The 56192-nt window shown below is 71.6% G+C and carries 50 protein-coding genes and 5 pseudogenes (2 of these 55 only partly in view); 34 read left to right on the top strand and 21 right to left on the bottom strand.

The window, feature by feature from the left end; genetic code table 11:
• The 7 genes from pflB to OIE12_RS02145 form a co-directional block, all read left to right on the top strand.
• Positions 1–1901, top strand: the 3' portion of a protein-coding gene (gene pflB, locus OIE12_RS02175) for a formate C-acetyltransferase (RefSeq protein ID WP_329131081.1). 358 nt of this gene lie to the left of the window's left edge; the window shows 1901 of its 2259 coding nt (coding positions 359–2259); the start codon falls outside the window, past its left edge; it ends in the stop codon at positions 1899–1901.
• A complete protein-coding gene (gene pflA, locus OIE12_RS02170) occupies positions 1898–2647 on the top strand; it encodes a pyruvate formate-lyase-activating protein (protein ID WP_329131080.1) in 750 nt (249 codons plus the stop codon). Before pflB ends, pflA begins: the two co-directional genes overlap by 4 nt.
• Positions 2648–2705: 58 nt before the next feature.
• Positions 2706–4172: a GAF domain-containing sensor histidine kinase gene (locus OIE12_RS02165; RefSeq protein ID WP_329131078.1), complete on the top strand. Its 1467-nt coding sequence runs from the start codon at positions 2706–2708 to the stop codon at positions 4170–4172.
• A gap of 120 nt (positions 4173–4292) precedes the next feature.
• On the top strand, positions 4293–6986 hold the full coding sequence (locus OIE12_RS02160) for a bifunctional acetate--CoA ligase family protein/GNAT family N-acetyltransferase (RefSeq protein ID WP_329131076.1): 2694 nt from the start codon (positions 4293–4295) through the stop codon (positions 6984–6986).
• Positions 6987–6998: 12 nt separating this feature from the next.
• Positions 6999–7730 (top strand): CBS domain-containing protein, encoded by a 732-nt coding sequence (locus OIE12_RS02155; protein ID WP_329131074.1) that lies wholly within the window; start codon positions 6999–7001, stop codon positions 7728–7730.
• A 16-nt stretch (positions 7731–7746) separates the two neighbouring features.
• Complete coding sequence (locus OIE12_RS02150) at positions 7747–8253, top strand: flavodoxin domain-containing protein (protein WP_329131073.1); 507 nt, start codon at positions 7747–7749, stop codon at positions 8251–8253.
• 159 nt (positions 8254–8412) lie between these two features.
• Positions 8413–9243, top strand: coding sequence for a universal stress protein (locus tag OIE12_RS02145; protein WP_329131071.1), 831 nt, complete (start codon positions 8413–8415; stop codon positions 9241–9243).
• Positions 9244–9355: 112 nt separating this feature from the next.
• Here the strand turns inward: OIE12_RS02145 and OIE12_RS02140 are convergent, their stop codons facing one another.
• Positions 9356–9937 carry an Rv1733c family protein gene (locus tag OIE12_RS02140; RefSeq protein WP_329131069.1) on the bottom strand — a complete coding sequence of 194 codons (582 nt, stop codon included), beginning with the start codon at positions 9935–9937 and terminating at the stop codon, positions 9356–9358.
• A gap of 242 nt (positions 9938–10179) precedes the next feature.
• Between OIE12_RS02140 and OIE12_RS02135 the strand changes: the two genes are divergently transcribed.
• Complete coding sequence (locus tag OIE12_RS02135) at positions 10180–11277, top strand: zinc-dependent alcohol dehydrogenase family protein (RefSeq protein WP_329131067.1); 1098 nt, start codon at positions 10180–10182, stop codon at positions 11275–11277.
• Between the two features lie 79 nt (positions 11278–11356).
• Here OIE12_RS02135 and OIE12_RS02130 read toward each other — a convergent pair whose 3' ends face one another.
• A complete protein-coding gene (locus OIE12_RS02130; protein WP_329131065.1) occupies positions 11357–11938 on the bottom strand; it encodes an Rv1733c family protein in 582 nt (193 codons plus the stop codon).
• A 155-nt stretch (positions 11939–12093) separates the two neighbouring features.
• Here OIE12_RS02130 and OIE12_RS02125 point away from each other — a divergent pair, with 155 nt between their 5' ends.
• Positions 12094–12849 carry an OsmC family protein gene (locus OIE12_RS02125; RefSeq protein WP_329131063.1) on the top strand — a complete coding sequence of 252 codons (756 nt, stop codon included), beginning with the start codon at positions 12094–12096 and terminating at the stop codon, positions 12847–12849.
• The gene (locus tag OIE12_RS02120) at positions 12846–13568 is read left to right on the top strand and encodes a CBS domain-containing protein (protein WP_329131061.1); all 723 of its coding nucleotides are present in this window, start codon (positions 12846–12848) and stop codon (positions 13566–13568) included. Before OIE12_RS02125 ends, OIE12_RS02120 begins: the two co-directional genes overlap by 4 nt.
• Positions 13569–13663: 95 nt before the next feature.
• Here the strand turns inward: OIE12_RS02120 and OIE12_RS02115 are convergent, their stop codons facing one another.
• Both OIE12_RS02115 and OIE12_RS02110 read right to left on the bottom strand, forming a co-directional pair.
• Entirely contained in the window at positions 13664–14293 is a 630-nt protein-coding gene (locus OIE12_RS02115; protein ID WP_443053747.1) for a CBS domain-containing protein, read from the bottom strand.
• Positions 14294–14430: 137 nt separating this feature from the next.
• On the bottom strand, positions 14431–14886 hold the full coding sequence (locus OIE12_RS02110) for a cyclic nucleotide-binding domain-containing protein (RefSeq protein WP_329131057.1): 456 nt from the start codon (positions 14884–14886) through the stop codon (positions 14431–14433).
• Between the two features lie 357 nt (positions 14887–15243).
• On the opposite strand from OIE12_RS02110, the gene OIE12_RS02105 reads away from it, so the two are divergent.
• Complete coding sequence (locus tag OIE12_RS02105) at positions 15244–16119, top strand: universal stress protein (RefSeq protein WP_329131055.1); 876 nt, start codon at positions 15244–15246, stop codon at positions 16117–16119.
• Between the two features lie 152 nt (positions 16120–16271).
• A pseudogene (locus tag OIE12_RS02100) lies at positions 16272–16658 on the top strand (lipoate--protein ligase family protein); the annotation flags it as partial.
• 100 nt (positions 16659–16758) lie between these two features.
• Here OIE12_RS02100 and OIE12_RS02095 read toward each other — a convergent pair.
• Together OIE12_RS02095 and OIE12_RS02090 are read right to left on the bottom strand one after the other, a co-directional pair.
• Complete coding sequence (locus OIE12_RS02095; RefSeq protein WP_329131053.1) at positions 16759–18081, bottom strand: Nramp family divalent metal transporter; 1323 nt, start codon at positions 18079–18081, stop codon at positions 16759–16761.
• Between the two features lie 243 nt (positions 18082–18324).
• A complete protein-coding gene (locus OIE12_RS02090) occupies positions 18325–19674 on the bottom strand; it encodes a glycoside hydrolase family 2 protein (protein WP_329131051.1) in 1350 nt (449 codons plus the stop codon).
• Between the two features lie 158 nt (positions 19675–19832).
• Here OIE12_RS02090 and OIE12_RS33470 point away from each other — a divergent pair.
• The 3 genes and pseudogenes from OIE12_RS33470 to OIE12_RS02080 all read left to right on the top strand — a co-directional run.
• A pseudogene (locus OIE12_RS33470) lies at positions 19833–20168 on the top strand (sensor domain-containing protein); the annotation flags it as partial.
• 82 nt (positions 20169–20250) lie between these two features.
• Complete coding sequence (locus tag OIE12_RS02085) at positions 20251–21006, top strand: sensor histidine kinase (RefSeq protein ID WP_329131049.1); 756 nt, start codon at positions 20251–20253, stop codon at positions 21004–21006.
• Positions 20991–21635, top strand: coding sequence for a response regulator transcription factor (locus OIE12_RS02080; RefSeq protein WP_329131047.1), 645 nt, complete (start codon positions 20991–20993; stop codon positions 21633–21635). The genes OIE12_RS02085 and OIE12_RS02080 overlap by 16 nt, the downstream gene beginning before the upstream one ends.
• 90 nt (positions 21636–21725) lie before the next feature.
• Here OIE12_RS02080 and OIE12_RS02075 read toward each other — a convergent pair whose 3' ends face one another.
• The gene (locus OIE12_RS02075) at positions 21726–21968 is read right to left on the bottom strand and encodes a DUF5133 domain-containing protein (RefSeq protein ID WP_329131045.1); all 243 of its coding nucleotides are present in this window, start codon (positions 21966–21968) and stop codon (positions 21726–21728) included.
• Between the two features lie 140 nt (positions 21969–22108).
• Positions 22109–22486, bottom strand: a complete 378-nt coding sequence (locus OIE12_RS02070; protein ID WP_329131044.1) for an STAS domain-containing protein — start codon at positions 22484–22486, stop codon at positions 22109–22111.
• A gap of 118 nt (positions 22487–22604) precedes the next feature.
• Here OIE12_RS02070 and OIE12_RS02065 point away from each other — a divergent pair, with 118 nt between their 5' ends.
• From OIE12_RS02065 to OIE12_RS02050, 4 genes and pseudogenes are all read left to right on the top strand, one after another.
• Positions 22605–22967: a helix-turn-helix transcriptional regulator gene (locus OIE12_RS02065; RefSeq protein ID WP_329131042.1), complete on the top strand. Its 363-nt coding sequence runs from the start codon at positions 22605–22607 to the stop codon at positions 22965–22967.
• A gap of 202 nt (positions 22968–23169) precedes the next feature.
• Positions 23170–23970: a hypothetical protein gene (locus OIE12_RS02060; protein ID WP_329131040.1), complete on the top strand. Its 801-nt coding sequence runs from the start codon at positions 23170–23172 to the stop codon at positions 23968–23970.
• A gap of 35 nt (positions 23971–24005) precedes the next feature.
• Positions 24006–24495: pseudogene (locus OIE12_RS02055) on the top strand (GNAT family N-acetyltransferase).
• Positions 24496–24778: 283 nt separating this feature from the next.
• Positions 24779–25156: a hypothetical protein gene (locus OIE12_RS02050; protein WP_329131038.1), complete on the top strand. Its 378-nt coding sequence runs from the start codon at positions 24779–24781 to the stop codon at positions 25154–25156.
• Positions 25157–25288: 132 nt separating this feature from the next.
• On the opposite strand, the gene OIE12_RS02045 is transcribed toward OIE12_RS02050, so the two are convergent.
• On the bottom strand, positions 25289–27532 hold the full coding sequence (locus OIE12_RS02045) for an MMPL family transporter (protein ID WP_329131036.1): 2244 nt from the start codon (positions 27530–27532) through the stop codon (positions 25289–25291).
• Between the two features lie 277 nt (positions 27533–27809).
• Here OIE12_RS02045 and OIE12_RS02040 point away from each other — a divergent pair, with 277 nt between their 5' ends.
• Entirely contained in the window at positions 27810–28568 is a 759-nt protein-coding gene (locus OIE12_RS02040) for a TetR/AcrR family transcriptional regulator (RefSeq protein WP_329131034.1), read from the top strand.
• Positions 28569–28618: 50 nt separating this feature from the next.
• Here the strand turns inward: OIE12_RS02040 and OIE12_RS02035 are convergent, their stop codons facing one another.
• From OIE12_RS02035 to OIE12_RS02025, 3 genes and pseudogenes are all read right to left on the bottom strand, one after another.
• Complete coding sequence (locus OIE12_RS02035) at positions 28619–28966, bottom strand: VOC family protein (RefSeq protein ID WP_329131032.1); 348 nt, start codon at positions 28964–28966, stop codon at positions 28619–28621.
• Positions 28967–29330: 364 nt separating this feature from the next.
• Positions 29331–29726 (bottom strand): annotated as a pseudogene (locus OIE12_RS02030) (NADPH-dependent F420 reductase); the annotation flags it as partial.
• 7 nt (positions 29727–29733) lie between these two features.
• On the bottom strand, positions 29734–30468 hold the full coding sequence (locus OIE12_RS02025) for an SDR family NAD(P)-dependent oxidoreductase (protein ID WP_329131030.1): 735 nt from the start codon (positions 30466–30468) through the stop codon (positions 29734–29736).
• A 144-nt stretch (positions 30469–30612) separates the two neighbouring features.
• On the opposite strand from OIE12_RS02025, the gene OIE12_RS02020 reads away from it, so the two are divergent.
• Positions 30613–31224 (top strand): TetR/AcrR family transcriptional regulator, encoded by a 612-nt coding sequence (locus OIE12_RS02020; protein WP_329131028.1) that lies wholly within the window; start codon positions 30613–30615, stop codon positions 31222–31224.
• 294 nt (positions 31225–31518) lie between these two features.
• Here OIE12_RS02020 and OIE12_RS02015 read toward each other — a convergent pair.
• Positions 31519–31746 (bottom strand): annotated as a pseudogene (locus OIE12_RS02015) (fumarylacetoacetate hydrolase family protein); the annotation flags it as partial.
• A 74-nt stretch (positions 31747–31820) separates the two neighbouring features.
• Entirely contained in the window at positions 31821–32033 is a 213-nt protein-coding gene (locus OIE12_RS02010) for a hypothetical protein (RefSeq protein ID WP_329131026.1), read from the bottom strand.
• Between the two features lie 295 nt (positions 32034–32328).
• Between OIE12_RS02010 and OIE12_RS02005 the strand changes: the two genes are divergently transcribed.
• The 3 genes from OIE12_RS02005 to OIE12_RS01995 are packed head-to-tail and all read left to right on the top strand — an operon-like array spanning position 32329 to position 35095.
• Entirely contained in the window at positions 32329–32943 is a 615-nt protein-coding gene (locus OIE12_RS02005) for a hypothetical protein (RefSeq protein ID WP_329131023.1), read from the top strand.
• Between the two features lie 51 nt (positions 32944–32994).
• Positions 32995–34212 carry a cytochrome P450 family protein gene (locus tag OIE12_RS02000; protein WP_329131021.1) on the top strand — a complete coding sequence of 406 codons (1218 nt, stop codon included), beginning with the start codon at positions 32995–32997 and terminating at the stop codon, positions 34210–34212.
• A gap of 28 nt (positions 34213–34240) precedes the next feature.
• Positions 34241–35095: an SAM-dependent methyltransferase gene (locus tag OIE12_RS01995; protein ID WP_329141701.1), complete on the top strand. Its 855-nt coding sequence runs from the start codon at positions 34241–34243 to the stop codon at positions 35093–35095.
• A gap of 53 nt (positions 35096–35148) precedes the next feature.
• Here the strand turns inward: OIE12_RS01995 and OIE12_RS01990 are convergent, their stop codons facing one another.
• Both OIE12_RS01990 and OIE12_RS01985 read right to left on the bottom strand, forming a co-directional pair.
• Entirely contained in the window at positions 35149–36483 is a 1335-nt protein-coding gene (locus OIE12_RS01990) for a glycine cleavage T C-terminal barrel domain-containing protein (protein ID WP_329131018.1), read from the bottom strand.
• Positions 36484–36752: 269 nt separating this feature from the next.
• Complete coding sequence (locus tag OIE12_RS01985; protein WP_329131016.1) at positions 36753–37283, bottom strand: EF-hand domain-containing protein; 531 nt, start codon at positions 37281–37283, stop codon at positions 36753–36755.
• A gap of 179 nt (positions 37284–37462) precedes the next feature.
• On the opposite strand from OIE12_RS01985, the gene OIE12_RS01980 reads away from it, so the two are divergent.
• The 8 genes from OIE12_RS01980 to OIE12_RS01945 all read left to right on the top strand — a co-directional run bounded on the left by OIE12_RS01980 (position 37463) and on the right by OIE12_RS01945 (position 46874).
• Complete coding sequence (locus tag OIE12_RS01980; protein ID WP_329131014.1) at positions 37463–37924, top strand: MarR family winged helix-turn-helix transcriptional regulator; 462 nt, start codon at positions 37463–37465, stop codon at positions 37922–37924.
• Positions 37925–38093: 169 nt separating this feature from the next.
• On the top strand, positions 38094–39836 hold the full coding sequence (locus OIE12_RS01975; protein ID WP_329131012.1) for an MFS transporter: 1743 nt from the start codon (positions 38094–38096) through the stop codon (positions 39834–39836).
• Between the two features lie 161 nt (positions 39837–39997).
• Positions 39998–40894 (top strand): sulfotransferase family protein, encoded by an 897-nt coding sequence (locus OIE12_RS01970; RefSeq protein WP_329131010.1) that lies wholly within the window; start codon positions 39998–40000, stop codon positions 40892–40894.
• A 126-nt stretch (positions 40895–41020) separates the two neighbouring features.
• On the top strand, positions 41021–41869 hold the full coding sequence (locus OIE12_RS01965; RefSeq protein ID WP_329131008.1) for a hypothetical protein: 849 nt from the start codon (positions 41021–41023) through the stop codon (positions 41867–41869).
• A 3-nt stretch (positions 41870–41872) separates the two neighbouring features.
• Entirely contained in the window at positions 41873–42328 is a 456-nt protein-coding gene (locus OIE12_RS01960; protein WP_329131006.1) for a phage holin family protein, read from the top strand.
• Complete coding sequence (locus OIE12_RS01955) at positions 42304–43062, top strand: DUF3618 domain-containing protein (RefSeq protein ID WP_329131004.1); 759 nt, start codon at positions 42304–42306, stop codon at positions 43060–43062. Before OIE12_RS01960 ends, OIE12_RS01955 begins: the two co-directional genes overlap by 25 nt.
• 308 nt (positions 43063–43370) lie before the next feature.
• Entirely contained in the window at positions 43371–45785 is a 2415-nt protein-coding gene (locus tag OIE12_RS01950) for a glycoside hydrolase family 65 protein (RefSeq protein WP_329131002.1), read from the top strand.
• A 123-nt stretch (positions 45786–45908) separates the two neighbouring features.
• Positions 45909–46874, top strand: coding sequence for a YihY/virulence factor BrkB family protein (locus tag OIE12_RS01945; RefSeq protein ID WP_329130999.1), 966 nt, complete (start codon positions 45909–45911; stop codon positions 46872–46874).
• A gap of 117 nt (positions 46875–46991) precedes the next feature.
• Here the strand turns inward: OIE12_RS01945 and OIE12_RS01940 are convergent, their stop codons facing one another.
• From OIE12_RS01940 to OIE12_RS01925, 4 genes are all read right to left on the bottom strand, one after another.
• On the bottom strand, positions 46992–49037 hold the full coding sequence (locus OIE12_RS01940; RefSeq protein ID WP_329130996.1) for a beta-galactosidase: 2046 nt from the start codon (positions 49035–49037) through the stop codon (positions 46992–46994).
• Between the two features lie 106 nt (positions 49038–49143).
• The gene (locus OIE12_RS01935; RefSeq protein ID WP_329130994.1) at positions 49144–50490 is read right to left on the bottom strand and encodes an ABC transporter substrate-binding protein; all 1347 of its coding nucleotides are present in this window, start codon (positions 50488–50490) and stop codon (positions 49144–49146) included.
• 67 nt (positions 50491–50557) lie between these two features.
• Positions 50558–51508, bottom strand: a complete 951-nt coding sequence (locus OIE12_RS01930) for a carbohydrate ABC transporter permease (protein WP_329130992.1) — start codon at positions 51506–51508, stop codon at positions 50558–50560.
• A gap of 7 nt (positions 51509–51515) precedes the next feature.
• Positions 51516–52442, bottom strand: a complete 927-nt coding sequence (locus tag OIE12_RS01925; RefSeq protein WP_329130990.1) for a carbohydrate ABC transporter permease — start codon at positions 52440–52442, stop codon at positions 51516–51518.
• Between the two features lie 342 nt (positions 52443–52784).
• Here OIE12_RS01925 and OIE12_RS01920 point away from each other — a divergent pair, with 342 nt between their 5' ends.
• Positions 52785–53765, top strand: coding sequence for a LacI family DNA-binding transcriptional regulator (locus OIE12_RS01920; protein WP_329130987.1), 981 nt, complete (start codon positions 52785–52787; stop codon positions 53763–53765).
• A gap of 174 nt (positions 53766–53939) precedes the next feature.
• On the opposite strand, the gene OIE12_RS01915 is transcribed toward OIE12_RS01920, so the two are convergent.
• Positions 53940–55394, bottom strand: coding sequence for a glyceraldehyde-3-phosphate dehydrogenase (locus OIE12_RS01915; RefSeq protein WP_329130985.1), 1455 nt, complete (start codon positions 55392–55394; stop codon positions 53940–53942).
• A 277-nt stretch (positions 55395–55671) separates the two neighbouring features.
• Between OIE12_RS01915 and OIE12_RS01910 the strand changes: the two genes are divergently transcribed.
• A protein-coding gene (locus OIE12_RS01910; protein ID WP_329130983.1) for an FAD binding domain-containing protein crosses the window boundary here: on the top strand, positions 55672–56192 show its 5' portion. Its footprint extends 205 nt past the window's final position; only the first 521 of its 726 coding nucleotides appear in the window; its start codon is at positions 55672–55674; the stop codon falls past the right edge of the window.

The raw sequence follows: 56192 nt of genomic DNA, 5'->3' as shown, positions 1-56192 counted from the left end.
TGGTGGAGAACAGCCTGAAGGCGTACGGCTACGAACCCGACCCCTTCGTCACCAAGGTCTTCGGCACCTACCGCAAGACCCACAACGACGGCGTGTTCGACGCCTACACCCCCGCCATGCGCGCCGCCCGCAAGGCGGGCATCATCACCGGACTGCCGGACGCCTACGGCCGCGGCCGCATCATCGGCGACTACCGGCGCGTCGCGCTCTACGGCACCGACCGGCTCGTGGCGGCCAAGCGTGCCGAGCGCGCCCTGCTGGACACCCGGCCCTCCGGCGCGGACGTCATCCGCGACCGCGAGGAACTCGCCGAGCAGATCCGGGCGTTGGACGAGCTGACCCGGATGGCGGCAACGTACGGGTGCGACGTCACCCGGCCCGCGACCACCGCCCACGAGGCGGTCCAGTGGCTCTACCTCGGGTTCCTCGCCGCGGTGAAGGAGCAGAACGGCGCGGCGATGTCGCTGGGCCGCACCTCCACCTTCCTCGACGTCTACCTCCAGCGTGACCTGGACGAAGGACTCCTCGACGAGTCCCGCGCCCAGGAGCTGATCGACGACTTCGTCATCAAGCTGCGCATCGTGCGATTCCTGCGCACCCCCGAGTACGACGCGCTGTTCTCCGGCGACCCGACCTGGGTGACGGAGTCCATCGGCGGCATCGGGGCCGACGGCCGGCCGCTGGTGACCCGCACCTCCTTCCGTTTCCTGCAGACCCTGTACAACCTCGGGCCGGCACCGGAGCCCAACCTGACGGTGCTGTGGTCGCCCCGGCTGCCGGACGGCTTCAAGAGGTTCTGCGCGCAGGTCTCCATCGACACCAGCGCCGTCCAGTACGAGTCGGACGACCTGATGCGCCCGCGCACCGGCGACGACACGGCGATCGCCTGCTGCGTCTCCGCCATGGCCGTGGGCAAGCAGATGCAGTTCTTCGGCGCCCGCGTCAACCTCGCCAAGGCCCTGCTGTACGCGGTCAACGGCGGCCGGGACGAGATGACCGGCGCCCGCGTCGCTCCCGAGATGCCCCCGCTGACCGGCGAGTACCTCGACTACGAGGAGCTGTCGGCCGCCTACGACCGGGTCCTGGACTGGCTGGCGGAGACCTACGTCGACGCGCTCAACGTCATCCACTACATGCACGACAAGTACGCCTACGAGCGCATCGAGATGGCGCTGCACGACCACCCCGTGCACCGGTTCATGGCCTGCGGCATCGCCGGCCTGTCCGTCGCCGTGGACAGCCTGTCCGCCGTGAAGCACGCACGCGTGAAGGTGATCCGCGACGCCACGGGGCTCGCCGTGGACTTCGAGACCGAGGGCGCGTTCCCGGCGTACGGCAACAACGACGACCGGGCCGACTCGATCGCCGTCGGCCTGGTGGAGTCGTTCATGGCCAAGGTCCGCCGGCACCCCACCTACCGGGACGCCGAGCACACCCAGTCCGTGCTGACCATCACCTCCAACGTGGTCTACGGCAAGCACACCGGCAACACCCCCGACGGGCGCCGCGCCGGGCAGCCCTTCGCGCCCGGCGCCAACCCGATGAACGGCCGCGACCGGCACGGCGTCGTCGCCTCCGCGCTGTCGGTGGCCAAACTGCCCTACGAGGCGGCCCGCGACGGGATCTCGCTCACGACGACGATCACCCCCGAGGGACTCGGGCACGCCCCCCAGGAGCGGGCCGGCAACCTGGTCGGCATCCTCGACGGCTACATGTCCGCGGGCGGCTTCCACATGAACGTCAACGTCCTTGACCGGGCCACCCTGGAGGACGCCATGGAGCACCCGGAGAAGTACCCGGAGCTGACGATCAGGGTCTCCGGATACGCCGTCAACTTCGTCCGCCTGACCCGTGAGCAGCAACTCGACGTGATCAGCCGCACCTTCCACGGAACGCTGTGAGCGCCGTGGCCGCGCGGCCGGTCACCGGCCGGATCCACTCCTGGGACCTGTCCACCGGCGTGGACGGTCCCGGGACCCGGTTCGTCCTCTTCCTCAGCGGCTGCCCCCTGCGCTGCCTGTACTGCGCCAACCCCGACACCTGGCACATGCGCGACGGGCGCACGGCGACAGTGGACGAGGTGATGGCCGAGATCGAGCGGTACCGGCCGTTCCTCACCGCCGCCGGCGGCGGCGTCACCCTCACCGGCGGGGAGGCGCTGCTCCAGCCGGCCTTCACCGCCGCCCTGCTGCGCCGCTGCAAGGAGGCCGGCCTGCACACCGCCCTCGACACCTCCGGCTTCCTCGGCGCCCGGGCGAGCGACGCACTCCTCGCCGACACCGACCTGGTCCTGCTGGACATCAAGTCCTTCGACATCGGCACCTACCGGGCACTGACCGGAGGCGACCTGGCCCCGACCCTGGCCTTCACCACCCGCCTGAACCGGCTCGGCGTGCCGATGTGGATACGGTACGTGCTGGTGCCCGGCTGGACCGACGACCTGACCGCCGTGGACGGCCTCGCCGAGTTCGTCGCCGGCCTGGACACCGTCGACCGCGTGGACGTCCTGCCGTTCCACAAGCTCGGCGCACCCAAGTACGAGGCCCTCGGCATCCCGTTCCCCCTGAAGGACACGCCCGCCCCCGACCCCGCCCTCACGGAGCGGGTCCGCACCCGGTTCCGCGCCCACGGAACGGCGGTCTACTGACCGCGCGCAGTGCCGCCGCAGGGGCCCGGCTCGCCCCGGTTCCGTCGCGCCGCTGCGCATGGACGCGCTGCTGAGCGAGTTGCAGGAGCAGGTGGAGCGAGTGCGCGGCGGCCGGGACCGCGTGGAGACGCTGCTGGACGCGGTGGTTGCCATCGGCAGCGACCTGGAACTGGAGGACCTGCTGCGCAGGATCGTCCAGTCCGCCGTCGACCTGGTGGACGCCGAGTACGGCGCTCTGGGAGTGCTGGGGGAGGAGGGCACGATCCGGCAGTTCATCACTGTCGGCGTGGACCGGGAGACGATCGAAAGGATCGGCCACTACCCCGAGGGGCACGGCATTCTCGGTCTGCTGATCCGCGAGCCCCACCCGCTGCGCCTGGAAGACCTCGGAAGACATGCGGACTCGGTGGGCTTCCCGGCGGGCCACCCGCCCATGCGCACCTTCCTCGGCGCCCCCGTACAGATCCGGGACACGGTGTTCGGCAACCTGTACCTCACCGACAAGCGCGGCGGACTGCCGTTCGACGCCGACGACGAGGCGGTGCTGCGCAGCCTGGCGGCGGCCGCGGGCGTGGCGATCGACAACGCCCGCCTGTACGAGGGCAGCCGCCACCGCGAACGGCGCCTCACGGCGAGTGCGGACATGACCCGTGCCCTGCTGTCGGGGACTCCCCCAGAGGACATCCTGCGCTCACTGGCCGACACCGTGCGTGAGATGACCGGAGCCGACCTGGTCACCCTCGCCCGGCCGCTGAGCGCGGGGGAGGAACTGGTGGTGGAGGCCGCCGCCGGTGAAGGGGCGGACAAGGTGAGGAGCCTCGTGCTGGCCGCCACCACCCTGGCGGCCAAGGTGTACGCCACGGGGGAGCCCGTCACCAGCGAGGCACTCAGCGATGATTCCCGCACCGTGGGAGGCAGCGCCTCCGTCCTGTCGCTGGGACCCGCCTTCTTCGTGCCGGTCGCGGACGCCGAGCGAACGCGGGGCGTGCTGCAGGTGGCGAACGTGCCCGGCAGACCGCCGTTCAACGCGGCCGTCGTCGACATGGTCCTCGCCTTCGCGGACCAGGCGGCCCTGGTGCTCCAGATCGCCGAGCACCGCCGGGACGCCGAACAGCTGGTACTCCTCGGCGACCGGGACCGTATCGCCCGCGATCTGCACGACCAGGTCATCCAGAGGCTGTTCGCCGACGCGCTGACACTGCAGGCGGCACTCGGCAGGGTCCGTGACCAGCCGGTGGCCGCCGAACGCATCCAGCGTGTCGTGGACGCGGCCCGGCACGCCGGGGCCACCGGACCGGAGGTCGCCGTCGAGGCCTCCGCGCGGACGCTGAGGCTGACCGTCGCCGACAACGGACGCGGCATCGACCCGGCCGTCGCCCGCCGCAGCGGCCTGGCCAACCTGCGCAGCCGTGCCGAGGAACTCGGCGGCGCGTTCCGGCTCACCGGCGGCGAGCCGACCGGGACGGTCCTGGAATGGACCGTCCCCCTACCCGGTGGCGCAGCCGTCGGCGACGCGCCCACCTGAATTCGACGAGCCCGGGGGCCGATCGGCCCGTGAGTCACCCCCGGTCGGCCCATGCGGACCGGGCCACCGGGCCGGATGCTCGAAGCGTAGGAAGGACGCCAACGCTTCGAGGAGACCGTGATGAAGGACGTCATGCCGCCCCGCCCTCCGGTGCACGCGCTGCTCGCGGACGGCACCACGGTCGGCATCCGTGCCGTGGCCCCGGAGGACCACGACCAACTGGAGGGGCTCTACCAGGAGATGTCGCCGGAGAACCTGCGCAGGCGGTTCTTCTGCACCGGTGCCCGTCCGGGCCGCCTGGCGGCCGACGAGGCGTGTGCGCCGGCCCGGCCCGGGCACCGCGCCCTGCTGGCCGAGCGCGCGGGCCAGGTCATCGGCCTCGCGGAGTACCACACCGACGACACGGGGAACCGGGCCGATGTCGCCGTCGCGGTCGCCGAAGGGCTCCACCACCGGGGTGTGGGAACCCTGCTCGTCGAGCACCTGGTCTCGCGGGCCCGGGCCGACGGTATCACCGCCCTCACCGCCGACGCGCTCAGCGACAACCACGAGATCCTGCGGCTCTTCACCGACCTCGGTCTCCACTCGACCCGACGCTTCGAGGGCCCCGAGGTCCGGTACGTCATCGCGCTGGAGGAGGACGACACCTACCTCGCGGCGACCGAGGCCCGCGGCCGGACGGCCGACATCGCCAGCCTGACGCCCCTGCTGAAGCCGCGGACCATCGCGGTGGCCGGGGCGGGGCGCCACCCCGGTTCGGTGGGCCGCGCGCTGCTGCACCACCTGCGTGAGGACGGCTTCACCGGCCGTCTGTTCGCCGTCAACCCCCGGGCCAAGGCGATCCTGGGAGTGCCGTCCTACCCGTCCGTCGGCGCGTTGCCCGTCCCCCCGGACCTCGTGGTCGTCGCCGTTCCGGCGGCCGCCGTGCCACCCCTCGCCGAGGAATGCGGCAAGGCGGGCGTACGGGCCCTGGTCGTTGTCAGCGCGGACCTCGACGCCGCGCAGGCGGAGGCGCTGCTCGCCTCCTGCCGCACGTACGGCATGCGCATGGTCGGCCCCAACTGCCTCGGCATCGCCAACACCGATCCGTCCTGCCGGGTCGACGCGACCTTCGCCGCCGCGCATCCGCGCACCGGCACCGCGGGCGTCGCCGTCCAGTCCGGCGGTGTGGGCATCGCCCTCCTCGAAGGGCTGTCCCGGCTCGGCATCGGCGTCTCGACCTTCGCCTCACTCGGCGACAAGTACGACGTCAGCGGCAACGACATGCTCCAGTGGTGGGAGGGCGACGGCCGTACCGACCTCGCCCTGCTGCACCTGGAATCCTTCGGCAACCCCGCCGCCTTCTCCCGCACCGCCCGGCGCGTCACCCGCCGTCTGCCGGTGCTCACGATCGACGCCGGGCGCACCGACGCAGGTCGCCGCGCCGCCGCCTCGCACACCGCCGCCGCGGCCACCGGCACGATGACCCGGCAGGCCCTGTTCACCCAGGCGGGCATCACCGCCACCCGCTCGGTGGGCGAACTGCTGGAGACCGCCGCCCTGTTCCATGCGCAGCCCCTGCCGAAGGGCACCCGGGTCGTCGTGATCACCAACGCGGGCGGCGCCGGAGTCCTGGCCGCCGACGCCTGCGCCGAAGCCGGCCTGACCCTGTCCCCTCCCGGCCGCGAGCTCGCCGAGGATCTGCCGGCCCTCCTGCCCGAGGGCGCCGCCGTGGGCAACCCGGTGGACGTCACCGCCGCCGTGACCGAGGATCAGCTCCAGGAGTGCCTGGACCGGGTCGTGGCCCAAACCGCCGTCGACGCCGTCCTCGTCGTCCTGGTGCCCACCGCTGTCGCCTCCGCGACCGGTGACGACCTGGTACGGGCCGTCACCCGGGGCCCCGGCCGGCGGGCCAAGCCCGTCACGGTCGTGCGTCTCGAACAGGACGTGCCGGTCACCTTGCTGCCCGTGCCCGACGGCGAGGCGGTCCCGTCGTACGCCGAGGCCCGGGCAGCCGCGGGGGCGCTGGCCCACGCCGCCCGCCGAGCGGCCTGGCTCGCCCGGCCCGCCGGTACCGTGCCGGAACCCGAGGGCGTCGACCGGGCCCGCGCCCACCGGGTGGCCGAGGACTTCCTGGCCACCCACCCCGACGGCGGCTGGCTCGATCCGCGCGCCTGCGCCGATCTGCTGGCCTGCTACGGCATCCCCCAACAGCCCTGGGAGTGGGCGGAGTCGGAGGACGAGGCCGTGCTCGCCGCCGAGCGGCTGCGCGGCCCCACCGGCGCGGTGGTCCTCAAGGCGCACTGGCCCGGACTGGTGCACAAGAGCCTCCAGCACGCCGTCCACCTCGACCTTCGCGACGAGACCCAGGTACGCGCCGCCTTCCAGGATCTGCGGGCGCGGTTCGAAGGACTGATGACCGGGGTCGTCGTCCAGCCGCTCGCGGCCCGCGGGACCGAACTGTTCGCGGGCGTCGTCCAGGACGGCGTCTTCGGCCCCCTCGTCGTCTTCGGACTGGGCGGTACCGCCACCGAGGTACTCGCCGATCACGCGGCCTGCCTGGCCCCGCTCACCGACCACGACGTGCACGACCTGATCACCGCCCCGCGCTGCGCCCCGCTGCTCTTCGGCGCGCTCGGAGGCGGTCCCGTCGACCTGCCGGGTCTGGAACAGGTGCTGCACCGGACGTCCTGCATGGCCACGGACCTGCCGCAGCTCGCCGAGGCCGACTTCAACCCGGTTCTCGCCCGGCCCGGCGGCGTCACCGTGCTCGACGCGCGGATACGCCTGCTGCCGCGCCCGTCGCAGGACCCCTATTTGCGCCGACTGCGTTGAGGAGGAACGGACATGAGGCAGATGAAGGTCGGCTCCGTGATGACCACCGATGTGGTGCACGCCGAGTACGACACTCCCTTCAAGGAAGTCGCCAGGGCGCTGGCCGGACACCGGATCGGCGGGCTGCCCGTGGTGGACGAGGACGCGCACGTACTCGGCGTCGTCTCCGAGACGGACCTGATGATGCACCAGGCCGAGACGCGACTCGCCCACGAGCCGCCCCGGCGGCCGCGGTTCTCCTGGCTCACGCCCCGCGCCCGCCGGCGGGCAGCGAAGGCCCGGGCCCGCACCGCGGGCGAACTGATGACGACCCCCGCTGTCACCGTGCACGCGCAGGACACCGTCGTCGAGGCTGCCCGCGCCATGGTCCGGCACCAGGTGAACCGGCTGCCGGTACTGGACGAGGAGGACCGGCTGGTCGGCATCGTCAGCCGCCACGACCTCGTACGGACCTTCCTGCGCACGGACGAGGAGATCCACGACGAAGTGGTCCACGAGGTACTGGAACGCGGACTCTGGCTGGGCCCGCACGGCATCGACGTGACCGTGGCCGAAGGCGTCGTCACGCTGCGGGGCCACATGGAACGCAAGAGCGAGACCGAGATCGCGGTGGCCATGACCCGGCGGACCGACGGGGTCGTCGACGTCGTCGACAGGCTCACCCACCGTTTCGACGACTCCCGGCCGCAGCCCGGCACCCCCGCCGTGCACGGGGTGGCGGACGACTGGCTGCGACATCTGTGAAGGGAGGCGGGCCGGCATGACGAAACGGGTGCTGATCGCCTACGGATCGGCCAACGGATCGACGGCGGGGATCGCCGAGACCGTGGCCCGCGTACTGCGGGAGGACGGACTCACGGCCGAGGCGCTCCCCGCCCGGTCGGTGACGGACCTCAACCCCTACGACGCCGTCGTGGTCGGCGGCGCTCTGTACGCCGGGCGCTGGCACAGGGATGCCCGCCGCTTCGTCCGGCGGTACCGCGAGGACCTGGCGGTGCGGCCGGTGTGGTTCTTCAGCAGCGGTCCGCTCGACGACACGGCCTCGGGCCAGGACCTTCCGCCCGTGCCCGGCGTACGGAAGGCGATGACGAGGCTGGACGTGCGTGAGCACATCACCTTCGGCGGCCGCCTTGCCGAGGAGGCCGGGGGACGGATGGCCCGGATGCTGCTGCGGGACGGAAGGGGCGGCGACTTCCGCGACCTTGCCGCCACGGAGACCTGGGCGGCGCGCATCGCCGGCGAACTGGGGGGCGTACCGCACGGCTGAACGGAGCGGCCCGGGACGGCACGACCGGACCGGGCCGTCGCCGGGCGACGGCGTTCGGTGCCGCTCGGGGAGGGCGGCGATTGTGGGGGCACGGGCACGCCCGCCGGCGGACTCCTCCCTCCTGTACACGTGTTCGAGCGCGACGACCGAGGAGGAATGATGCGGGAGCGTCATGTGGTGGTGGGGGCGGACGGTTCGCCGGTCTCCACCCGGGCACTGGACGTCGCGGCGGACGAGGCGGCCCACCGCGGCTGTGCGCTGCGTGTCGTGTACGCGGTGTCCGACCGCGACGAGGCCGCGCCGATCCTGAACTACGCGGCGGAGCGGGTGGCGGCACGGCACCCCGGCGTCCCGGTGGAGACGGAGGCCCCGGAGTGCGGCGTGGTACGCGCCCTCGTGCGGGCCGGTGAGAGTGCCGCCCTCGTCGTGGTGGGCCACCGGGACCTCGGCCGGATCGCCGGGCTCGTCCTGGGCTCGGTCGGCCCCCGGCTGGCGGCGAGCACGCGGGCACCTCTGCTCGTCGTGCGCGGTGACCACACGGCCGACGGGGGCGGTGACGTGCTGCTCGGCCTGCGGGACACCACCGGCGGGCGGGCGGCGCTCCAGGCCTTCCGGGAGGCGGAGCACCGGGGGGTCCGCCTGCGGGTCCTGCGGTCGGTGAGTCACTGGTACGACGTACCCTGCGACCCGCTCCCGGCGCGCCCGGAAGCGGGCCTCGAACCGGACGGTTCCGTCCGGCCGAGTTCCGTGACGACGGCCCCGGCGCCTACCGGCATCGCCCTGGCGCGCGAGTTGCACCCGTCGGTCGAGGTGGACGCCCGAACCGTGCGCACCGCGCTGACCCGCGCGCTCCCGCGCGCCACGGGGGAAGCGGCCGTCGTGGTGATCGGAACCCGCCGGCACACCGGCCCCGTTCCTCGGCCGGACCGGCTCGTGCGCGCGCTGTTGCGCCACTCCCGCTGTCCCGTGCTCGTCGTCCCGGAGACCTGACCGGCGGCGCGCCCGTGCGGTGTCGTACCCGCACGCTGCGCGCCGCCGGACCACGAGTGCCGCGCGGGGCGACGACCGGGACCGCGCGGGCTCCGTGGCCGGCCGGCGCCGCTCATCCCGTCCTCTGGGTCCACCGCGGACCGATCAGCTCCCACTCCGCGCCCCATTGGCCGAGCCGGCGCCGATCGAGCCACCACCGGGCCGACGAGGCGCCCGCGAAGACGGCCCCGGCAAGTCCCGCCGCGGCCAGCAGACCGAGCGAGCCCGCCTCGACGGCGGCCTCCGTGCGGCCGGTGGGCTCCGTGGTGAGGGACCCGTGCGCGTCCTGCCACACCTTCACGGCCGCTCCCGGCCGCAGGCCCGTGCTGACCAGGGCGCGGCCGGTGTGCGTGGTGCCGTCGGAGGCCGTCCAGCGAACCGTCGCGGGGGCCCGGTAGCTCTCGCTCGTGACCGCCGCCGTACTCCTGGGGACCTCGCCCACGAGCACGGCGGTGACCGCCCGCCGTTCCGTACGCTCCCGGGCGAACACCTCGTGTGCGGCGTGCGCCGTCACCAGCCCGACGACGGCACCTCCGACCAGCACGCTCACCCACATCACCAGCACGACCCAGGCTTCGGCCACGTCGTCACGCCGCCGCAGGGCATTGCGCCGCCACCGCCACAGTCGTCTCCGTGTACTCCTGTGCTCGTGCATCCTCCACCTCCTCGTCGTACCTCTCGTCGTACTTCGAACATGACAGCGAAGCCGGTCGGCCGCATGGGCCGGTCAGGCGGTGTGAAGGGGGCCGGTCGGCCCGAGCGAGCTCCGGCGTGCGGAGGAAAACTGGAGATGTGGGGCTTTTCGTCCCACAGGTGCTCGTGGGCCCGGACCCGTGGCCACCGGCCGGTCGGGTCCACACGCCTTCCGCACGAGACAACGAAGGGGTGAGGTGCGACATGAAGGGTTACGTGTTCCACGGGCCCGGACGATCCGCATGGGAGGACGTCCCGGACCCGGACCTCAAGGAGCCCACGGACGCGATCGTGCGGGTGGACGCCGTCACGATCTGCGGCACGGACCTGCACATCCTCAAGGGGGACGTACCCGAGGTACGGCCGGGCACCGTCCTCGGCCACGAGGCGGTCGGTGAGATCGTCGAGGTCGGTGCCGACGTGCGCACCGTCCGCCCCGGAGACCGGGTCCTGGTGTCCTGCATCACCGCCTGCGGCCGGTGCCGGTACTGCAGGGACGGTGCGTACGGCCAGTGCCTCGGCGGGGGCGGCTGGATACTTGGGCACCTGATCGACGGGACCCAGGCGGAGTACGTCCGCGTCCCGCACGCCGATCTCTCCGTGCACCCGCTGCCCGGCGCGGTCCCCGACGAGGAAGCCGTGCTGCTGGCCGACATCTTCCCCACGGCCTACGAGGTGGGTGTCCTCAACGGACGCGTCCGCCCCGGAGACACCGTCGTCGTGGTCGGAGCCGGCCCCGTCGGGCTGGCGGCCATCGCCACGGCCCGGCTCTTCTCGCCCGAACGCGTCATCGCGATCGACGTCGCCGCGGCACGGCTGGAAGCCGCACGGAGCATGGGCGCCGACGCGGTCGCCGACGCGCGGGAGGACCCCGCCCAGCTGGTCGCGGACCTGACCGGCGGACTCGGCGCGGACGTGGTCGTCGAGGCGGTGGGCGTGCCGGAGACCTTCGAGCTGTGCACGCGCATGGTGCGCGCCGGAGGACACGTCGCCAACGTGGGCGTCCACGGCAAGCCGGCGACGCTGCACCTGGAGGACCTGTGGATCAAGAACCTGACGCTCACCACCGGGCTCGTCGACACCCGCTCCACGCCGACGCTGCTGCGCATGGCGGCGGCCAGCCGGCTGCCCCTGGGGGACCTGGTGACCCACACCTTCCCGCTCGACCGCATGGAGGAGGCCTACGACGTCTTCGCACGGGCCGCCGACACAGGGGCACTCAAGGTCGTCCTCGGTGGGCCTCAACGCGAAGTCGTCGCCGTTGGCGCGGAGGAGGCAGCCGCCCGTGGGACGGGAAGCTGACCACCCTGATGCCGGAGGGCGACACCGGCCGCTCTCCGGCAACCCGGCGGGCGGGACGGGAATCGTCCGGTACCTGACCTCAGTTGGCCGTCCGGCCCCACCGGGACCCGAGCTGCCGCCAGTCCGCTTCCCAGGCGCGACGGCGCCGCCTGTCGAGGACGACACCAACGCCGTGAGCGCCGGCGGCCGTCACCGCGACGACGGCGACCGAAGAAGCCACGCCCGTGAAGGCGGAGTCGACCGCGATCCGGGTCGCGGTCGGCGGCGCGGAGGTGAGTCTGCCCCGCCGGTCGGTCCACAGCGTGAGCCGCGCGCCGGCGCCCAGTCCCTGGTCGACCAGGGACCTCCCGGTGTGCCGGATGCCGTCCGCGGTCGTCCAGCGGACCGTGGCGGTGACGCGTCCCCCGGCCAAGCCGGTGCTCCCGCTGCTCCCGGACCCGTCCTCGAGGAGGGTGGCGGTGACGGGATACCGCTCGGCGCGTTGCTGCGCGGCCGCGTGCGCCGAGAGCCGCGCTCCCAGCACACCCGCGAGCGGAGCCGCCACAGCGACGACGAGCCAGACGACCAGCAGGACCCAGGCTTCCAGCACGTCCTCACGACGGCGCAGCGGGTTGCGGCGCCAGCGCCAGAGCGCCCGGTGAACGGCTCCGTCTCCGCGCATCGTGCTCACCTCCGGCCTCCCCTCCAGCCTGGCGCGGGAACCGGTCGCCCGGCGAGGGCCGTTCGGTCCCCGCCCCCGACGCACAAGGGGACGTTCGGAGCGGGACGCGGGGCCGGCGGGCCCGCGACGCCCGCGGGGCGGTGGTGCTGCACTGGATGGTGCAGGCGTGCCGGCGCGACCGGCCGGTGGGCGACGACATACAGGAGGCCGAGATGAACATGAAGACGCACTGCGGCCGCACGATCGGAGTCACCCGCCTCGCCCCACCGGGACTGCCGCCCCGTACGGCACGAGTGGTGCTCAGCGCCCCCTTCGTTGCCCGCGACGACGAGCGCGACGACGAGCCGTGGCTGTCGCTCACGTCCGAGGAGGCGCGTCGTCTCGCCGGGCTGCTGTTGTTCCAGGCCGCCGCGGTGGACCCCGAACCCGGCGGTGTGCCGGGTGAGGCCGAGGTGGTGCCGATCGCGGGCGACGCGTACGAGATACGCGTCCGGGGCCATGTCCTGACCGTCGATCAGCCGACCGACGCGGGAGGCAAGAACACCGCGCCGACCCCGGTGGAACTGTTCGTGTCGGCGGTGGCCTCGTGTGCCGCGCACTACGCGGGGCGCTTCCTCGACCGGCACGACCTCACCCGGGACGGCCTGCGCGTCCGCGCGGAGTTCCGGACCGCCGACGACCGCCCGCCCCGTGTCGCCGCGCTCTCGCTGGTGGTCGAGGCGCCCTCCTTGCCGCCGGAACGACTGGCCGCGCTGCGTGCCGTGGTCTCCCACTGCACGGTGACGAACACGCTCGCCCGGCCACCGGAGGTGTCCCTGGAGGTCCGGAGCGCCGAGAGCGGCACCGCACCGCGGTCCGCCGGACCTGGAAGTGTCCGCGACGGTGTCCACGATCAGCGGGAGGCGTCATGAAGGAGCGCGTGCACACAGTGGGCGACGTCATGACACGGAGGGTCGTCGCACTGGCGGCGGGCGCGATGTTCAAGGACATCGTGCGAGCCCTGGAGACACAACGCATCAGTGCCTTCCCCGTCGTCGACCGGTCCAAGAAGGTGGTCGGCGTCGTCTCCGAGGCCGATCTGCTGCGCAAGGAGGAGTTCCGCCCGGACGGCGAAGACCGGACCCGCGGGCCGGCGGCCCGTCCGTCCGCCCGCTCGGACAAGGCATACGCGGTCACCGCGGCCGAGCTGATGACCTCGCCCCCCGTCACCGTCGGCCCCGAGGCCACGCTCGCCGGTGCCGCCCGCCTCATGGCGCGGCACGGGGTAGGGCGTCTGCCCGTTGTCGACGCGGACGGTGTGCTGCGAGGCATCGTCAGCCGTTCCGACCTGCTTACGGTCTTCCTCCGTCCCGACCAGGACATCGCCGAAGAAATCCGCAGGGAAGTCGTCGGCGGCCGGTTCCCGGAAGGCATGGACTCCGTCCATGTCGAGGTGCACGAAGGCGTGGTCGTGCTCACCGGCCGCGTCAGCGACACTTCCCTGGTCCCTCTGGCCGAACGTCTGGTGCGCTCGGTCGAGGGAGTGGTGGACGTACGGTGCGCGCTCACCCCGCCCCGGCACCGCCCTGTCCTGGAGCCGGACCTCGCGTACGAGGACCGCCGCGCACCCGAGGCGCCGGACACCGCGTGAGCGGCTTCCCGCTGGGGCGAGGAGCGGTCAGGCGGTCGCCGAGTACAAGGACGGCGTACGGAGGATCACGGTCCCGGTCACGGAACCAGGACGCGTCACGTCTCGCCGGTGGCCGTCTCGTCCGCCAGGTCCCATTCGACGTCGACCACGCCCTCCACAGTCCGCGCCATGCGCGTGGCGAGGGGTACCACGGAGGTGTTCACGACTCGCCCGGTGAGGGTGACGACGCCGTTCGACACCCGCACCCCGACCTGCCCCTGGAACGCCGGCACGAGTGGTTCGACGACGTCCCGCCGCACCTCCTCGGCCAGTTCCTCGTCGGTGCGCAGGAAGACCTTCAGCAGATCCGCGCGGCTGACCACGCCCTCGAGCAGCCCTTCGGCGTTGACGACGGGCAGCCGCTTCACCCTCCGCCGGGCCATGATGCGCGCGGCCTCGCCGAGGGTGGCCCCGGGATGGACGGTGACGGCCGGAGCCGTCATGACATCGGCGGCGTTCAGCCCGCCGGCCTTCGCCAGATCGGGCAGGCGGCGCAACTGCGTGAGCCGGTCGGGATCGCTGTCGCGGAACTCCTCCTTGAGCAGGAGGTCGGCCTCGGAGACGACACCGACGACGCGCCCCTCGCCCTCCAGGACGGGCAGGGCGCTGACCTTCCACTCCTGCATGAGCGTGACGACGTCCTTGAACGGGGCATCCCGGCCCACAGCCACAGCGGTGTGGGTCATGACGTCACTCACGGTGTGCGGGCCTCGCATGGTCTCCTCCTCGGAATCGCTGCCCGGTGGCGCGGAGCGGGGACGGGGGAGGGGACAGACCCTGCCCCGCCCCCTCGTGGCGCCACGCCGGGTACGGTGTCCCCGCCTCAGGCGGGAGTTCCGCTGCCGTGCGGCGCGTACAGGTCCAGCAGGCGGATGCGTGAGATGTGCAGCCGATCCGCCACCACCTGGCCGACCCAGGTGACGACCGCCCGGCCGAACTCGGGATCCCGTGCGCACGCGGCCCGTACCGTGTCCGCGTCGAACTCCCAGGCGCGCACGGGGCTGAGCGCTTCGGCACCCAGGTGCCACCGGTACGGAGGGAAGTGCCAGGACCAGCCGAGCAGTTCCCCGTGCCCCAGCGAGTCGACGGCGGCAGAGGGCCGGCCGGGTACGCTCACGTCCAGGACGACGGTTCCGGTGCGGATGATCCAGAACCGGTCGGCGGGCTGACCTTCGTCGAACAGTCGCGTGCCTGAGGGGAACGCGGCTTCGCGAGCGATCCGCAGCAGCCGTTCCCGATGCTCCTTCGTCATTGCCCTGGAAAGGGGGATGTCGGTCATCGTCCCGTCTCCTTGCCTCCGTCGCGGACGGTGAGCCGCGGGTTCGGGCAACGGCCGCCGGGTTCTTCGGCGTCACCGCCGGATCTCCTCGCCGACGGCGGTCCACCGGGCGAGTGGCGGGAAGGACGCCCGCTTCTCGCGGACCCCGATTGCGCGGTGCGTGACCTTCGGCCACTCCTCCGCGTCTCGCTTCGTCCTCCCCGCCACCACCAGCACACCACGCGACCGCCCGCGCGGGCAGGGCCGAAGGTCCCGGACGAAGGGCCGGAATGCCTTTGCCGCCCCGGCCCACCGGTGCGACCGTGAAAGTGGATCCCTCCTGCACGTCACACAGCGAGAAAGAAGGCGGTGGGAACCATGACACTCCCCCTGGTCGTAGGAGTCGACGGATCGGACGGCAGCCTCCTGGCGGTCGACTGGGCGGTGGACGAGGCCGCACGGCACGGACTCGAACTGCGTCTGGTCTACGCCTCCCTGTGGGAACGGTACGAGGGGACGCTGCCGACCACGAGCCGGGAGCGCCCCTCGGAACAGGTCATGGCCGAGCACATCGTGGAGTCCGCCGCGGAACGCGTCAGGCGGCGTGATCCCACCGTCAAGGTCTCCACGGAGACAGTCGCCGCGGAGGCGGTGTCCGCGCTCCTGGACGCGGGCACGGACGCCACCGCCGTGATCACCGGATCGCGGGGCAGGGGAGGGCTGAAGGGAACCCTGCTCGGATCGGTGAGTCTGGCTGTCGCGGCCCGCGCCTACTGCCCGGTCGTCGTGGTGCGAGGTGACGCGACGGCCCTGTCCGGGGCGCACGGTCGGGTGATCCTCGGTGCCGGGGATCCCGGCAGCGGCCACGAAGCGGTCGGCTTCGCGTTCCGGGAGGCCGAGGCGCGCGGGTGCGAACTCGATGTCGTGCGTGCCTGGCGCTGTCCCTCTCCCGAAACCGTCGATCACCCGGTGTTGCCCACGGATCCGGCGCGTCAGCATCAGGAACGTGCCGCGGCGCTGATCGACATACTGATCGGCGGGGCGGCGGCGGAACATCCGGACGTACGGCTGCGCAGGACGACGGTCGAGGGACCGGCCCGCAAGGTACTGGTGAACCGCTCGGCCGCCGCCGACCTCGTCGTCGTCGGAGCACGGCGCAGGTCCGGGCACTTCGGACTCCAGCTCGGCCGTGTCGGCCACACGCTGCTGCACCACGCGGCCTGCCCGGTGGCCGTCGTCCCACAGAGCGCGTGACACGCTCAGCAGCTCGCGCCGGTAGCCAACCTGCGTTGTGGTGATACCTGCGCCCAGCCCGCGCTGGGCCGGCAAGGCATGTCAAGGCGTCGGCGGCTTTGTCCTGGACGCTCAACCTTGCTCGTACCGCCGCCGAGTCGTAGTGCTTTTCCGGCTCGACCTTCGTAGAGGTGGGCAACACCGTCACGTACTCCCTGTCGGTGCCGGCCTCGCTGGTCTCCGGGCTGTCGTTCGCCGAGTCCTACGCGTATCTGGACGAGTGGGTGATCGCCGCGCTCGGCGACATGGGCATCAAGGCGTGGTACCAGCCGCTGAACGACATCGCCACCGAGGTCGGCAAGATCGGTGGCGCGGCGCAGAAGCGCATGGTGGCCACGGACGGCGGGCCGGGCGCTGTCCTGCATCACGTGACGATGAGCTACGACATCGACGCGGACAAGATGCTGCAGGTGCTGCGCATCGGCAAGGAGAAGATGTCCGACAAGGGCACGACCAGCGCGAAGAAGCGCGTGGACCCGCTGCGCCGCCAGACGGGCCTGACGTCCGGCCGGTCAGGGTGCCGTGACGGAACGTGTCCGTACCTCGTCCACCTCGGACGGACACCTCCGATCGACTGACCAACCGACCAGAGAGACAGTTCTAGAAGAACTCCGACCACGGCTGGTCCCAGATCTGCTTCACGCACAGGACCAGGAACAGTAGCCCCGCGATCGCGAGCATGCCGTTACTGAGGCCGCCGTTGCGCCATTCGCGGGGCGTGCGGGAGGAGTTGAGGAGCCACATCAGGGTCAGTGCGAGGAAGGGCATGAAGGCGGCACCCAGGACGCCGTAGATGATGACCAGGCGGAAGGGCTCGTCCTGGAAGAGCAGGATCATGGGCGGGAAGGTCAGCCAGAGCAGGTAGGCGCGGAAGGCCCAGGACTTCTCGCGGCGGCCCGAGGCCAGCTCGTCGGCGCGTGCCTCGCGTTCGCCGCGCTGCCGGGCCAGGAAGTCGGCGAACATCAGGCTCACGCCGTGCCAGACGCCGATCAGGGAGGTGAAGGAGGTGGCGAAGAACCCGATCAGGAAGAGCTTGCCGGTGGCCGTGCCGTACTGCTGCTCAAGGATGTCCCCGAGTTGGATCAGGCCCTTGTCGCCGCTCGCGATCGCGATGTTCGCCGAGTGCAGCAACTCCGCGCCCACGAGGAGCATGGCGATCACGAAGATGCCGGTCGTCGCGTAGGCGACCCGATTGTCCAGGCGCATGACCTTCATCCAGCCGGTGTTGGTCCAGCCCTTGGCGTTGACCCAGTAACCGTACGCGGCCAGCGTGATGGTGCCGCCCACGCCGCCGATCAGGCCCAGGGTGTTGAGGACCGAGTCCTTCTCGTCCGGGAGGACCGGGAGCAGGCCGGCGAAGGCGTCGCCGAGGTTCGGGGTGACGCGGATGGCCAGGTAGACGGTCACGACGAACATGACACCCACCAGGACCGTCATGACCTTCTCGAAGACGTTGTACTTGTTGAACCAGACGAAGACCAGGCCCACCAGACCTGAGGCGATGCCCCACCATTCGAGGCCCATCACGTCAGGGAAGAGGGCCTGGAGGGGAAGGGCGCTGGACGACATCGCCGCCGCGCCGTAGACGAAGCCCCAGATCACGGAGTAGATCGCGAAGAACCACATCGTCCAGCGGCCGAGGCTCGCCCAGCCGTCGAACAACGTGCGGCCGGTGGCCAGGTGCCAGCGGCCGCACGCCTCGGCGAGGGAGATCTTCACCAGGCAGCCGATGACGGCCGCCCACAACAGGGTGTAGCCGAAGTTGCTGCCCGCGATGAGGGTGGCGACGAGGTCGCCGGCCCCCACCCCGGTCGCCGCGACGACGATGCCGGGGCCGATGTAGCGCCAACTGGACTTACGAGGAGCTGGACCGGCCCCGGCCGGTACGCCTGCGCCTGTGGTGTTGCCCATGGTGTCCGCCATGGGGTCAAGAAAGCCCATCACGGACAGCGGGACAAGAGGGCGTACGCGGATCTTCACCCGATGCGCTTACAGCAGTTGGCCGAACCGATCGACCCGCACCTCCGTGCACGTCTTCAGGAATGTCCGTTCGGCCCACGACCCCGGCCGCACACCGATGAGACCGTTACCGGACCCGGGCGCCACCGTGGACCTCGACCACCGGCCGTCGGGGTCTCCCGGCGGCCGGTGGGGTGGTGCCGCTCGTCAGCGGTTCGACACCCGGGGCGTGCCGTACCCCTGCGCCGTCACCGCCAGGTCGCCCGTGTGCCGGGCGCCGAGCGGACAGGAGATCGTCACCTCGCGCTCCTCACCGGGCAGCAGCCACACGTAGTTGTCGGAGTAGCGCGCGGGCAGCACCCGGTGGCCCGTGTGGCGGTCGCGCAGCGACAGCCGGACCATCGGTGCCACGACACGGCCCTTGTTGCGTACCGTCACGGTGACGGAGGCTCGCCCGGCGCGCCGCGTGGTCCGGCCCCGCGAGACCTCGAGCCTGGCCCCGGACAGGTCATTGAGCGCCTGCATGTCCCTGGGCCGGTCGTAGCGCCAGTAGGTGTTCTCCGACAGCGTCCGGCCGTCGGCGCGGGTCAGGCGCAGCCGCAGCAGGTGCAGGGGATGGTCGCCGTCGGACTCGGCCACCGTGAAGGCCGGTGCCGTCGCGGAGGGGGGAAGGTCGACCGTCTGCCGCTGGGGGGCCAGCCGCTTCCCGGACAGGTCCAGGAGCTCGGCCTCGACCACCGCGTGGCGCAGCGTCTCGGGCGTGTGGTTGACCGCGATGACCTTCCAGTCCTGTGGGTCGGCCTGCACGTGATGCGCCTCGCAGCCCGAACGCGATCCGTAGTAACTGCCGTTGACGTCCAGGTCGTAGTCGTAGGTCTGCCACACGGTGCTGTGCCAGGCCGGGTTGGACATCCACAGCAGCAGTCCGCTCGCGTCCTTCCACAGGTTGGCGTTCCACGCCTCGAAGATGGCCCGCATGGACTCGTAATTGACGAATTGCGCCTTGGCGCAGAACTCCTCCAGGGAGGAGGACCCACCCAGGCGCTCGTCGATGGTCGCCTTGTAGCTCTGCGGATTCTGGCCGCCGCGCTCCAGCCAGTCGTGGTGGTTCCACACCAGGCCGATGGGCCACTCCTTCTCCCCGTCGACGAGGTTGCGCATGCTCTCGGCGACGGAGACCGTCGGGATGCCGATCTCGGTGTGGAAACCGAAGGTGCCGTGCGCGTAGAGGTCGGGGGAGAAGTACCGCTCGGGGTCGACCCAGGCGTAAGGACCGCTGCCGCTGACGATGCCGCCCGCCGAGTTGCTGAGGTAGGTCACGCCGGGGTGCTCCTCGGCCACGGCCGTCCGGGCGCCCTGGTCGATCTCGCCCGACGGGGTGCCCTCGTTGGCGCCGCACCACACGACGATGGACGGGTGCGAACGGTAGCGGCGGATGGTGTCGCGCACGTGGTCGAGGTGGAGGGCGTGGTTCGGCGGGTCCAGGAACCAGGCGTTCCAGAAGTCGTTCCACACCAGCAGTCCGTGCGGTCCCAGCCCCAGTTGCCGCCCCGGCACATCACCTTCACGCCGTTGACGCTGATCTGGAGCTGGACCGGCTGGTTGTCCACCGCCTTGACGTCCGTCCACTTCTCCCCGTCGTGGTGAGCTCGTCGTCCGAGCCGCCCTTGAGCCCGGCAACCGGAGTCGCCCTGCGAGCCGATCTCGCTGTGCGGATGCGTCTGCTGGGCTGGTCGCTGGTGCTGCTGCTCGGCGCGGTCCTGGGCTTCGGCCTGCTCACCTTGTGGATCACCTCGGTTTCGCTCGCCGTACTGGGCGTCGGCATCCCGTTGACCCTGCTTTCGACCGTCCTGGTGCGCTGGTTCGCCGACCTGCACCGCCAGTGGGCCACCGACCAGCTCGGTGAACCGGTGGTCCGGCCCTACCGGCCAACGCCGGACGGCGGTTGGCTGCCGCGGCTGTGGGCGCATCTGCGCGACCCGGCGAGCTGGCGGGACTGGGCGTGGTTGGCCGTCAACTCGGTCGCAGGGTGGTTCACCTGCGGGCTGTCGTTCCTGCTCTTCCTCTTCGGCGTCTTCTACCTGAGCTATCCGCTGCTGTACGCGCTGACCCCTCCTGGTTCCGCTCGGCCCGGTGTTCTTCCTGCTCTGGTACGCCACCGCCGTGCGGCTGGCGCACCTCCACGCCGTGGTGATCCGCTCCCTGCTGGCGCCCACCGCGCAGGCACGACTTCAGGCCCGCGTCGCGCGGCTGGCTGCTTCGCGGGCCGAAACCGTCGACACGCAGGCGGGCGAACTGCGCCGGATCGAACGGGATCTGCACGACGGCACGCAAGCCCGGCTTGTGGCATTGGGCATGAACCTGGGCCTGGCCGAACAGCTCCTGCAGGACGATCCGCACACTGTCCGGCAGCTGCTGGCCGAGGCGCGCGCCTCGGCCACCAGCGCCCTGGCGGAACTACGGAACTTGGTGCACGGCAACCATCCACCCGTGCTCGCCGACCGCGGCCTGGACGGCGCCCTGCGAGCCCTGGCCCTCGCCAGTCCGACACCGGCGACGGTGGTCACCCGCCTGCCTGACCGACTGCCTGCGCCGGTTGAGTCCGCGGCCTACTTCGCCGTCGCCGAGACCCTGACGAACGCCATCAAGCACGCTCGAGCCCAGCGCATCGACGTCATCGTCGAATGCATGCCCCACCCGGGTACGACAGCGGGACTGCTGACGATGCGGGTGTCCGACGACGGCCGTGGGGGCGCCGATCCCGACGGCGGCACCGGCCTGCTGGGCATCGCGCGGCGCCTGGCGGCATTCGACGGCACCCTGACCACCGTCAGCCCGCCCGGTGGACCCACCGAGAGAAGGATGTCGCTGCCGTGCGCGTCGTCATAGCCGAAGATCTCACCCTGCTTCGTGAAGGTCTGATACGGATTCTCCAGGCCAACGGCTTCGAAGTCGTCGGCGCCGTCGACAACGGCCCGTCCCTGATCAGGGCGCTGACGACCCAGCGGTCCGACATCGCGATCGTCGACGTGCGGTTGCCGCCGACCTTCACCGACGAGGGTCTGCGCGCCGTCATCGACGTACGCACGTACCTCCCCGATCTGCCCGTCGTGGTGCTCTCGCAGTACGTCGAACAGCTCTACGCCAGGGAACTGATGTCACACCGAGCCGGGGCGACGGGATACCTGCTGAAGGAGCGGGTCATGAACGTCGGCCAATTCGTGGCGAGCGTCCGGCAGGTCGCCGCCGGCAGCACGGTGTTGGACCCCGAGGTGGTCAGGGCCCTTTTCACCCACCGCTCGGCAGATCCCCTCCTGCGACAGCTGACCCCGCGCGAGCACGAGGTGCTCTCCCTGATGGCCCAGGGCCGCTCCAACGCCGCCATCGCCAGCCGCATGTTCGTCAGCGAGAAGACCGTCAGCAAACACAGCTCCAACCTCTTCACCAAACTCGGCCTTGACCCCTCCGCGGACAACAACCGCCGCGTCCTGGCCGTCCTCGCCTACCTGCAGGGCTGAACCCGCCCCCGCGGGCGGTAGCCTCCACCGTCACCGCGGCCCGCATCGGCCGACACGGCCTCGCCACTCGTCGAGGCAACCGGAAGCGCCCTAGGCGGCGAGCGTCTCGTCCTCGCGGGAGACGCCGGCATGGGCCGCGTAGTGCTCGAGCAGGGTGTCCGCCGTGCGCAGTGCCTGCTCGACGGTGCGGGCCCCAGTCATCACGCACAGGGTGTATGCGGTGTCCTCCAGGGTCCTGCTGGTGTGGCCGGTGGGGCGCACATCGTGTTCGATACGCGCCTGGGCGAACCGCGCCAACACCGTGCGCAGCTCCTTCTCCGCCGGAAGGATCATGGTGTTACCTCTCCCCTCGAGTCGATACGTCGAATGCCCGGCGTCGACGGTGGCAAACCGGACGGTCCCTCGCCTCCCGCGCGTGGGACACGCCTCCTCGTCGGCCGCGGCGAGGCGTGCCGTGGCGGTCCGGGACCTCGTCACAGAGCGGCGGCCTCTTCCACCGTCTCCCGCACCTTCAGCACGGTGTCTACCCCGGTGAGTTGCAACAGCCGTATGAGCTGCTGCGGGGGTGCGGCCACGCGGAGGTCGGTCCTCTGGTGGGTGAGGATCAGCAGGTTCAGGAGTGCCGAGTCCGCGAAGGTGATGCCGGAGGCGTCCAGGACCACCTTCGTCCGCTCGGCGGCAGCGGCGACCAGCGCGTCCGCCAGGGGCCCTATGGAGGACATGTCGTAGAAGCCCCGTGCGTCGACCACTTGGGCGCCGCACCACTCGTACACGCGCGCCCCCGCGTGGTCCAGGGCGTGCGGCCGGTTCCCTGCCGGGCCGCCCTGACCTGCCGCTACCGCTTCGCCCACAGACACCTTCGGTCCCTTCTGAGATGCCCCCGGCCAGTTACTGTCATCCGTTACGGGAAAAGTATGTCATGTATCGAGTGTCAGGCAAATGGGTGCGGCGGTCAGTAGAATGCTGCGCATGGTTGAAGTGTCTGGGTCTCACGTCGGATGGACGTTCGTCACCAATCACGCGCGGGTGCTGGCGGCCATCGCCGACAACCCGAACGTCCGGATCCGCGACATCGCCGCCCACTGCCGGCTCACCGAGCGTGCCGTCCAGCGGATCATCTCCGACCTGGAACAGGACGGGTACCTCTCCCACACCCGTGACGGCCGCAGCAACACCTACCGCATCCAGCCGGACAAGGTGCTCCGTCATCCGGCGGAAGCGGGTCTGACGGTGGCCGCACTGCTCTCCCTGCTCGTGCAGAGCGAGAGCGACCGCGTGCGGGAACCCGGCAGGCAGGCCTCCCGCCTGGCCGGCGCCGGCGGCGTCCAGTAACCGACCCTTGGGCGCCGGTCGTGTTCGGCCGGCTCCCGGGTGAGCGCGGACCGGCCTCCCGCACGCGGCGCGAAGGCGTGGAGACCGTGGCCCGCCGCGTAGCCGCGGCGGACCGCCCACCGGCCGACCACACCAATACCGACGAGCAGCGGATGAAGCCCCTCAGCCGGGCGTTCGAGAACCGCCATACCCCCGTCCACTGATGCCGCCGAGCAAGGTCGGCATCCTGGTACCCGCCGGCATGCTCGGCGCCGGCTTCGATCCGGCGACCGTCGAACGCGGCCTGACGCTCAACCCCCATGTCATAGCCGTCCACGGGGCCTCCACCGACTCCGGCCCCCACTACCTGGGCACCGGCACGGCCAGGACCACCGCCGCGGCCGTGGTCCGAGACCTGCGCATCCTCCTGGACGCGGCCGCCCGTGCCGGCATTCCCCTGGTCATCGGCTCCTGCGGCACCAGCGGCACCGACTCCGGGGTCGACCGGGTGGCCGGCACAGCCGAGGAGATCCTGCCGGAAACGGGCCTGGATCCGAGGATCGCCCGGATCTGCAGCGAACAGGATCCCTCCTTCCTCGAGGAACAGCTCGCCGCCGGGCGCGTCCGGCCGCTGCCGCCCGTGGGCCCCCTCGACGTCTCCGACGCCGTCCACACCGCCCTCGACGAACGCCGGGTCCGGGTGGAGGGATCCCGCTTCGAGCCCGCCCACCCGCACACGATCAAGCTGGAGGGCGCGCGCGTCACCGGCGACGAGACCGTGTCGTTCGCCGGCATCCGCGACCCGTACATCGCGGCCCACATCGACCGGTGGGCCGCGATGCTGCGCACCATCCTGGCCGGGTGCGTCGCGCAGACCCTCGGGCTGTGCGAGGACGACTACGCCCTCGGCGTCCGCCTGTACGGGCACAACGCGATCCTCGGGGACATCGAGCCCGACTCAGGCCGGCCGTCGCGCTCCGGGCCAGGAGCGCGGGATGAGAAAACGGCTTTGCACACCCTCTGATCGACGTGGATGCTGGCTCGCCGGAGGTACTCAGGATGACTGACGTTGTGTTGAAGCTGTCGGCCCGTGACTTGGTCCATGCGGACCTGGCGTCGTGCGGGTGGGCAGGCTCGGAGCATCATCTGACCCGCGTCGCCGAGCAGTTGGAGCGTGCCCGGACCGGTGAGGTCGACTACCTCGCGGTCTGCGCCGCGACGAACATCCCTGTGGCGAAGGGTGGCGTCGACTACCGGGTCAAGGAGGGTGTCGGCACCTTGTGGCAGCTGGCGGTCCACCCCGCATTGCAATCGTGCGGGATCGGCACGTTCCTCGTCGGAGCCGCGGAAGCGCGGATCAGGAACCGCGGTCTGCGGCGGGCCGAGCTGGGTGTGGAGGAGAACAACCCCCCGGGCGCGAGCACTGTACGAACGGCTGGGATATGTCGCGTACGACCGTCAGCCGGACGCGTGGGAGGAGCAAACCCCCGACGGATCGCTGCGCCGCTACGAAACCGTGTGCACATTGATGCGGAAGGAACTCGCGTAGGCCCAGTCACCTTCACGGTGCCTGCCGGTGGACCCGACCCCCGACGGTCTTCCACGCAACACGATCTCCTGTTCCGAGGAGGAGGAGGTCGTCGTCGGCTGAGACCCCGGCACCGGGTCCGCCGCGGCCTCCACCGACTGCCGAGCAGAATTGAACTTGTTCAAATTCCGTGGCATCGTGAGCGCTCGCCGATCCGGCGCGCGAGTCGGTCGGGGTGTGACGTAGGCGAGGGGGAGTCATGCGTGAGGGACGAGGGCGAGTCGCCGCGGCGGGGGTGCGTGGGGTGGTTCCGGCGGTCGCGGCCGCGGTGTTGATGCTGGCCACGGGATGCGACGTGTGGGAGCAGCAGGAACTGGCTCGGGCGGACATCGCGGGCACCTGGACCGGGGGCGATGCCGGGACCCTGCGCTTCGAGGAGGACGGCACCGTTGTCGTGACCGACCTCGCGGTGTACGACAACGACGGCGACAAGGTGTCGTCGTGCAGCGGCACCGGCGAGTGGGGCGTGTACCCCGACGACGAGGCGGCGAACTCGTTGTGGACCACCGTCTGCGACGGCAACCCGTGGAAATTCGGCGGCTCGAAGGAACATCCGAAGATGCGGCGCGGCGTGGGCAACCCCGATCGCGGGAACGTCCAAACCCTCAGCCGCGAGGAGTAGAAGCCGCAGGTACGACCCGTCGGCCGTCCGGCCCCCAGCGCTGCCGCCGTCGAGGTTCGAGGGGGGACGGGGCAGGGCCGGGGGCGGGGTACCGCGTACGCCGTGCACGGGTTGCGAGGGGTGGACGGGCGGTCAGACCGTCGTCGACTCCTTCGTGTCGGCCTCTGTGGCTGCCGGTGATCCGTGGGTGGGCCTCGGCTCGGCGGGGCCCCCTTCGCTGAGGCCGTACCGTGCGTGGAACCTGCGCAGGAAGCCGGGCGCGTACCAGGCCGTGTTCCCCAGCAGACGCATCGCGGCGGGCACGAGCACGCCGCGGACGGCGAGGGCGTCGATGAGGATGGCCAGTCCGCTGCCGAGGCCGAACATCTGGATGAAGCTGAGTTTGGAGGTGCCGAAGGCGAAGAAGCTCACCGCGAGCAGGAAGGCGGCCGCGCTGACGATGCGCCCGGTGTGGCCGAGGCCGCTGACGACCGCGGTCTCGTTGTCCGCTCCCTGGTCGTGAAGTTCCTTGATCCGGCTGGTGACGAAGACCTCGTAGTCCATCGAGAGGCCGAAGCCGATGCAGAACATCAGCACGGTCATCGACAGCTCCATCGGCTGGGCGGTGAAGCCGAGCAGCGAGGAGAGGTGGCCGTCCTGGAAGATCCACGTCATCACGCCGAGGGTGGCACCCAGGCTGATCAGGTTGAGGACCAGCGCGCGCAACGGCTGCACGATGCTGCCGGTGAAGAGGAAGAGCAGCAGGAAGGTGCTGAGGACGACCAGGGTCACGGCCAGCGGGAGTCTGTCGGCGATGGATCCCTTGGCGTCGACGAGTACGGCGTCGTTCCCGCCGACCAGGGGGGCCGTCCCCGGGGGCGGCGGCACCGCGCGCACCCGCTCGACCAGCTTCTCGGCCGCCTCCGACTTCGGCGTCAGGCTGCTCACCACACTGATCCGCTGTGCGTCGGGCCGGCCAAGGGCGGAGTCGGCCGGGCCGGACGTGACGGGCCGCCCCGCGCTGTAGACGCCGACGCTGCTCTCGACCCGCTCGACGCCCTTGAGCGCGGCCAGTCGCTCCGCGTACAAGGCCAGCGGGGCCTTGGCCACGGAGGTGTCGAGGGCGATGAAGAGGGCCGCGTCCTCGCTGCCGCCGAAGTCCTCCCGCAGGATCTGCGAGACCTGGCGGCTCTCGGCGTCCTTGGGCAGTACGCGTTCGTCCGTCGTTCCGAAGGTGATGTTCAGCAGGGGGCTCGCCGCCAGCAGCAGCACCGCCACGACCGGCACCGCGGTGAGCACGGGCCGCCGCATGACGGTGTGCGCCAGCCGCCCCCACCGGGACGCCCGCGCCTCGGACCGGCGTCCCTTCGCCCACGGCATCCGCCCGCCGTTGACCCGGTGCCCCAGAGTCTTCAGCAGGGCCGGCATCACGAACAGGGTGCTCAGGGCGGCGATGGCGACGACGCCGACCCCGGAGAAGCCGAACGAGCGCAGGAAGTACTGCGGGAACACCATGAGGGTCGCCAGAGCCGCGGCGACGGTCGCCGCGGAGAAGGCGATGGTGCGGCCCGCGGTGTGCACCGTCCGCCGGACGGCATCCTCCACGCTCACACCGGCCGCGAGCTGCTCCCGGAAGCGGTTGACCATCAACAGGGCGTAGTCGATGCCCAGTCCGAGGCCCAGGGCGGTGATGAGGTTGGTCGCGGTGTCGGCCACGTCGGTGACACTGCCGAGCAGGAAGAGCTGGGCGAACGAGCCGGTGATGGCGATGACGGCGATGACGAGCGGCAGCAGCGCCGCGACGACACTGCCGAAGACGAACAGGAGCAGGACAAGGGTCAGCGGTACGGCGATCGCCTCGGCGAGGACCAGATCCTCGACCACCTGGTTCGACAGGTCGGCTCCCACGGCCGCGCCTCCTCCGGCCCGGACGGTGAGGGTGTCCTTGTAGGAGCCGCTGTAGGTGTCCAGGATCGCGAGGGCGCTCTCCCGCTGTTCGGTGGTGTCTCCCTTCACGTGGGCGAGTACCAGGGCTTCGCGGTGGTCCTCGGAGCGCAGGTCGGGGCTCTTCGTTCCCCAGAAGGAGACGACGTTGCCGAGCCGCTCGTCCTTCTTGAGCTCGGCGACCAGGGCCCGGCCGTCCTCCTCGGCGGCGGGGGTGTCGATGCGGCCGTCGGGAGAGCGGATCAGCAGGACGAGGTTGGTCTCGCCGTCGAACTTGTCGGCGATGACGTTCGCCGCGCGCGTGGAGCCGGAGGCGGGGTCGTCGAAGCCGCCCCCCTTCAGCTTGTCGAAGGCGCCGGCGCCCACCACGCCCATCAGCGCCACGGCCAGGGCGGCCACGAGCAACACCAGTCTGGACCGGCGGATCGCCAAATCGGCCAAACGTTCGAACACGAGTGGATCTCCTTCGGGTCTTTCGAAAAGGGGCTTTTCGAGGGCGGGGGGAAGGACGAGAGGCGGCGGCCGGCCGGACGAGAAGCCGACGGAACGCGTCGCAGCGCCCTCTTCGCCCCGGCGGACGGTGCGCGATGCCGCGCTCGTCGCCGCTGGGAACGACGCTAATGAGGGAGCGCGTTCTTGAGCAGAAGGAGATTTACCTGACACTGTCAGGTTTTCCGTACGGGTGCAGTCCCTTGATGACTCGTCCCGTCAACCGCCTTAGGATCGCCGCATGTTCGCCGACAAGCCCGCGACGGCGCTGCCGCCCCTGCGTCAACGACGCCGAGCCGCCGCCATGCGGGAGATCGTGGACGCCGCCGAGCGTCAGATCACCGAGCACGGGCCGCACGCCCTGTCCCTGCGAGCGGTCGCCCGCGACCTGGGCATGACCGTGCAAGGGCTCTACCACTACTTCCCGAACCGGGACGCCCTCGTCACGACGTTGGTGGCCAAGGCGTACGACGACCTGGGCGACGCCGTGACGGCGGCCGTCGCCGCGGCGGCCCACGAACCGGCCGCACAGCGGTTCCTGGCCGCCGCCGAGGGCTACCGCAACTGGGCCGTCACCCACGTCGAACGGTTCCAACTGCTGTACGGCGCACCGCTGCGCCACTACGAGGCACCCGCCGAGGGCCCGACCACCCAGGCGATGCGGCGACTGAGCATGATCTTCCAGCGGGAGATGTTCGACGGGTTCACCACGGCACAACTCGCCGCGGCCGACACCCGGGCGCTCTCGCCGACTCTGCGGGCGTACCTGGAACCCCTCATCCCGCACGGCCCGGAAACCCTGCCGCCCCCCGCGACCGCTCTCCTCGTCGGCGCCTGGGGGCACATGCACGGCATGGTCGTACTGGAGGCCTTCGGGCACACCTCCTTCATCGGCGAACACCAGGCGGAGCTCTTCCGCATGGCCATGCGTGACCTGCTGGAGGACCTCCATCGCCGCATACGCGCCGGCCAGGAGCCGCCAAGCGGGTCGCGGGGCTGACAGGGGGTGGCGAGGTCGCGCCTCGCCGGCGACCGGACGCCCCAGGACCGTCAGCGGTGGCTCAGTACGTTGACCACCCGGCCGTTGGGGTCACGGACGAAGAACCGCCGCACCCCCCACTCCTCGTCCTGCAGGGGGTGAACGATCTCCGCCCCGCTCTCCCGCATGGCCGCGTAGGCCGCGTCCACGTCATCCACTTCGACGCTCATGTCGGGAGTGACCGGTGCGGTTCTGTCACTGGTCATGAAGCTGATCTGCGCCGTCGGACTGGACGGGGACGCGAGCGTCATGATCCAGCCGTGGTTCATGACCTCCTCGAAACCGAGCAGGTCGTAGAACTCCCGGCTCTCCCGCGCGGCTTCCGACTGGACATTGGGTACGACACGGCGAACGGTCATCGACAGCTCCTGGGTGACAACAGACCGGCGTTGAGCCTTTCCAGGAGTACTACGCCACACCGACCGCCGCACGCTCTTCCCCTACGCGCTGCCCGGTTCTCGGCCGGCGTTTGCGCATGTGTCCCGGCTCGGTGAAGCGGGTCAAGGTCTCCGGCGGCGGCTCGCTGCCCGACGTCAGCCCGGCGACCCGGTGGACGACACCCTCCGCGAACACCGGTGACACAGACCGGCCACCGTCCGCTCCGGCCCGTGACGGCGGCCGCCGCCGTCACGGGCCGGACGCGATCACGGCGGCCGGGTTCCGTAGCGGGGCACGGGAGCACGGCTGCCGTAACCGCCGTGGAAAGGTGCCGACACCCTTCGCTCAAGCAGGAATCCCGGTGATGCCGAGGGCGAAGTCCAGGTTCCCCACCCCGTGGTGGGCGAGGCCCACCGTGACCACGCCCGCTCCTTCCAGCCAGTGCGCCATCTTCAGTCCGCCGACGTCCAGCGGGCGCAGTCCGAGGGTCTCGATGAACGCTCCCACACTCCTCTTGGCCTGCGCGTTGTCGCCGGCGAGGAAGACGTCGGGCCGGCCCTTCTCCAGGACGTGGCGGAAGACGGTGTTGAACGCCTTCACCACGTGGGCGTCGGCCGGGGCCGCTCTGGCCACTTCCTGCGCGATCGAGATCTCCTCGCGGTGGGCCAGGCCGTCGAACGTGTCATTGAAGGGATCGCTGATGTCGACGATGACCTTGCCCGCGAGCGCGTCTCCGTACTGGTCCGGTTCAGACGGCTGTGGTGCCGCCGTCCGCGACCAGTTCCATGCCGTTGACATAGCTGGAGTCGTCGGAGGCGAGGAAGAGGGCGACGGTGGCGATTTCGTCGGGGCGGCCCATCCGGCCGCGGGGGATGAGCGACTCGAACTGGCGCTTGGTGGCCTCGTCGAAGAGTTCTTCCTGCTTGGCGGTGGCGACCTGGCCGGGGGTCAGAACGTTGACGCGGATACGCCGGTCCTTGAGCTCGTTGAGCCAGATGCGGGCCCAGGCCTGCTGGACGGCCTTGCTGCCGGCGTAGACGCTCCAGCCGGGGAAGGCGCCGAGGGAGGCGTTGGAGCCGGTCATGAGGATGGAGCCGCCGTCGTTGAGGAGCGGAAGCGCCTTCTGGACGGTGAACAGGGTGCCGCGGGCGTTGAGCCCGAACCAGGTGTCGAACTGGGCCTCGGTGATCTCGCCGAGCAGGGCGGGCTCGCCGCCGCCGGCGCTGGCCCACAGCACGTCGAGGCTGCCCTTCTCCCGCTTGACGGTGTCGTAGAGGCGGTCCAGGTCGGCCAGGTCGGCGGCGTCGCCCTGGACACCGGTGACGTTGCGGCCGATCTGCCGCACGGCCTCGTCCAGGGCTTCCCGGCGGCGGCCGGTGATGAAGACGTGCGCTCCCTCGTCGACGAACAGCTTCGCGCCGGCCAGCGCCATGCCGGTGGTGCCGCCGGTGATGACCGCTACCTTGCCGTCGAGCTTGCCCATGGGTCGCTCCCTTGGTCGGTGGTGCCGTGCGCACCTGGAACGACGGTGTTAAGTACACCGTCCTGTTTCCTTACGGTACGGGGCGGGCGGTCGGGGAGCAAACTAAGTACACCGGTCGTTACCCGCCCGGGGTACGATGGACCCATGACGGAGTTGGAGAAGGGCCCGACGGGCCGCCGCCGCGGCCGGGGCGCCCGCGAGCGCATCCTCAGTGCGTCCCAGCAGCTGTTCCGCGAGCAGGGCATCAACCGCACCGGCATGGACCAGCTCTGCGCGGCGGCCGAGGTGTCCAAGCGCACGGCCTACCAGCACTTCGGCGGCAAGGACGAACTCGTCGCCGAGTACCTGCGCGGGTTCGACCCCTCTGTACTGTCCGGCGTGTTCGACCGCAGCGACCTCACGCCCCGCGAACGGCTTCTCGCCGCCTTCGACATCCCCCCCACCACCCCCCTGTGCCCCTACATCGCCGCCGCCGTCGAGCTCCACGACTCCCAACACCCCGCATCCCAGTACGCACGCGACTACAAGAAAGCGGTCGCCGCGCGGTTCGCCGACACCGCCCGCGAAGCCGGCGCCGCCGATCCCGGACAACTCGGCGAGCAGCTCGCGCTGCTCCTCGACGGCGCCGCGGCCCGCACCCGGGTCCTCAACGCTGACGCCTTCCCCACCGCCGCCGTCATCGCCGCCGTCCTCATCGACAACGCCCTCCCCGCCATGGCCGACGATGACCGGCGACAGGAGGAAGCACTCGGCTGACGTGGCCCTCCGCGGCCGGGCCGGACGCGCTGCCGGTCGCGTGGCCGCACCCGCTGATCCGCGACACCGGCCACCCGGCTCTTCGACGTCGTCCAGACGCAGGGGGGACAAAGTGGTGATCCCGTCGGAGAGCTTCACCTCATGCATCCGGTGATTCCTGACGCCCGAACCCCGGTCGCACCCTCGGGGATTGGCCTCCGTGCCCGTCACGGCCCGACGTCCGGCGGGGTCATCCCCGGGGAAATGGCCCGTGCCGTTCACGGGACGTGCCGGCGAGTGTTGCCGTGCAGTCCTTCACGGCCGTTCCCGGTCCCGGCGCCGGCCGGCCGACAGCCGGACGGGTGCCGCACCGGGAACGACGGTGCTGGTCAGCGAGCCGATGCCCTCGACCGTGAGGGTGACCGTGTCGCCGGGTTCCAGGGGCGGGGGGTCCTGCCGGCCCCGCACGCCCCGGAGTTCGGCCAGGCAACCGCCCTTGCCGCAGGTGCCGGAGCCGAAAACGTCGCCGGGGACGACACGGGTGGCGACGCCGTCGTCGAAGGCGCCGGCGTAGGAGAGCGCGAGGGCGCGGGTGCCCGGCCCGGGACCCGGCGCCGTCAGCGTGTCTGTGTACGTGAGCCGGGGCGGAGCAGGCCCACGACGGCGGTGGTCATGAGGGCCAGGGCGGCGAGGCCGGAGACGAGGGGGAGTACGGCCATGTCGTCCTTGAGCTGATACGCGGCGTTGATGGCCAGGATGACACCGACAAGCAGGTAGAGGGCGCTCATGCCCCGGCTCGTCGGGACGATCCGCCAGGTGCGGTCACTCATCTCTGCCTCCAACTCGGCCGCTGTGTGGTGCAGTTCGCGTGCCCAGGGGGCCGGAAGGCATTCCGGTCGGGGCGGCGCGGATTGGCGAAGGTGTTGGGACACCGGCGCGACCCTCACCAACGTGTCCCTGGTGGCGTCGTAGTCCCTCCCGCCGACGGTGAACCGTACGGTGCCGGAGAGGGTGTAGAACCGCGTGGGTATCCCGCGGCAGTCGCCGGATGGCCCAAGCCGGATCGTGCGCCGCCGGTGGTGCGGTGAGGATGAACGGGACCGAACCGGCACGGAGGACTGCGACATGGTACGCACGCGTGGGGATCACTGCCGCCGCGCCGTGGTGGCGGCGCTCGGCTGCGCCCTGTCCGCCACGGCCGTCACCGGATGCGGCGACGGGGGCGACGGCGGATCCTCGCCCACACCGGCACCCAGCAGCCCGAACGCCGCGTCGTTCTCCGGCCTGCCGCCCTCGGCGCTCGCCTCCGAGGCCGGCGCCGCGATCGCCTCCGCCCGGGCCTCGGCCTCCGCGGCCGCCTCTTCGGCGTCCGCCCGTGCCTCGCAGTTCGAGGCGTCCGTCGACGCGGCGGCCGCCCGTACGAGTGCCGCCGCCGAGAAGGCGCTGGAGAAGGTGCGGGGGCGCGGCAACGCCGTGTCCGAGGTCGGCATGCGGGGCTTGCCCAAGGAGGTGACCAGCGGCTTGTCCGCGGTTCTCCTGACCATTACCAACAAGACCGACGACAAGGCGTCGTACGCCGTGCAGGTCGATTTCGAAGACGCGTCCGGCAAGGTCGTGGAACGCCGGTTCGCAGGCGCCGAGAACCTCGCGCCGGGCAAGCAGGAGCAGCCCGTCGTGTTCAGCCGGCAGTCCGAGGACGCGCGGCTCACCCCCCGGCTGGCCAGGGCGCAGCGGTACTGAGTCCGGCCAAGGGCGCGTGCCCCGTCGCGCGCGATCTGGTTGGCTGGCGGTATGAGCGAGACAACTGCCCTCGGTGCGGGCGGCATTGACCCCGTAGAGCTGTTCGACGATCCCTACGCCGTCTACGGCCGGCTCCGTGAGGAAGGGCCGGTGCACCGCATCACCGGTACGGACGGCCTGCCCGCCTGGCTGGTCACCCGCTACGACGACGTGCGACAGGCCCTCGCCGACCGGCGCCTGTCCCTGGACAAGAGCCACGGCACGCCCGGCGGCTACCGGGGCATGGCTCTGCCGCCCGCGCTGGACGCCAACCTGCTGAACATGGACCCCCCGGACCACACCCGGATCCGCAGGCTGGTCTCCCAGGCGTTCACCCCCCGCCGCATCGAGCGGCTGCGCGACCCCGTGCGGCGCATCGCGGACCGGCTCCTGGACGCGCGGCGCGGGGACGAGGAGTTCGATCTGATCGCCGCCTACGCCGCCCCGCTGCCGATCGCCGTGATCTGCGACCTCCTGGGCATCCCCGAAGACAGCAGGCCCGACTTCCGCGACTGGACCGACGCGCTCGTGGCACCCGACCCGACGCGCCCTGCCCGGGCCCGTGACGCCGTCGGCCGGCTGCTGGCCTTCTTCACCGGCCTTCTCGCGGACCGGCGAAGGAGTCCGGGCGACGACCTGCTCTCCGCGCTCATCGCCGTACGCGACGAGGAAGACCGCCTGAGCGAGGACGAGTTGATGTCCCTGGCCTTCCTCATCCTGGTCGCCGGGTACGAGAACACCGTCCACCTCATCGGCAACGCCGTCGCCGCGCTGCTCGCCCATCCCGCGCAACTGGCCGCGCTGCGGGCGGATCCGAAGCTGCTGGACGGGGCCGTGGAGGAACTGGCCCGCTACGACGGCCCGGTGCCGCTGGCCATCCGGCGCTTCCCCGTCGAGGATCTCACCATCGGCGGCGTCACCGTACCCGCGGGGGAGACCGTGCTGCTGTCCCTGGCCGCCGCCCACCGGGACCCGCGCCGCTTCCCCGAGCCCGACCGGCTCGACCTCACCCGCGACGCCACCGGGCACCTCACCCTGGGACACGGCATCCACTACTGCCTCGGCGCCCCGCTCGCCCGGATGGAGACCGCGATCGCCCTCACCGCGCTCTTCGACCGCTTCCCGGACCTCACCCTGGCCTGCCCTCCGCAGGATCTGCGGCACCGCTCGTCCATGCGCTCGCGCGGCCTCGTCGCCCTGCCCGTACGGACGGCCGCGCCCCGTGACTGAGCAGCGGGGGCGGGCGCGGCCGTCGGGGGTGTGGGCCACGGCCGTGGGGGTGGCCAGGGTGCGGGCGCTGGAGACGGAGCGGGTGAACGCGCTGTTCCGTGACCCACTGGCCCGGGCCTTCGCCGTCGCCGGTGGCCTGTGGCCCTCCTCGCCGGCACCGGCCGACGACGAGGCCGGGCGACGCCGTCGGACGGCAGTGGCGTTCTCCATCGTCATCAGGACGAAGTTCCTCGACGACCTGCTGCGGCAGGCATCCGCGTCCGGAGTCCGGCAGGTCGTGCTGCTCGGCGCCGGCATGGACAGCCGGGCCTTCCGGATGGACTGGCCCGAGGGCACCCGGCTCTTCGAGATCGACACCGCCGCCCCACTGGACTTCAAGGCCTCGGTGCTGCGTCAGGAGCGGGCCGTCGCGCGCTGTGAGCGGATCACCGTCGCGACGGATCTGCGGGCGGACTGGCCGGCCGCGCTGGCCGCCGCGGGGCACGACCCGGCCGCGCCCACCGCGTGGATCGCCGAAGGGCTGCTGATCTATCTGCCCGAGGACGCGGTGGAGGCGCTGCTGACCCGGATCGGCGCGCGCTCGGCTGCGGGCAGCCGGATGGGGCTCACGCTGGGCTCGCGCGGCGTGATCGAGCGCTTCGGCGCGGACGCCGTGCCGGGATCGGCGGCGTCCCTGTGGGTGTCGGAGATGCCCGAGGACCCGGTGGGCTGGCTGGCCGGGCACGGCTGGGAGGCCGAAAGCCACACGCTGCGCGAGCGCGCCGCCGCCTACGGCCGCCCGATCGGCACACCGGCGCGGGGCGAGGAAGGGCCCGGAGGGCTGATCTCGGCGGTCCGGAAGCAGCGCGCCACCTCACGCCGTCCCTCTCCCGGACATCCGTGACGGCCCGCCGGAAAGGCCGGCGGGCCGTCACGGGCGTGTGGAATCAGGACGCGTCACTCGATGGGAAAGGCCGAGACCACCGCCGGGACACTCCTGCTCGTCGAGCCGGTGTCCGTGTCCGTGTCCGTGCCCGGCACGAACACGTGCACCTGCGTTCCCGGTACCGCGAGGTCGACCGGCAGACGGGCCAGGGCGACGTTCGTCCGGAGTTTCGGGGCGTAGGAGGCGGACGTCACGAAGCCCACCGGCTCCGCGTCCGGGGAGGGCGCGACGAGCCAGAAGTCCGACAGATAATCCGCGATCGGCTCACCTTCCATCCTCAGTCCGACCATGGTCAGTCTGTACGGATGGTTTCCGGCGGCGATGTCGGCCCGCATCTTTTCGAGGGCTTCGCGGCCGATGTAGTCCGACGCCTTGTTGCGGGGAATGTGGGACGCCAGCCCGACCTGGAAAGGGACCATCTCGTTGTCGACGTCCTGACCCCAGGCGAGTATCCCCGACGTGATCCGGTGGGGCTGGATGGGGCCGGTCACCGTCAGCCCGTATTTCTCTCCCGCGCGGAGGATCGCCTCCCACATCCGCTCCGCGTGCAGGCTCGCATTCTTCAGATAGACCTCGTATCCGGCCTCGCCGGAGAATCCGGTCCGCGAGACGAGTACCGGAATGCCGGCGATCTCGGCCTCCGCCAGCCCGAACGCGGGCATCTCGGCGGCGGCGTCACCGATGAGGTCGGCCATCAGCCTGTTCGCCTCCGCTCCCTGGAGCTGGACGGGCGACACGTCGAGCTCCTCGATCCGGACGTCGAATCCCTTCCCGGCGTTCACCCCCTTCAGCCACAGCGACAGATCCGAGTCGGAGATGCTGAACCAGTATTCGGTGGGCGAGATCTTCAGCAGCAGCGGATCGTTGACCATCCGTCCGTCGGGATCGCACAGCACGACGTACGCGGCCCGCATGGACGCCAGCCGTGTGACGTCCCTCGTCACGACGTAGTCGACGAATGCGGTGGCCTCGCTTCCCCGCACTCGGATCTGCCGTGCGGCCGCGATGTCCCACAACGTCACTCGTCGCGTCAGCGCCTCGTACTCGGCCGCGGAGCCGCCCTCCTCCGGGGAGCCGTAACCCCGGGGCAGATACATTCGGTTGTAGACCTCCGCGCGCCGGCATCCCGCCTCGACGGCCAGGTGCCAATACGGCGACTTCCGCGCGCGCGTGGATATCAGGAGTTCGATGTCCGGGCGCCCTGTCTGGCGTAAATTCACAGGAACCGTGCGGTCCGACTGGTCCACCGACGAGAAATTCGGATCCGTCCATGTGCGAGACTCGTTCGACATACCGTCCCCTCCCGTGCCCATCCGACTCACCGCCGGTTCATCGACGTACGCCACGACGGCAGCGGTAGGCACCGTGAACCGGCGAATCGGCGGTAGTGTATTTCCGCGAATGACACGACGCCATGGGGTGGCCGAATTCCGACGCCGAACTCGCCACACGAATCCGGCGTCACCGTTTCCATGCCGTGCGAAAGGGCTCGGGGGGCAACCGGCCGCGCACACCGGCGAACGCGCCCTCGCCGGTGCGACACCGACACCGGCGAGGGCCTGAACGCCTGGGAGACCCTGGGCGACGGCGTCGCCCGCTCGACTCCGCGTGCTTCTCAGCCCGCCGGCTGCGCGACCAGGTGGTCAGCGATGCCCGCCGCCTCGGGGTCGTAGTACTCCTTGATGGCCTCGACCCAGGCCGGCACCGATGCCTGGTCGGTGCCGGCCGGCTCCAGGGCGTCGAACAGGGACTGGATGTTCGGCTCGGAGAAGCCGATCGCCGTCATGACCGCCATGAAGGTCGGCCGCTCGACCATCCCGTCGCCGTTGGGGTCCGAGACGGCCGTGAGGGCCTCGGCGAACTGCCCGACCGCCGCGGAGAAGCGTTCCGGAGCCAGGACGACCGCCTTGAACTCCTCGAAGTCGACCTTGTTGTCGTGGTTGGTGTCCAACTCGTCGGCCAGGGTCTGCCAGAACGTCCGGAAAGCGGCCACCATCGCGTCACGCCTCGCCGCGTCCGCCTCGGGCACCGCCGCCACCACCCTCTTGGCCATCAGGTCGAAGTCGTCGGCCTCGAGGACTCCGTTGCCGTCGGCGTCGAACAGCGTGAACACGAGCCGGACCCGCTGGATCGCTTCCGTCCGCATGGGCATCTCACCTTTTCCCGTCGATGTACGCGCACTGCTCTCGTCGGTCTGTGCGCACTCCGCACGGTAGGAAGAAGGGCCGGTCGGGTCATGAGGAATGCGCGGCGTTCATACGAAGGAGTGGCGGCCGACGCCGGAAACATCTTGTTTCACGCTACATGTAAATGCATAATGCAGTGATGGACATGCGTGACGCGCCTCCCGACGAACCCCACGGAGCGACGGAGGATCTCGTCGTCGCCGTGGAGCAGGTGCTCCGGCACGTGCGGCAGAGCGCCACCGCCGGGGGGCTCGGCATCGCCGCGTCCTCGCTGCTCGGGCGGCTCAGCCGCGAAGGGCCCCTGCGGCTCACCGAGTTGGCCCGGGCCGAAGGCGTCTCGCAGCCCAACGCGACCCAGCTCGTCACCCGCATGGAGCGGGCGGAGCTGGTGCGCCGCACCGCCGACCGCAGCGACGGGCGCGGGGTGCTCGTCGCGGTCACCGACGCCGGGCTGCGGGTCTTCGCGCAGCGCCGCGCCGAGCGTGCGAGGGCGCTGGACGAACTCATGGCCGAACTGACCCCACCCGAGCAGCGGGCGGCCGAGGTCGCGCTCACCGCCCTGGCGCGGGTGATCCGCGACCGGCGTCGGGAACGGGGGTGAGGCCGCCCGTGCACACCACCGGCCCACCCGCGTCGACGTCCGGTTCCGCGCGACTCCGCGGGCACCGGGTCCACGGCCCCGTTGCCCGTCTCCGTCCCCCTCCCCGTCCCTGTCACTCCCTTCTGTTCCTGCCCCGCCCCACCCGCCCTCGTCCGGAAGAGAACCGCACATGAGTGCACCGCACGGAAAGGCTGCCGGCCCGTTCCGGCAGCCCAAGGCCGTCTGGGCCGTCGCCTTCGCCTGCGTGATCTCGTTCATGGGCATCGGTCTGGTCGACCCGATCCTGCCCGCCCTGGCCGACAGCCTGCACGCCACGCCCAGCCAGGTCTCCCTGCTGTTCAGCAGCTATCTGATCGTCACCGCGGTCGCCATGCTGATCGTCGGCTGGGTCTCCAGCCGCATCGGTGCCAAGCGGACCCTGGTCACCGGCCTCGCCGTGATCGTCGTGTTCGCCGCGCTCGCCGGCACCACCGACTCCATCAACGGCATAGTCGGCTTCCGGGCCGGCTGGGGTCTGGGCAACGCGCTGTTCATCGCCACCTCCCTCGCCGTCATCGTGGCCTCGGCGAGCGGCGGGTTCGGCGGCGCGATCATCCTCTACGAGACCGCGCTGGGCCTCGGCATCGCCGTCGGCCCGCTGCTCGGCGGCGAGCTGGGCGCCATCAGCTGGCGCGGTCCGTTCTTCGGCGTCGCCGTCCTCATGGCCATCGCCCTCGTCGCCACCCTCGCCTTCGTCCCCTCCCTGCCCAAACCCGAGCGCCCCACCTCACCCGTCGCCCCGCTCAAGGCGCTGCGCCACCGCGGCCTGCTCACCATGGGCATCATGGCGCTGCTCTACAACTGGGGCTTCTTCACCATGCTCGGCTACGCCCCCTACCCGATGGAGCTGAGCGCCCACCAGCTCGGGCTCGTCTTCACCGGCTGGGGACTGCTCGTCGCCGCGTTCAGCGTGTTCTTCGCCCCGCGCCTGCAGGGCAGGTACGGCACCGCGCCCGTCCTCTACGCCAACCTGCTCGGCCTCGGCATCGTCATGGCGGTCATCGCGGCGGGCGTCGACACCCCGTCCGTCGTCATCGTCGCGGTCATCGTCAGCGGCGCCTTCATCGGCATCAACAACACCCTCACCACCCAGGCCGTCATGCTCGTCTCGCCCGTCGAGCGTCCGGTCGCCTCCTCGGCGTACGGCTTCCTGCGCTTCATCGGCGGCGGCCTCGCCCCGTACGTCGCGGGCAAGCTCGCCGACGCCACCGATCTGAGCGTGCCCTTCTACCTCGGCGCCGCCACCTTCGTCCTGGCCATCCCGGTGCTCGCCAGCGGGCACCGGCTGCTGGCGCGCGCCGAGCAGCGCGACGGGGAGAGTGAGAGCGTCGAGCCCGCCGGAGCCGGCTCGCCCGTGTTCACACCGGTCGGCGCCGCCGCGGCCGCCGACGGCCGGCCTCCGGTCGTGGTCGCCGTGGGCGCGCACGAGCGGGCCGCCGCGATCGTGGACGCCGCCGCCCGGCTCGCCCGCGACACCGGCAGCCCGCTGGAGGTCGTGCACGTGCGGCAGACCGCCGTCGTCGAGGGACAGGCCGTCGACACCGAGACCGAGGAGGAGGCCAGGGACGCCGTCACCGCGCATCTCGCCCGGCTCGCCGGCCTCGGTGTCGCCGCCACCGGGCAGATCCTCACCAGCGTCGGAGACCACGCCGCCGCCGGACACGCCCTGGCCCGGCACGCCGCCGACGTCCACGCCCGGACCGTCGCCGTCGGCCGCTCCCCGCGCGGAGCGCTCGCCCAGTTCGCCGACGGCAGCCTCACCACGGCGCTGACGCACGCGGCCACCTGCACCGTCGTCCTCGTCGAACCCGACGACGACCCCCGGCCGCTGACCCCGGCGTCGCTGACGGACCTGCGCACCGGCGGGGCCTGAGGCGGGGCGCGCGTCGCCACCGCGGCTCCGGTGGCCCCACGGCCTCCGGAGCCCGGCGGCGGTCGTCGCGCGGATTCTCACCGAAGGTAAAAAGAAATCACAGCCCGGGTAAGAGTTCCCCGTGAACAATCCCACCCACGAGCAAAGGCGAGGAGTTGCGCGTGGGAACCCTGCACACAGGCATACGACGACGGGGCCGGCTGCTGAAGGAGGCCCTGCGGCCTCCGCAGCGGGACGGTGACGGGAGTGCTCCCGGGCCACGGGCCGCGGCACCGGCCCGACGGCCGCCGAAGCGGACGATCGCCGTCGAGACCACCGTGCCCCGGGCGCCGAGGCTGGTCGAGGACCCCGTCTTCGTCCTCGCCCCGGTCCGCTCCGGCTCCACCCTGCTGCGGATGCTGCTCAACAGCCACTCCCGGATCCGCGCTCCGCACGAGTTGCACCTGCGCAGCGTGGAAGTGCGGCTGACGCCGGACTTCTCCGAGCGCTCCATGAGAGAACTCGACCTGGACAAGGCCGAGATGGAGCATCTGCTCTGGGACCGCGTCCTGCACGTCGAACTCCAGCGCAGCGGCAAGGACGTCGTCGTCGACAAGACTCCCGGCAACGTCTGGGCCTGGCAGCGTCTGCACTACGCCTGGCCCGGGGCCCGCTTCCTCCTCCTGCACCGGCACCCGGCGGGCATCATCAGCTCGCTCGACAACCGCAAGGGCAACACCGCCACGTCCGAGGAGAACGCGCGCAACGTCCTGAAGTACCTGCTCCCGCTGGAGGAGGCCCGTCGCACCCTCGATCCCGCACTGTGCCGCACCGTGCGCTACGAGGACCTCACCGCCGACCCCGAGAAGGCCACCCGGGGGCTGTGCGACTGGCTCGGCCTGGAGTGGGAGCCGGGGATGCTCCGGTACGGGGACCAGGAACAGGGCCCGTACCTGCCCAACCTCGGCGACCGCAGTGAGAAGATCCTCTCGGGTCGCGTCCAGCCGGGGCGCGCGCACCCCGGCACGGAGATTCTGACGGGCAGGGCGCGCGAGATCGCGGAGCGGTGGGGGTATTGAGCCCTCCCTTCCGAGGCCGGCTGTTTCCCCCATTCGGGCCCGGGCACCCGGTATCCCTGCAAAAGGGATATTCGTGGCATACCGCTGCGGAACGCTCTCTCGACGCTCTAGCGACCAGGAGGAGCCTTGAGCGACTTCCAGAGCACCAGCCGCCCGGACCGGGGGACACCGGCGGCAGTGGCGAAAACAGCCCAGGACAAGGCGGGCGAGGGCGCCGGACTGGTGGGCGACAAGGCCGCCGAGGTGGCCGGCACGGCCAAGGAGCAGGCGGGGAACGTGGCCGGCGAGGCCACCGCCCAGGCCCGTGACTTCGTGGACGAGCTGCGCGAGCAGCTCCAGGACCAGGCGGACGTCCAGACCCGGCGCCTCGCCGACAACGTGCGCAAGCTCTCCGACGAGCTGCGCGTCATGGGCGACAGCGGTGGGCGCGAGTCCAGTGCCGCCGGTGTCGTACGGCAGATGGCCGACGGCGGTCACAAGGTGGCCGCCCGGCTCGAGGAGCGGGGGCCCGACGGCCTGCTCGGGGACCTGCGCGCCTTCGCGCGGCGCCGCCCCGGCGTCTTCCTCGCCGGGGCCGCGGTGGCCGGGTTCGCCCTGGCCCGGGCGGGCAAGGGCGTCGGCGCCGCCGGGCAGGACGGCCACGCGGCCCTCACCGACGGTGCCGGTCCGGGCGGCCGCCCGGCGGGCGCGGGCGGTACCCCGTACACCGGCTTCGAGGACCCCGCGTACGGCTACGGGGAGGCCCGGCCGTCCTACGGCGGCCCGGGATACGGACGGGGCCCCGGATACGGGGAAGGCGGGGGAGACCGGGAGGGCGTGGGGTACGGGGAGGGCCCGGCGTACGGACAGGGGCCGGGGTACGGGGAGCCCCCGGGATACGCGGAACGGCCGGGATACGGCGAGGGACCGTCCCGTGCGCCGCTGGGGGAGGGTGCCGAGCCGGCGCCGCCCGGGCGGCCGACGCGAGGGGGCTGAGCCATGGCCACCTCCTACTGGGAACCGGGGACGGCGCGGCCCTACGCGCCGCAGGAACCGGTCACGCCCTCGGCCGACGGGGCCGAGCCGTCGCTCGGCGACCTGGTCGGCGAGATCGGCAGCGATCTGTCGCAGCTCGTCCGCGACGAGATCGAACTGGCCAAGGCGGAGATCAAACAGGAGTCGACGAAGGCCGGCAAGGCGTTCGGCCTGCTGGGCGGCGCCGGATACGCGGGGCACCTCGTCCTGCTGATGGGCAGCCTCACGGTCATGTTCGCCCTCGCCAACGTCATGGACCTCGCCTGGGCGGCGCTCATCGTCACCGCCGTGTGGGCGGTGGCCGGCGCCGTGCTGTACACCACCGGCCGGGCCCGGCTGCGGGCCGTCCACGTCAAGCCCGAACAGACCGTGCAGACCCTCAAGGAGGACGCGCAATGGGCACGACACCCGACCAGCTGAGGACCGACGTGGAGTACCGGCGCGCGCATCTGGCCCGCAACGTCGATCTCCTCGCGGACCGGATGGGCCCGCGGCGGATGGCCCGGCGCCGGGCCGCCGCCACCCGGACCAGGATGACGCACATGAAGGAGCGCGTGATGGGCACTTCCCGTGACGCCGCGTCGAGCATGACGGACACCGCGCACCAGGTCGCCGGCGGAGCCGGTCAGGCGGCGGGCAGCGTCGCCGGCGCGGCCCGCTCGACGGCGGGCCAGGTCGCCGACACGACGCGGTCGGCCGCCGGGCAGGTCGCCGGGACGGCGGAACATGCCGCCGGGCAGGTCGGCGAGGCGATCCAGCAGACACCGGAGCAGGTGCGGCGGGGGACGGAGGGCAGTCCGCTGGCGGCGGGTGTCATCGCCTTCGGCGCCGGCATGCTCGCCGCGGCGCTGCTGCCGCCGACCAAGGCGGAGGAGCGGGCGGGACGGCAACTGCGGGAGCACTCCGACCAGTTGCTCGGCCCCGTGAAGCGGGGGGCGGCGCAGGCGGCGCAGGACGTCAAGGAGGAGCTGCGGGAGCCGGCGCAGGAGGCGGTGGACGCGGTGAAGTCGACGGCGCAGGACGCTGCGCGCACGACGAAGGAACAGGCGCGGGCCGCCGGCCAGGACACGGCGCGGGGTCTGAAGGAGGTGGGCGAGGACGCGGCCCACGAGGCCCGCGACAAGGCCACCGGCGGCCCCGGCGAAGCCGGTTGACCGGGGCCTCGCCCCTCGGCCCCTCCCCGCGAAGCCCGGGGAGAGGGACCGAGTGGGGGGGCGGGAGGCGCGGGAGAGCCCGGGGGGTGCGGCAGGTTGGCGGCTGCGGGTGGGACGGGGCCGGCCGCGCAGTTCCCCGCGCCCCTGAGTTGGCCGGGATGGGCCGGGAGTTCGGGGGCACAGCCCCGAGGCATTTCGGGGGTTCCAGGGGGCAGAGCCCCCTTGGGGGTGCCCCTTGAGGATGGGACGGGTAGGGGCGGCGGGGGCGAAAGAGCCGTGGGGCACCCCCCGTGGCGGACAGGAGCGTCATGGACCCTCGGACCCCCCTCGCCGCCGGCACCGCCACCCCCCACACCTGGGAGTACACCGGATACGAGCCCACCGCCGAACGCCTCCGGGAATCCCTGACCACCCTCGGCAACGGCCGCTTCGCCACCCGCGGTGCACTCCCCGAGTGCGACGCGGACGACGTCCACTACCCCGGCACCTACCTCGCCGGCTGCTACGACCGCCTCACCTCCGACGTCGCCGGCCGCCAGGTCGAGAACGAGGACATGGTCAACCTCCCCAACTGGCTCCCCCTCCGCTTCCGCCCCGCCAAAGGCGCCTGGCTCACCCCGGACACCACCCCCGTCCTCGCCCACCACCTCACCCTCCACCTCGACTCCGGCCTGCTGGAACGCCACACCCGCTACGCCCTCGACGAGGGCCGGACAGCCCTCGACGTACGCCAGCACCGCCTCGTCTCCATGGCAGACCCCCAGCTCGCCGCCCTGCGCACCGAGTTCACCGTGGAAGGCGCGGCCACCGAGCTCGACGTCGAGTCGGCCCTCGACGGCGGCGTCACCAACGCGGGCGTCCCCCGCTACCGCGACCTCGACGGCCGCCACCTCACCCACGTCCACACCGGCACCGCCCCCACCGCCCCCGACACCGCATGGCTGCGCTGCCGCACCCGCACCTCCGACATCCGGATCGGCATGGCCGCCCGCGTCATGGCGGCGGACGCCCCCGTCACCGTCCACCACGCCCACCCCCGCGCCCTGCACACCGCACGCCTGCGCCTGGAGCCCGGCCGCACGGCCGTCGTCGACAAGACCGTCGCCCTGCACACCTCCCGCGACCCCGCCATCAGCGACCCGCTGTGCGCCGCCGCCGAACGGGCCGCCGGGGCCCCGGGCTTCCCGGAGCTGCGGGACAACCACCGCGCGGCCTGGGCGCAGTTGTGGCGCAGGGCCCGGCTCGAGGTCCCCGGCGAACCCGGCCACATCCTGCGACTGCACCTCTTCCACGTCCTGCAGACCCTCTCCCCGCACACCGCCGACCTCGACGTCGGCGTCCCCGCGCGCGGGCTGCACGGCGAGGCCTACCGCGGCCACGTCTTCTGGGACGAGCTGTTCGTGCTGCCGTACCTCAACCTGCACTTCCCCGAGGTCTCCCGCGCCCTGCTCACCTACCGCCACCGGCGCCTGGAGCCCGCCCGCACGGCGGCCCGCGCCCTCGGCAGGCGCGGCGCGCTCTACCCCTGGCAGAGCGGCAGCGACGGCCGGGAGGAGACCCAGCGGTTGCACCTCAACCCCCGCTCGGGCCGCTGGCTGCCCGACCACTCCCATCTCCAGCACCACGTCGGATCGGCGATCGCGCACAACGTGTGGCAGTACTGCGAGGCGAGCGGCGACACCGAGTTCCTGCACACCGGCGGCGCCGAGATGCTGCTGGAGATCGCCCGGTTCTGGGCGGACTCCGCCACCTGGGACCCGGCCACGCGCCGGCACCGCATCCTCGGTGTGATGGGCCCCGACGAGTACCACGACGCCTACCCGGACGCCGGCCGCCCCGGCCTCGACGACAACGCCTACACCAACGTCACCGCCGCCTGGGTCCTCACCCGCACCCTGGAACTGCTGCGGTCGCTCCCCGAGCCACGCCGCCGCGAACTCACCGAGAACACCCGTCTCGAGGACGGCGAGCTCCAGCGCTGGGAGGAGGTCTCCCGCACCCTGCGCATCCCCTTCCACGACGGTGTCATCAGCCAGTTCGAGGGCTACGCCGACCTCGCCGAACTCGACTGGGACGGCTACCGCGCCCGCTACGGGGACATCCGCCGCCTTGACCGGATCCTGGAGGCGGAGGGCGACAGCGTCAACCGCTACAAGGCCTCCAAACAGGCCGACGTCCTCATGCTCGGCCACCTCTTCCCGCCGGACGAACTCGTCGCCCTCTTCGCGCGGTTGGGCCACCGCTTCGACGACGATCTCTGGCGCCGCACCGTCGACCACTATCTGGCCCGCACCAGCCACGGCTCCACCCTCAGCGGACTGGTGCACGGCTGGGTCCTGGCCCGCTGCCGCCGCACCGAGGCGTGGACCTACGTCCAGGAGGCGCTGCGCGGCGATGTCGCCGACGTGCAGGGCGGCACCACCGGCGAGGGCATCCACCTCGGCGCCATGGCCGGCACCCTCGACCTCGTCCAGCGCGGCCTGCCCGGCCTGCGGACCCGCGGCGGTGCCCTCCGGCTCGACCCCGTGCCACTCCCGGAGCTCTCCTCCTACGGCTTCACCCTGCGCCACCACGACCACTGGGGCGTACGGCTGCGGCTGGAACACCGGCTCGTGGAGATCGAGGTGCCGCCCTCCGCCGCCGCGCCCCTCGACGTCCACGTCGCCGGCCACGCGCTCCGCGTCCGCCCGGGAGAGGAACGCCGGCTGGCGCTGCCCGACTGAGGGCCCGCCGCACCGTACCCGGATGCGCGACGGAGCCGGTCCCGGGGCACCCGTACGAACGAGGACCATACGAACGCGTACGCACCCGCACGCACCTCCACGGACCGAGGAGAGCCGCCGCCCATGGGAACAGCCGTCCACGTCCCGCAGACCCGGGACATGATCGGGGAGGAACTCTCCGGAGACGAGGCGCTGACCGCACTGCGCCGGTACGGGGGCGTGCGGCTGCTGGTCCACTCCTTCGCCCGCTTCCGCTACGCCGACGGCTTCACGCATGCCCGCGCGCTCGGCTTCCAGGTCGTCCTCGGCATGGTGCCGTTCACGGTCGCCCTGGTCGGGCTCGCCACGTCGGCCCACACCGAGGGGGTGGGCCGTGTCATCGAGCTCACCCTCGGGCGGATCGTGCCGGGCGCCAGCGCGGACCTCGTCGAGGGCGCCTTCGACCGCACCCGGCAGACCGCCCACGGCAGTGTCTGGAGCGTCCTCGCCCTCTGCGCCGGCCTGGGCTTCGCCCTGCTCAACCTCGCCTCCGCGATGGGCCAGGTCGAGCGCGGCGCCAACCGCATCTACGGCATCGAACGCGACCGCCCCTTCCCCCGCAAGTACGCCCGCGCACTGCTCCTCGCCCTGGCGGCGGGCATGCCGATGGTGCTCGGCTTCGTCGTCCTCGTCGCCGGCGAGGCGGTCGGCGACGCGGTCGTGCGGGCGTTCGGGCACGGCGACCACGGGCCGACCTGGTGGCACGTCCTGGAGGTGCCGGTCGGCCTGGTCCTGGCCTGGGTCGCCTCCGCGGTGATCTTCCGCTGGTCGCCGCGCCGCGACCAGCCGGGCTACACGTGGCTCGCGTTCGGCTCCGCGGTGCACCTCGTCCTGTGGGTCGCGGCCACATGGCTGCTCGCCCTGTACGTCGAGAAGAGCAGCGCCTTCGGCGACCTCTACGGCCCCCTCACCGCCTTCGTCGCGCTCCTCCTCTGGGCCAACCTCACCGGCATCGCCCTCTTCCTGGGCATCGCCTTCGCCGCACAACTGGAAGCGGCGAGAGCGGGCATCACGACACCGGTTCGACCCGATCCGGGCCCGGGCGATTAGGGGCGCGGGGAACTGCGCGAAACGGGGCGAAGCCCCGTGCGGGGGTCGAAGGGGCGAAGCCCCTTCAGGAGGGGACGGGTAGGGGTGGCGGGGGCGAGAAACCCCGCCCCGCCACCGTCAGACCACCGCCTGCCGCACAACCGCCACCCCCCGCGGACCGAGCGCGACCGCCCCCTCCCCATCGGCGGAGCCGAGCAGCACCTCGCCCGCGACCCCCGGCACGGACACCGTCCCCTCCGTCCGGTTCACCAGGAACAGGAACCGCCCCCCGTCTCCCCGCCGCACCACCAACTCGACCCGCCCCCGCACACCCTCCGGCAGCTCACTCCCCACCCCCGCCGGCTCCAGCAACCGCGGCAGCAGCCCAGCCAGCCCCTCCACCCCGAGCCGCGTGGACACATACGCCGCCGACCCGCCCCCCGTCACCCGCCGGGTGACCGCCGGCCGCCCCGCCTGCTCACCCGTCCGGTACCGCACCAGCACCTCGGTGCCCGGACCGGTCACATCGATCCGGTCGGTCCACAACGTCCCGGACATGCCGTCGTCCAGTTCCACCACCTCTCCCGCCAGCAACGGCCCGAACTCCTCGACCCGGATGCCGAGCAGCTCCCGCAGCGCGCCCGGGTAACCGCCCAGCCACACATGGTCGTTCTCGTCGACGACACCGGAGAAGTACGTGGTGACCAGGTGACCGCCCTGCTCCGCGTACCGCGTGAGCTCCTTGGCGAGCCCGGCGGGCACGACATGCAGCACGGGCGCGATCAGCACCCCGTACCGGCCGAGGTCGGCACGTGTGGTGACGAGGTCGGCACGGACACCGAGCGCGAGCAGCGCCGAGTACCAGTCCAGCGCCTCCTGGTGGTAGTCGAGCAGCGAGGTGGGGTGCGAGTCCTGCTCGCTGGCCCACCACGAGTCCCAGTCGTAGAGGATGCCGACCCGGGCCGGCTCCCGCTCGCTGCCCGCGACCGGCGCCAACGTCCGCAGCACGGCGCCGAGTTCGGTCACCGACCGGAAGAGGTCGCTGTCCGCCCCGGCGTGCGGCACCATCGCCGAGTGGTACTTCTCCGCACCGGCCGCGGACTGCCGCCACTGGAAGAAGCACACCGCGTCGGCGCCGTGCGCCACGTGCGTGAGCGCGTCCCGTGCCATCTCACCGGGCCGCTTGGCGAGATTCACCGGCTGCCAGTTGACGGCGCTGGTGGAGTGCTCCATGAGGAACCAGGGCCGGCCGCCCGCGATGCCGCTGGTGAGGTTGGCGGCGAAGGACAGCTCGTCGCGGTCCTGCGGCCCGGGCACCACGTAGTGGTCGTTGGAGACGAAGTCGACCTCCTCCGCCCAGTCCGCGTAGTCCATGCCCTTGGTGCCGCCCATCACCATGAAGTTGGTGGTGACGGGGACACCGGGGGTCAGTTCGCGCAGCAGGTCGCGCTCGGCGCGCAGATGGTCCTTGAGCGCGTCGGAGGAGAACCGCTTGAAGTCGAGCTGCTGGGTGGGGTTGGGGTGCGAGGCGGCCAGCCGCGGCGGCAGGATCTGGTCCCAGTCGCTGTAGCGCTGGGACCAGAAGGCCGTGCCCCAGGCGTGGTTGAGGGTGTCAAGGGTGGTGTACCGGGCGCGCAGCCAGTCCCGGAAGGCGCGGGCCGCGTCGTCGGAGTAGTCGTACACGTTGTGGCAGCCCAGCTCGTTGTTGACGTGCCAGGCGACCAGCGCCGGATGGTCCGCGTACCGGGTCGCCAGCTCGCGCACCAGGCGCAGCGCGTGGGTGCGGAAGACGGGGGAGGTGGGGCGCCAGTGCTGGCGCGCCCCCGGCCACAGCGTCTCGCCGTTGGCCGTGACGGGGAGGATCTCGGGGTGCGCGGTGGTCAGCCAGGGCGGCGGGGAGGCGGTGGCGGTGGCCAGGTCGACCCCGATGCCGCCCGCGTGCAGCAGGTCCATGACCTCGTCCAGCCAGCCGAAGTCCCAGGTGTCGGCGGTCGGCTGGAGCCGCGCCCAGGAGAAGATCCCGACGGAGACGACGGTGACACCGGCCTCCCGCATCAGCCGGACGTCCTCCTCCCACACCTCCCGCGGCCACTGCTCGGGGTTGTAGTCGGCGCCGTAGGCGAGACGGGGGGCGGCGGCACCGTCCGGCCCGCTCCGCGCGCGGGACTGGAGGGTGGAGATCATGGCGGTCCTTCCGATGTGCGTGTGCACGGGGACGGCGCGGGATCACCGCACCGCCCCCGTGTGCGTACGGTCGCGGGTGGCTGCGGACTGAGCCGGACGACGGGCCCTACTTCTGGACGGTGAAGCCCTGCTCCTCGCCGTACTTGAGCGAGGCGTCCTGCCAGCTCTTCAGCCCCTCGGTGAGGGTGGTGTCCGAGACGTACGCCTTGCCGACGGTGTCGTTGAAGATCGAGTTGGCGTACACCTGGTAGGGCAGGTACGACCAGTCGTCGGCGACGTCGGCGGCCGACTCGGCGAACACCTTGTTGGCCTGCTGCCCGCCGAAGTACGGGAACTTCGTGTCCTGGAACTCCTTCGAGTTGAGCTGCGCGGTGGTCGCCGGGAACGCCCCGTTGTCCACGCGCGTCTGCACGCCCTTGCCGGCGTTGGCGTACTCGAGGAAGGCGTAGGCGAGCGCGTCGTTGCCGCCGAGCGAGGGCATGGCCAGCGAGCTGCCGCCGTTCTCCGCGCTGGCCTTGGCGCCCGCGGTCCACTGCGGCAGCGGGGCGACGCGCCAGTCACCGGCGGCGTCCTTCACCCCGGAAGCGAGGTTGGCGGGCATCCAGGCGCCGATGGCGAGGGTGGCGATGGTGCCGTCGCCCAGGCCCTTGTACCAGTCGTCGGTCCAGCTGTTGACCGGGGCCACCAGCTTGTCGTCGAGGAGCTGCTGCCAGGTGCCGGTGTACTTCTTGGCGCCCGCGTCGGTGAAGTCGATGCCCACCTTGGTGCCGTCGACCTTGTAGGGCCGCGAACCGGCCTGCCACAGCATGCTGGTGGTGAAGCCGGCGTCACCGGCGTCGTTGGTGATGTACGCCTTGGGGTTGGCCTTGTGCAGCTTCTTGGCGGCGTCGACGTACTCGTCCCAGGTGGTCGGCACCTTCAGCTTGTACTTGTCGAACACCTTCTTGTTGTAGAACAGCGCCATCGGACCGGAGTCCATGGGCAGCCCGTAGATGCCCTCGCCGCCCGCCTTCACCCCGTTCCAGGGGCCCGGGGAGAACGTGTCGGCGAGCTTGTCGGCACCGAAGGACTTCAGATCGGTGAGTTCCTTGGTCAGGGCGTACTGGCCCAGCGCGTAGTACTCGATCTGGGCGACGTCCGGGACGCCCTTCTTCGCCGAGATGGCGTTCTGCAACGCCTTGTACTCCTCGTTGTTGGTGCCCGCGTTGACGAGCTTGACCTTCACCTTGGGGTGGGCCTTCTCGAAGTCGGCCGCCACCTGCTTGAGCGTGGGCTCCCACGCCCACACCGTGAGGGTGCCGCCCTTCTTCAGGGCCGCCTGGATGTCCGCGGCGGAGACCGACTTCTCGCTCGACCCCCCGTCGGAGTCGGAGCCGCCGCAGGCGGTCGCCCCGAGGGCGAGGACGCAGAGGAGACCTATGCCGCGCAGCAGGCGGCCGGGGTGCTTGGGCATGGGTGTGCTTCCACTTCGTGAAGGGACGGGACAACGGGGGGTGGCGCGGGGGTGGGTGAGGGCTGCGCTATTCCTTGACGCTTCCGGCGGCGAGCCCGGACTGCCAGTACTTCTGGAGCAGCAGGAACGCGGCGATCAGCGGCACGATCGTGAGCAGGGAACCGGTGACGACGAGGTGGAACACCGGCTGGCCGCCGGCGGTCTCGGCCTGGGCGTTCCAGCTGTTCAGGCCCAGGGTCAGCGGATACCAGTCCGGGTCCTTGAGCATGACCAGCGGCAGGAAGTAGTTGTTCCAGGTCGCGACCATGGTGAACAGCGAGACGGTGACGATGCCGGGCGCCAGCAGCGGCAGCGCCACCGTGAAGAAGGTGCGCAGCTCGCCGGCGCCGTCGATGCGGGCCGCCTCCATCAGCTCGGTGGGGATCGCCTCGGAGGCGAACACCCACATCAGATACAGGCCGAACGGTGAGATCAGCGAGGGGATGATGACGGCCCACGGGGTGTTGGTGAGCCCCATGTTGCTGAACATCAGGAAGGTGGGCACCGCCAGCGCCGTACCCGGCACCGCGACCGCGCCGATCACCACGGCGAACACCGCCCGCCGGCCCGGGAACTGGAACTTGGCCAGCGCGTAGCCGCCGAGCACGGCGAGCAGGGTGGCACCGCCGGCGCCGAGGACCACGTACAGCAGGGTGTTGAGCAGCCAGCGGGTGAAGACGCCGTCGTCGTACGTGAACGTCTGGCCGATGTTGTCCCACAGCGCGAAGTCGCTGTCGAACCACAGCCCGAACGAATGGGCCAGCCCCTCCTGCGTCTTGGTGGCGCTGATCAGCAGCCAGAGCAGCGGCACCAGGCTGTACAGCAGGACGAGGCCGGTGAGCAGGGTGAGCAGCACACTGCGCCGGGGCCTGCCGGGGGAGTGCGGACGGCGCGGGGCGCGCAGCCGGGGTGCCGAGCGCGCCGTGCGCGAGGAGGTGGCGGGGGAGCGGTCGGGGACGGTGGTGACGGGGCTGGTCATCGCTGCCTCACGCTCCCTTGCGCATGCCGCGCAGCTGGACGACATAGGCGATGACCATGGTGATCAGCCCCATGACGATGGCGACCGTCGCGGAGTAGTTGTGCTGCTGTCCGGAGAAGGAGAGCGAGTACGTGTAGAAGTTCGGGGTGTAGTCGGTGGTGATCGCGTTGCGCGCCAGCGGCTTGAGGATGCTCGGCTCGTTGAAGAGCTGGAAGCTGCCGATGATGGAGAAGATCGTCGCGATGACGAGGGCGCCGCGGATGGCGGGCAGCTTGATGGCGGTGATGACCCGGATCTGCCCGGCGCCGTCGATCTCCGCCGCCTCGTACAGCGAATGCGGGACGACACGCAGTGCCGAGTAGAAGATCAGCATGTTGTAGCCCACGAACTCCCAGGTCACGATGTTGCCCAGGGACGCCAGGATCAGATGCGGGGAGAACGGGTCGGGCAGCTGGACGCCGAACGCGTCGTTGATGTCGCCGACCAGGCCGAAGCGGGTGCCGTACAGGAAGCCCCACATCAGGGTGGCGACGACGGCGGGCACGGCGTACGGCAGGAAGATCGAGATGCGGAAGAAGGCACGGCCGTAGAGCCGTCCGCTGTCCAGCGCCAGGGCCACGAGCAGGGCGATGCCGAGCATGACCGGCACCTGGACGCAGAGGAAGAGCGAGACCCGGCCGAGCGCGGCCCAGAACTGGTCGTCCTGGAGGGCCTGCTGGTAGTTGTCCAGGCCGACGAAGGTGGTGCCGCCGATCAACTGGGTGCGGTAGAGGCTCAGATAGAGCGAGTACGCGATCGGGGCGAGGAAGACCAGGGCGAACACGGCCACGAAGGGGCCGAGGAAGCCCCACCCCGTCCAGGAGCGGCGGTCCCGTCGCACCGGGGGCGGGGCCGGCCGTGGCCCGGTGGCCGCCGGGGGTTGCAGCGTCGTCATGTGTCCGTTCCTCGTTCGTGCGTGCGCCGGGTGGAACCGCCTGACAGCGGATGTTTGCGTAAACATCGACGAGCCGAAAGAACGGTCCCTGCCGGTCCCTGCTGTTATGTTTACGTAAACATCTGATGGCCGAATGTCTACACTGCCCGGTGACGACGGTCAAGGGTCCTCGGGCGGAGCGGAATGCGCGGGAAGGCGGCGGAGGCACGAGTGGACACGGCGGAGGAAACGCCGGAGGAAGTGGCCGTTCCGGCACGCGGTGCGGGAACGGCCGGTGCCGGTACGGGTGTTGACGGCCGCGCCCGTGGGCGGGGGCGCGGCGGGCGTCGGACCACCGCCTCGATGGCGGACGTGGCCCGTCTCGCGGGGGTCTCCTCGCAGACCGTCTCCCGGGTCTCCAACGGCTATGCGGGGGTGAACGAGGAGACCCGCCGGCAGGTGCTCGCCGCCATGAAGGAGCTCGGCTACCGGCCCAACAGCGCGGCCCGCGCGCTCAAGCGCGGTGAGTTCCGCACCATCGGTGTCATCACCTTCACGCTGTCCACCACGGGCAATGTGCGCACCCTGGAGGCGATCGCCCAGTCGGCGGCCCGCGAGGGGTACGCGGTGACGCTGCTGCCGGTCGCGGTGCCCACCCAGGACGAGGTGCGGGGCGCGTTCTCCCGCCTCGAGGAACTCGCGGTGGACGCGGTCATCGTCATCATGGAGGTGCACCTGCTGGACGCGGCGACGATCACCCTGCCGCCGCACGTCCAGGTGGTGGTCGTCGACTCCGACGCCGGCGAGCACTACACGGTCGTCGACACGGACCAGGCGGGCGGCACGCGTGCCGCCGTGCGTCATCTGCTCGACCTCGGGCACGAGACCGTGTGGCATCTCGCCGGGCCCGAGGGGTCGTTCGCCGCGCAGCGCCGTACGGACGCGTGGCGCGCGGAGCTCACCGGGGCGGGCCGTACGGTGCCGGAACCCGTGCGGGGGGACTGGTCGGCGGAGTCGGGCTACCGGGCCGGGCTCGCCCTCGCCGCGCGCCCGGAGTGCACGGCCGTGTTCGCGGCCAACGACCAGATGGCGCTGGGGTTGTTGCGCGCGCTGCACGAGAGCGGACGGCGGGTGCCGGAGGAGGTGAGCGTCATCGGTTTCGACGACATCCCCGAGGCGACGTCGTTCCTCCCCCCGCTCACCACGGTCCACCAGGACTTCGCGGAGGTGGGCCGGCTCTGCGTCCGGGCGGTCCTGCGCAAGATGCGCCAGGACGGGGAGGAACGGGGGACGACGCTGGTACCGACGAGGCTGGTGGTGCGGGGGAGTACGGCGGGGAGGTGACAGGGGGTGGGGGCTCGTGAGCGCGGCCGGCTGCGGGTGCGTCGTGGCTTGTCGCGCAGTTCCCCGCGCCCCTGGGTCGGCCGGGGCCGTCCGGGGTCGAAGGGGCGGAGCCCCTTCAGGGTGGGGCGGGCAGGGGCGGCGGGGGCGAGGAAGAACCGTCCCGCCCCCGCGCACTCACACCGCCGGCGCCGGATACGTCGGGTACTCCACGCCCGAGACGTACTGCACCACCCGCACCACCTGGCACGAGTACCCGAACTCGTTGTCGTACCAGAGGTACAGGATCGCGTTGTCGCCCTCGACCTTGGTCGCCCCCGCGTCCACGATCGAGGCGTGCCGCGACCCCACGAAGTCGCTGGACACCGCGTCCGGCGCCGTCGTGAAGTCGATCTGCCGCTTCAGCGGCGAGGTCAGCGACACCTCGCGCAGATGGTCGAGGACCTCCTCGCGGCTGGTCTCCCGGCCGAGCTGGAGGTTGAGGATCGCGATCGAGACGTCCGGCACCGGCACCCGGATGGAACTCCCGGTGATCCGCGCCTTCAGATCGGGCAGGGCCTTGGCGACCGCCGACGCCGCCCCCGTCTCGGTGAGCACCATGTTCAGCGGCGCCGACCGCCCCCGCCGCTCCGACTTGTGGTAATTGTCCAGCAGATTCTGGTCGTTGGTGAACGAGTGCACCGTCTCCACGTGCCCGCGCTCCACCCCGAACTCGTCGTCCATCGCCTTCAGCGGCGGCACGATCGCGTTGGTCGTACAGGACGCGCAGGACAGGATCCGCTCGTCCGGCTTGATGGTGTCGTGGTTGACGCCGTGCACGATGTTGGGGACGTCGCCCTTGCCCGGCGCGGTGAGCACCACCTTGTCGATGCCGGGCCGCAGATGCTGCGACAGTCCCTCGCGGTCGCGCCACTTGCCGGTGTTGTCGATGAGGAGGGCGTCCTTGATGCCGTACGCCGTGTAGTCCACCGAGGACGGGTCGTCGGCGTGGATGACCTTGATGACGTTGCCGTTGGCGGTGATCGTGCCGTTCGCCTCGTCGACGGTGATCGTGCCCTGGAACTGGCCGTGCACGGAGTCGCGGCGCAGCAGCGAGGCCCGCTTGACGAGGTCCTCGCCCACCCCGCCGCCACCGCCGCGCACGACGATCGCGCGCAGCCGCAGCCCGTTGCCGGAGCCGGCCTTCTCGATGAGCAGCCGCGCGACCAGGCGCCCGATGCGGCCGAAACCGTAGAGCACCACGTCGCGCGGCTCACGGCGCTCGATCCTGTTGCCGCCGGTGGCCCCGGCGACGGCCTCGGCGGTGAACTCCGCCACCGACAGGCCGCGGTCGTCCTCCTTGTACGTCGCCGCGAGCATGCCGAGGTCGATCTGGGACGGGCCGAGGTCGAGCGTGGTCAGCGCCTGGAGGAAGGGCAGCGTCTCGGTGACCGACAGCTCCGCGCCGGCGATCTGCCGGGCGAACCGGTGGGTCTTGAGGATGCTGACCACCGACTTGTTCACCAGGGAGCGGCTGTGGAGCAGGACGGTGACGTCCCGCTCCCGGTGCAGCTTCCCGATCATCGGGATCATCGACTCCGCGATCTCCTCGCGGTGCTTCCAGTGGGTGAACGAACCGTCGTTGTCAGTCACAGAACTATCTCTCGATCGAGCTAGCAGGCGCTCATATGCTAACCACACTGTTCGTTTGATCGATCAAGGGGGGCGCATCCGCCCGGGCCCGGCCCCGGCGCGACCCGCCCGGAACCGGCTCGGCCGGACGTGCGCAGCGCATGAGGGGCGCACGGATTCAGACAGTGAGACCTGGACGCGCCCCCGCGGGCGTCGGGAGAATGCGCGGTGTCGGCGATCACGTGGCCGGGGTGCCGGCGGTCCGCCCACCCCCTCGCAGGAAAGCAGGTCGGCTGCCGTGCTGTTGTCTCTGCCCACCACCGTGTCCGGAATACAGCAGGCCCTCGCCGAGGGGGCGGTGCCGGTCGGCGGCGCGACCCTCGTCTGGGCCACCTGGCAGCGGGACGGCTTCCCCGAGCGCGCCGTGTCGCTGCGCAAGCTGCCGGAGGCCAACGTGGTCGGGCGCGAGGAGCTCGGCGCGGCCGTTCTGCTGCACCAGGTCGACGACCGGGTGCCCGAGGTGCTGCGCCGGGCGGCCGGCTCGGTGGGGACCGGCGCCGTGCGGCGGACCGCCACGGTCGGCGGCAACATCGTGGGCAGCACCCTGCGCTGTCTGCTGCCCGCCGCACTCGTCCTGGACGCCCGGGCGCGGGTGCTGGCGACCGACCGGCCCTACGAGACCGACCTCGCCGAACTCGTCGCCAAGCGGCCCCTGTTGCTCGGCCTGCACTGGCGCGCCCCGCTCACCAGCGGCTACCGCAAACTGCCGGGCGACGCGGGCGGACCGCCGCCCTTCGTGGTCGCCGCCGCCGTGCACGC

This window comes from Streptomyces sp. NBC_00670 (genome assembly GCF_036226765.1).
Taxonomy (GTDB): Bacteria; Actinomycetota; Actinomycetes; order Streptomycetales; family Streptomycetaceae; genus Streptomyces.
The sequence above is the reverse complement of the archived record's forward strand: the minus strand, read 5'-3'. Positions and strand labels throughout refer to the sequence as shown.

Bases quoted from the DNA above. Each gene is read 5' to 3' on its own strand.
- OIE12_RS02140 (WP_329131069.1), bottom strand. From the start codon at position 9,937: ATGCACGAGCACAGGAGTACACGGAGACGACTGTGGCGGTGGCGGCGC.
- OIE12_RS01940 (WP_329130996.1), bottom strand. From the start codon at position 49,037: ATGATCTCCACCCTCCAGTCCCGCGCGCGGAGCGGGCCGGACGGTGCC.
- OIE12_RS01975 (WP_329131012.1), top strand. From the start codon at position 38,094: ATGAGTGCACCGCACGGAAAGGCTGCCGGCCCGTTCCGGCAGCCCAAG.
- OIE12_RS02035 (WP_329131032.1), bottom strand. From the start codon at position 28,966: ATGACCGTTCGCCGTGTCGTACCCAATGTCCAGTCGGAAGCCGCGCGG.
- OIE12_RS01980 (WP_329131014.1), top strand. From the start codon at position 37,463: ATGGACATGCGTGACGCGCCTCCCGACGAACCCCACGGAGCGACGGAG.
- OIE12_RS01925 (WP_329130990.1), bottom strand. From the start codon at position 52,442: ATGACGACGCTGCAACCCCCGGCGGCCACCGGGCCACGGCCGGCCCCG.
- OIE12_RS02025 (WP_329131030.1), bottom strand. From the start codon at position 30,468: ATGGGCAAGCTCGACGGCAAGGTAGCGGTCATCACCGGCGGCACCACC.
- OIE12_RS02095 (WP_329131053.1), bottom strand. From the start codon at position 18,081: ATGGCGGACACCATGGGCAACACCACAGGCGCAGGCGTACCGGCCGGG.
- OIE12_RS02005 (WP_329131023.1), top strand. From the start codon at position 32,329: ATGGTACGCACGCGTGGGGATCACTGCCGCCGCGCCGTGGTGGCGGCG.
- OIE12_RS02000 (WP_329131021.1), top strand. From the start codon at position 32,995: ATGAGCGAGACAACTGCCCTCGGTGCGGGCGGCATTGACCCCGTAGAG.
- OIE12_RS01950 (WP_329131002.1), top strand. From the start codon at position 43,371: ATGGACCCTCGGACCCCCCTCGCCGCCGGCACCGCCACCCCCCACACC.
- OIE12_RS02130 (WP_329131065.1), bottom strand. From the start codon at position 11,938: ATGCGCGGAGACGGAGCCGTTCACCGGGCGCTCTGGCGCTGGCGCCGC.
- OIE12_RS01960 (WP_329131006.1), top strand. From the start codon at position 41,873: ATGGCCACCTCCTACTGGGAACCGGGGACGGCGCGGCCCTACGCGCCG.
- OIE12_RS02155 (WP_329131074.1), top strand. From the start codon at position 6,999: ATGAGGCAGATGAAGGTCGGCTCCGTGATGACCACCGATGTGGTGCAC.
- OIE12_RS02110 (WP_329131057.1), bottom strand. From the start codon at position 14,886: ATGACCGACATCCCCCTTTCCAGGGCAATGACGAAGGAGCATCGGGAA.
- OIE12_RS01920 (WP_329130987.1), top strand. From the start codon at position 52,785: ATGGCGGACGTGGCCCGTCTCGCGGGGGTCTCCTCGCAGACCGTCTCC.
- OIE12_RS01955 (WP_329131004.1), top strand. From the start codon at position 42,304: ATGGGCACGACACCCGACCAGCTGAGGACCGACGTGGAGTACCGGCGC.
- OIE12_RS02150 (WP_329131073.1), top strand. From the start codon at position 7,747: ATGACGAAACGGGTGCTGATCGCCTACGGATCGGCCAACGGATCGACG.
- OIE12_RS02135 (WP_329131067.1), top strand. From the start codon at position 10,180: ATGAAGGGTTACGTGTTCCACGGGCCCGGACGATCCGCATGGGAGGAC.
- OIE12_RS02065 (WP_329131042.1), top strand. From the start codon at position 22,605: ATGGTTGAAGTGTCTGGGTCTCACGTCGGATGGACGTTCGTCACCAAT.
- OIE12_RS02125 (WP_329131063.1), top strand. From the start codon at position 12,094: ATGGTGCAGGCGTGCCGGCGCGACCGGCCGGTGGGCGACGACATACAG.
- OIE12_RS02105 (WP_329131055.1), top strand. From the start codon at position 15,244: ATGACACTCCCCCTGGTCGTAGGAGTCGACGGATCGGACGGCAGCCTC.
- OIE12_RS01930 (WP_329130992.1), bottom strand. From the start codon at position 51,508: ATGACCAGCCCCGTCACCACCGTCCCCGACCGCTCCCCCGCCACCTCC.
- OIE12_RS01945 (WP_329130999.1), top strand. From the start codon at position 45,909: ATGGGAACAGCCGTCCACGTCCCGCAGACCCGGGACATGATCGGGGAG.
- OIE12_RS02165 (WP_329131078.1), top strand. From the start codon at position 2,706: ATGGACGCGCTGCTGAGCGAGTTGCAGGAGCAGGTGGAGCGAGTGCGC.
- OIE12_RS02145 (WP_329131071.1), top strand. From the start codon at position 8,413: ATGCGGGAGCGTCATGTGGTGGTGGGGGCGGACGGTTCGCCGGTCTCC.
- OIE12_RS02115 (WP_443053747.1), bottom strand. From the start codon at position 14,293: ATGACCCACACCGCTGTGGCTGTGGGCCGGGATGCCCCGTTCAAGGAC.
- OIE12_RS02160 (WP_329131076.1), top strand. From the start codon at position 4,293: ATGAAGGACGTCATGCCGCCCCGCCCTCCGGTGCACGCGCTGCTCGCG.
- OIE12_RS02120 (WP_329131061.1), top strand. From the start codon at position 12,846: ATGAAGGAGCGCGTGCACACAGTGGGCGACGTCATGACACGGAGGGTC.
- OIE12_RS01985 (WP_329131016.1), bottom strand. From the start codon at position 37,283: ATGCGGACGGAAGCGATCCAGCGGGTCCGGCTCGTGTTCACGCTGTTC.
- OIE12_RS01935 (WP_329130994.1), bottom strand. From the start codon at position 50,490: ATGCCCAAGCACCCCGGCCGCCTGCTGCGCGGCATAGGTCTCCTCTGC.
- OIE12_RS02010 (WP_329131026.1), bottom strand. From the start codon at position 32,033: ATGAGTGACCGCACCTGGCGGATCGTCCCGACGAGCCGGGGCATGAGC.
- OIE12_RS02020 (WP_329131028.1), top strand. From the start codon at position 30,613: ATGACGGAGTTGGAGAAGGGCCCGACGGGCCGCCGCCGCGGCCGGGGC.
- OIE12_RS02060 (WP_329131040.1), top strand. From the start codon at position 23,170: ATGCCGCCGAGCAAGGTCGGCATCCTGGTACCCGCCGGCATGCTCGGC.
- OIE12_RS02040 (WP_329131034.1), top strand. From the start codon at position 27,810: ATGTTCGCCGACAAGCCCGCGACGGCGCTGCCGCCCCTGCGTCAACGA.
- OIE12_RS02075 (WP_329131045.1), bottom strand. From the start codon at position 21,968: ATGATCCTTCCGGCGGAGAAGGAGCTGCGCACGGTGTTGGCGCGGTTC.